Origin of the sequence: Streptomyces sp. NBC_00289, from assembly GCF_041435115.1 — a bacterium.
In the GTDB taxonomy this organism is placed as follows: domain Bacteria; phylum Actinomycetota; class Actinomycetes; order Streptomycetales; family Streptomycetaceae; genus Streptomyces.
In genome coordinates this window covers 6,149,707-6,207,377 of the sequence record NZ_CP108046.1, presented here as the reverse complement: position 1 = coordinate 6,207,377, position 57,671 = coordinate 6,149,707, and the positions used below count along the sequence as shown (strand labels likewise).

Annotated in this window: 40 protein-coding genes and 1 other RNA gene (2 of these 41 only partly in view); 17 read left to right on the top strand and 24 right to left on the bottom strand. The window is 71.6% G+C overall.

The window, feature by feature from the left end:
* From OG985_RS28035 to OG985_RS28015, 5 genes are all read right to left on the bottom strand, one after another.
* Window positions 1–733, bottom strand: partial view of an NAD-dependent malic enzyme gene (locus tag OG985_RS28035; RefSeq protein WP_371671110.1) — the 5' portion only. It extends 683 nt beyond the left edge of the window; 733 of the gene's 1,416 nt are visible here — the first part of the coding sequence; its start codon is at window positions 731–733; its stop codon lies beyond the left edge, outside the window.
* A 351-nt stretch (window positions 734–1,084) separates the two neighbouring features.
* A complete protein-coding gene (locus OG985_RS28030) occupies window positions 1,085–3,442 on the bottom strand; it encodes a UvrD-helicase domain-containing protein (RefSeq protein ID WP_371671109.1) in 2,358 nt (785 codons plus the stop codon).
* 72 nt (window positions 3,443–3,514) lie between these two features.
* Window positions 3,515–4,327, bottom strand: coding sequence for a zf-HC2 domain-containing protein (locus tag OG985_RS28025; protein ID WP_371671108.1), 813 nt, complete (start codon window positions 4,325–4,327; stop codon window positions 3,515–3,517).
* Complete coding sequence (locus OG985_RS28020; RefSeq protein ID WP_010039908.1) at window positions 4,327–4,848, bottom strand: sigma-70 family RNA polymerase sigma factor; 522 nt, start codon at window positions 4,846–4,848, stop codon at window positions 4,327–4,329. Before OG985_RS28020 ends, OG985_RS28025 begins: the two co-directional genes overlap by 1 nt.
* Before the next feature lie 340 nt (window positions 4,849–5,188).
* On the bottom strand, window positions 5,189–5,782 hold the full coding sequence (locus tag OG985_RS28015; RefSeq protein ID WP_371671107.1) for an ABATE domain-containing protein: 594 nt from the start codon (window positions 5,780–5,782) through the stop codon (window positions 5,189–5,191).
* 210 nt (window positions 5,783–5,992) lie between these two features.
* On the opposite strand from OG985_RS28015, the gene OG985_RS28010 reads away from it, so the two are divergent.
* The gene (locus OG985_RS28010; RefSeq protein WP_371671106.1) at window positions 5,993–6,502 is read left to right on the top strand and encodes a DUF1772 domain-containing protein; all 510 of its coding nucleotides are present in this window, start codon (window positions 5,993–5,995) and stop codon (window positions 6,500–6,502) included.
* A 148-nt stretch (window positions 6,503–6,650) separates the two neighbouring features.
* On the opposite strand, the gene OG985_RS28005 is transcribed toward OG985_RS28010, so the two are convergent.
* The 6 genes from OG985_RS28005 to OG985_RS27980 form a co-directional block, all read right to left on the bottom strand.
* Entirely contained in the window at window positions 6,651–7,802 is a 1,152-nt protein-coding gene (locus tag OG985_RS28005; RefSeq protein WP_371671105.1) for a uroporphyrinogen-III synthase, read from the bottom strand.
* A 121-nt stretch (window positions 7,803–7,923) separates the two neighbouring features.
* Window positions 7,924–9,306 carry a nitrate/nitrite transporter gene (locus tag OG985_RS28000; protein WP_371671104.1) on the bottom strand — a complete coding sequence of 461 codons (1,383 nt, stop codon included), beginning with the start codon at window positions 9,304–9,306 and terminating at the stop codon, window positions 7,924–7,926.
* Window positions 9,307–9,499: 193 nt separating this feature from the next.
* On the bottom strand, window positions 9,500–10,849 hold the full coding sequence (locus tag OG985_RS27995) for an acyltransferase (RefSeq protein ID WP_371671103.1): 1,350 nt from the start codon (window positions 10,847–10,849) through the stop codon (window positions 9,500–9,502).
* Complete coding sequence (locus OG985_RS27990) at window positions 10,846–13,041, bottom strand: glycosyltransferase (RefSeq protein WP_371671102.1); 2,196 nt, start codon at window positions 13,039–13,041, stop codon at window positions 10,846–10,848. Before OG985_RS27990 ends, OG985_RS27995 begins: the two co-directional genes overlap by 4 nt.
* Window positions 13,041–13,955: a hypothetical protein gene (locus tag OG985_RS27985; protein ID WP_371671101.1), complete on the bottom strand. Its 915-nt coding sequence runs from the start codon at window positions 13,953–13,955 to the stop codon at window positions 13,041–13,043. The genes OG985_RS27990 and OG985_RS27985 overlap by 1 nt, the downstream gene beginning before the upstream one ends.
* A 285-nt stretch (window positions 13,956–14,240) precedes the next feature.
* Window positions 14,241–15,206, bottom strand: a complete 966-nt coding sequence (locus OG985_RS27980; protein WP_371671100.1) for a LysR family transcriptional regulator — start codon at window positions 15,204–15,206, stop codon at window positions 14,241–14,243.
* Window positions 15,207–15,409: 203 nt separating this feature from the next.
* Between OG985_RS27980 and OG985_RS27975 the strand changes: the two genes are divergently transcribed.
* From OG985_RS27975 to OG985_RS27950, 6 genes are all read left to right on the top strand, one after another.
* A complete protein-coding gene (locus OG985_RS27975; RefSeq protein WP_371671099.1) occupies window positions 15,410–16,738 on the top strand; it encodes an MFS transporter in 1,329 nt (442 codons plus the stop codon).
* 144 nt (window positions 16,739–16,882) lie between these two features.
* A complete protein-coding gene (locus tag OG985_RS27970) occupies window positions 16,883–18,178 on the top strand; it encodes an ABC transporter substrate-binding protein (RefSeq protein ID WP_371671098.1) in 1,296 nt (431 codons plus the stop codon).
* Complete coding sequence (locus OG985_RS27965) at window positions 18,175–19,140, top strand: carbohydrate ABC transporter permease (RefSeq protein WP_371671097.1); 966 nt, start codon at window positions 18,175–18,177, stop codon at window positions 19,138–19,140. Before OG985_RS27970 ends, OG985_RS27965 begins: the two co-directional genes overlap by 4 nt.
* Window positions 19,137–19,961, top strand: coding sequence for a carbohydrate ABC transporter permease (locus tag OG985_RS27960; protein WP_371671096.1), 825 nt, complete (start codon window positions 19,137–19,139; stop codon window positions 19,959–19,961). Before OG985_RS27965 ends, OG985_RS27960 begins: the two co-directional genes overlap by 4 nt.
* Before the next feature lie 11 nt (window positions 19,962–19,972).
* Entirely contained in the window at window positions 19,973–22,222 is a 2,250-nt protein-coding gene (gene yicI, locus OG985_RS27955; protein WP_371671095.1) for an alpha-xylosidase, read from the top strand.
* Window positions 22,222–23,226: a LacI family DNA-binding transcriptional regulator gene (locus OG985_RS27950; RefSeq protein WP_371671094.1), complete on the top strand. Its 1,005-nt coding sequence runs from the start codon at window positions 22,222–22,224 to the stop codon at window positions 23,224–23,226. The genes yicI and OG985_RS27950 overlap by 1 nt, the downstream gene beginning before the upstream one ends.
* A gap of 49 nt (window positions 23,227–23,275) precedes the next feature.
* On the opposite strand, the gene OG985_RS27945 is transcribed toward OG985_RS27950, so the two are convergent.
* The 7 genes from OG985_RS27945 to ftsE form a co-directional block, all read right to left on the bottom strand.
* Window positions 23,276–23,878 carry a contact-dependent growth inhibition system immunity protein gene (locus OG985_RS27945; RefSeq protein WP_371671093.1) on the bottom strand — a complete coding sequence of 201 codons (603 nt, stop codon included), beginning with the start codon at window positions 23,876–23,878 and terminating at the stop codon, window positions 23,276–23,278.
* 14 nt (window positions 23,879–23,892) lie between these two features.
* Window positions 23,893–28,812, bottom strand: a complete 4,920-nt coding sequence (locus OG985_RS27940) for a ricin-type beta-trefoil lectin domain protein (RefSeq protein WP_371671092.1) — start codon at window positions 28,810–28,812, stop codon at window positions 23,893–23,895.
* A 319-nt stretch (window positions 28,813–29,131) separates the two neighbouring features.
* Window positions 29,132–29,520, bottom strand: a transfer-messenger RNA (tmRNA) gene (ssrA, locus tag OG985_RS27935).
* A 169-nt stretch (window positions 29,521–29,689) separates the two neighbouring features.
* Window positions 29,690–30,223: an SsrA-binding protein SmpB gene (gene smpB / locus OG985_RS27930; protein WP_371671091.1), complete on the bottom strand. Its 534-nt coding sequence runs from the start codon at window positions 30,221–30,223 to the stop codon at window positions 29,690–29,692.
* 92 nt (window positions 30,224–30,315) lie between these two features.
* A complete protein-coding gene (locus OG985_RS27925) occupies window positions 30,316–31,482 on the bottom strand; it encodes a S41 family peptidase (RefSeq protein ID WP_371671090.1) in 1,167 nt (388 codons plus the stop codon).
* Between the two features lie 67 nt (window positions 31,483–31,549).
* The gene (gene ftsX, locus OG985_RS27920; protein WP_371671089.1) at window positions 31,550–32,470 is read right to left on the bottom strand and encodes a permease-like cell division protein FtsX; all 921 of its coding nucleotides are present in this window, start codon (window positions 32,468–32,470) and stop codon (window positions 31,550–31,552) included.
* A 29-nt stretch (window positions 32,471–32,499) separates the two neighbouring features.
* Entirely contained in the window at window positions 32,500–33,189 is a 690-nt protein-coding gene (ftsE, locus tag OG985_RS27915) for a cell division ATP-binding protein FtsE (protein WP_356042850.1), read from the bottom strand.
* Between the two features lie 315 nt (window positions 33,190–33,504).
* Between ftsE and OG985_RS27910 the strand changes: the two genes are divergently transcribed.
* A complete protein-coding gene (locus OG985_RS27910; RefSeq protein ID WP_371671088.1) occupies window positions 33,505–33,696 on the top strand; it encodes a hypothetical protein in 192 nt (63 codons plus the stop codon).
* Window positions 33,697–33,834: 138 nt separating this feature from the next.
* Here OG985_RS27910 and OG985_RS27905 read toward each other — a convergent pair whose 3' ends face one another.
* From OG985_RS27905 to OG985_RS27890, 4 genes are all read right to left on the bottom strand, one after another.
* The gene (locus OG985_RS27905) at window positions 33,835–34,446 is read right to left on the bottom strand and encodes a hypothetical protein (protein WP_371671087.1); all 612 of its coding nucleotides are present in this window, start codon (window positions 34,444–34,446) and stop codon (window positions 33,835–33,837) included.
* Between the two features lie 300 nt (window positions 34,447–34,746).
* A complete protein-coding gene (gene prfB, locus OG985_RS27900) occupies window positions 34,747–35,853 on the bottom strand; it encodes a peptide chain release factor 2 (RefSeq protein WP_371671086.1) in 1,107 nt (368 codons plus the stop codon).
* A gap of 293 nt (window positions 35,854–36,146) precedes the next feature.
* Window positions 36,147–37,391 carry a serine/threonine-protein kinase gene (locus OG985_RS27895; protein WP_371671085.1) on the bottom strand — a complete coding sequence of 415 codons (1,245 nt, stop codon included), beginning with the start codon at window positions 37,389–37,391 and terminating at the stop codon, window positions 36,147–36,149.
* Between the two features lie 131 nt (window positions 37,392–37,522).
* Window positions 37,523–39,223 (bottom strand): serine/threonine-protein kinase, encoded by a 1,701-nt coding sequence (locus OG985_RS27890; protein ID WP_371671084.1) that lies wholly within the window; start codon window positions 39,221–39,223, stop codon window positions 37,523–37,525.
* A gap of 452 nt (window positions 39,224–39,675) precedes the next feature.
* Between OG985_RS27890 and OG985_RS27885 the strand changes: the two genes are divergently transcribed.
* From OG985_RS27885 to OG985_RS27850, 8 genes are all read left to right on the top strand, one after another.
* Window positions 39,676–43,299: an FtsK/SpoIIIE domain-containing protein gene (locus OG985_RS27885; protein ID WP_371671083.1), complete on the top strand. Its 3,624-nt coding sequence runs from the start codon at window positions 39,676–39,678 to the stop codon at window positions 43,297–43,299.
* A gap of 586 nt (window positions 43,300–43,885) precedes the next feature.
* Window positions 43,886–45,268, top strand: coding sequence for an ABC transporter substrate-binding protein (locus OG985_RS27880; protein ID WP_371671082.1), 1,383 nt, complete (start codon window positions 43,886–43,888; stop codon window positions 45,266–45,268).
* Between the two features lie 8 nt (window positions 45,269–45,276).
* Entirely contained in the window at window positions 45,277–46,629 is a 1,353-nt protein-coding gene (locus OG985_RS27875) for a carbohydrate ABC transporter permease (RefSeq protein ID WP_371671081.1), read from the top strand.
* Window positions 46,626–47,510, top strand: coding sequence for a carbohydrate ABC transporter permease (locus OG985_RS27870; protein ID WP_371671080.1), 885 nt, complete (start codon window positions 46,626–46,628; stop codon window positions 47,508–47,510). Before OG985_RS27875 ends, OG985_RS27870 begins: the two co-directional genes overlap by 4 nt.
* Before the next feature lie 170 nt (window positions 47,511–47,680).
* On the top strand, window positions 47,681–49,951 hold the full coding sequence (locus OG985_RS27865; RefSeq protein WP_371671079.1) for a CDP-glycerol glycerophosphotransferase family protein: 2,271 nt from the start codon (window positions 47,681–47,683) through the stop codon (window positions 49,949–49,951).
* A gap of 160 nt (window positions 49,952–50,111) precedes the next feature.
* On the top strand, window positions 50,112–52,325 hold the full coding sequence (locus OG985_RS27860; RefSeq protein ID WP_371671078.1) for a CDP-glycerol glycerophosphotransferase family protein: 2,214 nt from the start codon (window positions 50,112–50,114) through the stop codon (window positions 52,323–52,325).
* A 4-nt stretch (window positions 52,326–52,329) separates the two neighbouring features.
* A complete protein-coding gene (locus OG985_RS27855; protein WP_371671077.1) occupies window positions 52,330–54,582 on the top strand; it encodes a CDP-glycerol glycerophosphotransferase family protein in 2,253 nt (750 codons plus the stop codon).
* Between the two features lie 147 nt (window positions 54,583–54,729).
* On the top strand, window positions 54,730–56,325 hold the full coding sequence (locus OG985_RS27850) for a hypothetical protein (protein ID WP_371671076.1): 1,596 nt from the start codon (window positions 54,730–54,732) through the stop codon (window positions 56,323–56,325).
* On the opposite strand, the gene OG985_RS27845 is transcribed toward OG985_RS27850, so the two are convergent.
* Window positions 56,326–56,739 (bottom strand): organic hydroperoxide resistance protein, encoded by a 414-nt coding sequence (locus OG985_RS27845; RefSeq protein WP_371671075.1) that lies wholly within the window; start codon window positions 56,737–56,739, stop codon window positions 56,326–56,328. It abuts the gene before it with no gap.
* Between the two features lie 121 nt (window positions 56,740–56,860).
* Here OG985_RS27845 and OG985_RS27840 point away from each other — a divergent pair, with 121 nt between their 5' ends.
* Window positions 56,861–57,346 (top strand): MarR family winged helix-turn-helix transcriptional regulator, encoded by a 486-nt coding sequence (locus OG985_RS27840; RefSeq protein WP_371671074.1) that lies wholly within the window; start codon window positions 56,861–56,863, stop codon window positions 57,344–57,346.
* On the opposite strand, the gene OG985_RS27835 is transcribed toward OG985_RS27840, so the two are convergent.
* On the bottom strand, window positions 57,294–57,671 hold the 3' portion of the coding sequence (locus OG985_RS27835) for a hypothetical protein (RefSeq protein ID WP_371671073.1). The gene runs 1,272 nt beyond the window's last position; 378 of the gene's 1,650 nt are visible here — the last part of the coding sequence; the start codon falls outside the window, past its right edge; the stop codon is at window positions 57,294–57,296. The two genes, OG985_RS27840 and OG985_RS27835, sit on opposite strands and share 53 nt — an antisense overlap.

The window sequence follows — 57,671 nt, the reverse complement described above, 5'->3', positions numbered from 1 at the left end:
CGACGATCGCCGTGCCGTGCTGGTCGTCGTGGAAGACGGGGATGTCGAGGGCCTCGCGCAGCCGCGCCTCGATCTCGAAGCAGCGGGGCGCGGAGATGTCCTCCAGGTTGATGCCCGCGAAACCGGGGGCGATCGCCTTCACGATCTCGACGATCGCGTCGGTGTCCTGGGTGTCCAGGCACAGCGGCCAGGCGTCGATGCCGGCGAAGCGCTTGAAGAGGGCCGCCTTGCCCTCCATGACCGGCAGGGCGGCCATGGGGCCGATGTTGCCGAGACCCAGCACGGCCGAGCCGTCCGTCACGACCGCAACGGAGTTGCGCTTGATGGTGAGGCGGCGGGCGTCCTCGGGGTTCTCGGCGATCGCCATGCACACCCGGGCCACGCCCGGCGTGTAGATCATGGAGAGGTCGTCACGGTTGCGGATGGGGTGCTTGGACTGCATCTCGATCTTGCCGCCGAGGTGCATGAGGAACGTACGGTCCGAGACCTTGCCGAGGGTGACGCCCTCGATCCCGCGGAGCTCCTCGACGATCTCGTCGGCGTGCCCGGTGGAGCTGGCCGCGATGGTGACGTCGATCCGGAGCTTCTCGTGGCCGGAGGCGGTGACGTCGAGGCCGGTGACCGAGCCTCCGGAGGACTCCACGGCGGTGGTGAGCTGCGAGACGGCGGTTCCGCTCGCGGGCACCTCCAGCCGGACCGTCATCGAGTAGGAGACGCTGGGCGCCGTTGCCATGCCGACTTCCTCTGCTTTCACCGTGTACTTGCGCGTGCTGCACGTACTGCTGGGTCGCGGGTTCGCGGTCCGATCGTCGCACCTACCGCCGAGTACGCGGTAGCCGCCCCGAATTGCGATCGTTGTGTTCTCAGCAAAGGAGGCCCACGTCACATCGTGACGTGGGCCTCCGCTTGCTCAGTGACACCGACCCGCCATGCTCGCCTCGCGGCAAGTGGTCGCTCGTAGCGACGAAGGTTGGGCCCGGGGGCTTGGATCGGGCCGGTGTCACACCCAGGCTAACAAACAGATCCCGGAAGGCCATTCCCATCCCGGGAGTTCATCCGGATCGGCCCGGACGGACGCCGGCGATCAGTCCCTGAGGAGATCCGGAATCCCGTCCGCGTCGGGCTGGTCCCGCTCGGCGGACACCACCGTGAGCTGCTGGGTCGCCCGGGTGAGCGCCACGTACAACACGCGCAGCCCCGCCGGGGACTCGTCCGCGATCTCGGCCGGGGAGACGACGACCGTCGCGTCGTACTCCAGGCCCTTCGCCTCCAGGCTGCCCAGGGCCACCACCCGGTCGCCGAGTCCGGTGAGCCAGCGTCCGGCCTCCTCACGGCGGTTCATGGCGACGACGACGCCGACGGTGCCGTCGACGAGGTCGAGGAGCCGGGCTGCCTCGGCCCGAACGGTCCGCGCCAGGTCCGGCGACTCCCGTACGGCGGGTTCCCGTACGGCGGACCCGTGTCCCTTCGTGGTCGCCACGAAACGGGGCCGCACCCCCGTGGAGCGGACGGCCGACGGGGAGCGGGAGCCCGGCATGGCGAGCGCCAGGACCTTCGCCGCCAGCTCGGCGATCTCGGAGGGGTTGCGGTAGTTCACCGTCAGCTCGAAGCGGCGGCGCGGACGGCTGCCCAGGGCCTCGTCACGGGCCTGGGCCGCCTCGTCGGGGTCGGACCACGAGGACTGCGCCGGGTCCCCGACGATCGTCCAGGTGGCGTGCCGGCCGCGCCGGCCGACCATGCGCCACTGCATCGGCGTCAGGTCCTGCGCCTCGTCGACGATGACGTGGGCGTACTCGACGCGCTCCAGCGCCAGCCGCTCGGCCCGCTCGCGCTGGGTCTCCTCGCGCACGGGCATCAGCTCGTCCAGGCCGGTGAGCTGGTCGAGCGGGTCCAGCTCGCGCCGCTTGCGCGGACGGGCGGGCATGCCGAGGATCGCCTGGAGCTCGTCGAGCATCGCGATGTCGTGCACGGAGTGCCCGTCCCGCTTGAGCGAGCGGGCCGTTCGGCGGATCTCGCCGGGGTTGAGGATGCGCCGGGCCCAGCGCCCGAGGCGCCGCTCGTCGGCCATCGCCGCCAGGACGGCGGCCGGGGTCAGCTCCGGCCACCAGGCGTCCAGGAACTGGATGAAGCTGTCCTCGGAGCTGACGTCCTCGTCGAAGGAGGAGCGCAGTTCGGCGGCCAGTTCGGGGTCCGTGTGCCGGCCGGCCGAGCCCGACCGCGCCCACAGGGCGTCCAGGAGCAGCTTGCGGGCGCGGGGGCGGAGCAGGTTGACGGGCGCGGTGCCGCTGAGGGCGCTCTCGCGGACGCGATCGAGCTCCGCGGCCTCCAGCTCGAGGCGGCGGCCGAAGGCGACGACCCGCAGCAGGGTCGGCGAACCGTGCGGTTCGAGGGCTCCGCGCGCGGCCTTCCGCAGCACCTTGAGCATGCGGTACGAGCCCTTGGCGCGGGCCACCGCCGGGGCGTCGTAGAGCGTGGCCTCGGCGCCGTCGACGAGGGAGCCGATGGCGCGGATGGCGACCTGGCCCTCCTCGCCGAGGGAGGGCAGCACGCCTTCGGTGTACGCCACGAGCAGCGGGGTCGGCGAGACGATCAGGATGCCGCCCGCGTACCGGCGCCGGTCCTGGTAGAGCAGGTAGGCCGCCCGGTGCAGGGCGACCGCCGTCTTCCCCGTTCCCGGGCCGCCCTCGACGTACGTCACGGAGGCGGCGGGGGCGCGGATCACCATGTCCTGCTCGGCCTGGATGGAGGCGACGATGTCCCGCATGGTGTGGCTGCGGGCCTGGCCGAGAGCGGCCATCAGGGCGCCGTCGCCGATGACGGGCAGCCGGTCGCCGTCGAGGAACGCCGTCAGCTCCGGTCGCATGAGGTCGTCCTCGACTCCGAGGACGCGCCGGCCCTTGGAGCGGATGACGCGGCGGCGCACGACCCGGCCCGGATCGACCGGGGTGGAGCGGTAGAACGGGGCGGCGGCCGGTGCCCGCCAGTCGATGACCAGCGGCGCGTAGTCGGAGTCCAGTACTCCGATGCGGCCGATGTGCAGGGTCTCGGCGATGTCGGCGGTGCTGTCGTCCCGTACGGCACCCTCGGCGGGCTCTACGGCCGTGTAGGCGCCGTCGGGCCCCTTCCTGCCGTCCCTGCCGGGCAGCAGGTCGATACGGCCGAAGAGGAAGTCCTCGAACTCGTTGTTCAGGCGGTTGAGGTGAACTCCCGCCCTGAAGACCTGCGCGTCACGCTCGGCCAGTGCGCCGGGCGTGCCGACCTGACCGCGCTTGGCGGCGTCGTTCATGAGGAACTCGGCTTCGTGGATCTTCTCCTCGAGCCGGCGGTACACCCGGTTGAGGTGTTCCTGTTCGACGCTGATCTCTCGGTCCCGCACCGAATCCAGTGCGGCCTTGTCCTGATCCGAGCCGACCGCGGTTTCCTGCTGAGCCTGAGCGGCCACCGGGCCCCCTTCTGACGTGCTGGGCAGCCGTCAACCGTACGCGAAGGGGGCCCTCGGAAGCTACGTGTGTGCTTACACGTTGATTTCGACCAGTTGTTTGCCCGGGAAGGTCATGACCTCGAAGTGGTCGATCTCGCCGGGCTTGAAGGCCGCTCCGCCGCCGATGTACAGCGGGTTCTTGGCCTCTTCCTTCGTGGCGTCCGGCAGGCCGTAGCCCCAGTTCGGGACGGACCAGGACGACACCGTCTCTCGCTCGCCGTTCTTGCCGACGGCGATCAGGGAGCACTTCAGCGGGCCCTTGACGTTCTTGAGCTGGAGGACCGCCTGGGTGCCCCAGTCCTTCTCCGCCATCGCGACCGTGCCGGTGACCTTGGTCGACGAGTCCGTCGCCGTGGCCTTGTCGGGCAGGCTGTTGAAGAGCTGCTGCGCGGCGGGCGGGGCCGCCTCGTTGGTGCCGCTGTCCGAGTCGCCGCCGCTCGCCGCCATGACGGTCAGCGGACCGCCGATGATCAGCGCGGCCGCGGCCGCCACCAGGTAGAAGCCACGCCTGCGCTTGTGGGCGCGGCGCTCGGAGACCTCGTCGACCAGCTTCTCCGCCAGCCGTGGGCTGGGCCTGGCGGACAGCGACTCCCCGATGGCGGGTGTCCCGGAGCCCGGCAGGTCGGCGAGCGCGGCCAGCATCGGTTCCATGCCGGCGAGCTCGTCGAGCTGCTGGGCGCACCACTCACAGGTGGCGAGATGGGCCTCGAAAGCGGTTGCTTCGCCGTCGTCGAGAATGCCGAGGGCGTAGGCGCCGACGGTTTCATGCTCGTTCGGACCCGGAGATCCCATCATGGGGCCAGACATACCCGAACCACCCGTTCCGAATCCCCCGTAAACACTCATCACGCCGTCACCCCCCGCTCCTCCAGTGCCAGTTTCATCGACCGAAGGGCGTAGAAAACCCTTGAGCGCACGGTGCCACTGGGGATGCCCAGCGTCTCCGCCGCCTCGTTGACGGTACGCCCCTTGAAGTACGTCTCGACGAGTACCTCCCGGTGGGCCGGGGTCAGGTCGTCGAGCGCGTCGGACAACGTCATCAGCCACAGCGCCTTGTCGATCTCGTCCTCCGCGGGGATGACCTCCAGCGGCGACGGATCAACCTCCTGCGGCCGGGCCTGCCGGCTGCGGTGGCCGTCGATGACGATGCGCCGGGCGACCGTCACCAGCCAGGGGCGTACCGATCCGGTCGCTCGATTGAGCTGGCCGGCGTTCTTCCAGGCACGGATGAGCGTTTCCTGGACCACGTCCTCGGCCCGCTGCCGGTCTCCCGCGACCAGCCGGAGTACATACGCAAGGAGGGGTCCGGCGTGCTCCCGGTACAGGGCACGCATCAGCTCCTCATCAGGTTCCGAGGGCTGGGACATGCGATGTCGGGCCCTCGATCCACGTTCATTGGCCACGACAGAATCCTTGCGCACGCCCACCTCCGATGTCCGGGGGTTCCCCCAGTCGGTCGCTCGTCCACAGGTACGGCGGGGGGTGCTGGTGTGTTCAACGTGACACGACAGTTTTCTGCGGGGTGACGTGACGAGGCCGGACATGAGCGCACATTCCCACCGCGCGATCTTTACATTTCCACCACACTGGAAAGATCGCGGCGGCTGCCCGGCCCGCGCCGAAGGTAAACGAGGTGTAATCGAAATCACTTCGACAATGGTTTCACAGAAGCCGCATATAGGGCACCCAGGTGGGCTCGCAGGTCACTCAGGCGCGCGCGAGCGCCGCTCGACGGCGGTGCCGGGCCACCCTTTCCCGGTTCCCGCAGACCTCACTGGAACACCAGCGCCTCCTGCGGCCCCGCGACGAGTCCAGGTAGACGATCGGGCAGTTGTCGCCCGCGCACTGGCGCAGCCCCGCCCGGGCGACCGGGTCGGTGAGCAGCTCGACGGCGTCCCGGGCGATCGCGCCGAGCAGCGCCCCGCAGTCGGGGGGTCCGGCCAACCCTCGTACGAGGGTGCCGTCCTCGCCGCGCACCGCACACGGGGCCGGCGGCGCGGCGCGGGCGAGCTGGTTGACGCGGGCGAGCGCGAGGTCGTACGGATGACTCTCGGGCGGCAGCCCACCGGGCACCAACTGGGCGACACGACCGCGCAGTTCGCGGAAGCCGACCAGCCAGGAGGCGTCCGTGTGCGCCAGCGCGGTGCCGGCCGGGACGAGTCCGGAGGCCGTGATCCAGGCGCGCAGGACCTCGACGGAGTCGAGCCGTTCCTCGGGATGGGTGGTCGCGAGAAGATCGAGACAGATCCGCCCGGCGTCGAACCGCAGCTCGCAGAAGACCGTGGCCGTACCCAGTGCCATGTGCCTGTCACCGCCTAGGGGTTGCCCCCGGTCATGTGTCATGAGGGCTGGTGAAGTGCCGGAGAGGGGGCTGAGGAACCGTTCCTCTCCACAGTGCCCGCCCGCCCGCGCCGCCGGAACCCCCCGCACCGGGTGCGCGTGGACGACGGCGTATGCGACCGCGCGCCTGAGCCATGTCCCGCCCCGCTCCCCGCCGGTTGGCTGATCCGCATGACACACGACAGCAGCGGGCGGCGGACGGCCGCCGGAGGAGTACTGGGCGCGGCCACGGTCGCCACGGGTCTGATCGCCGGGGTCTTCTACGTCTTCGCCTGCGCCGTGATGCCGGCCGTGGCCCGCAGCGACGACTCCGTCTACGTCGACGTCGTCCGCGACATCAACGACGTGATCCAGAACCCGGTGTTCCTGCTGAGCTTCCTGGGCGCTCTGCTGCTGCCGGCGATCTCGGCCTGGCAACTGCGTGCCGCCCGCGGCCTGCGCGGCTGGATCTGGGCCGCGCTGGCCGCCTACGCACTGGCCTTCGTGATCACCGTCGCCGTCAACATCCCCCTGAACAACGCCCTCGCCGACGCGACCGACCCGGCCACGGCACGCGAGAAGTTCGAGGACACGTGGCTGACGTGGAACGTCGTACGGGCGGTGCTGTCGACAGCGGCGCTGGGCTGTCTGACCAGAGGACTGATGATCTACGGCCGAACGACCGGAGCCTCCCACGGCTGACCAGCCCGTCCCAACGCAACGCGAACGGACACCATCCAGCCCGCCCGACGCGGACCCTCACCCTCCAGCCCGTCCGGCACCATCCAGCCCGTCCGGCGTTTGAGGACAAGGCCCGTTCAGGGCCGGAGGGAAGAGACAGCGTGCCGACTCACCTGTCGGCGTACTTCGCGTCGGCAGCCGGGTCCAGCGCCAGCCGATAGCCCCGCTTGACCACCGTCTGGATCAGTTTCGGCGCCCCCAGAGCCGTACGCAGCCGGGCCATGGCCGTCTCGACGGCGTGTTCGTCCCGTCCCGTCCCGGGCAGCGCCCGCAGGAGTTCGGCGCGCGCCACGACCCAGCCCGGCCGCCGCGACAGCGCCCGCAGCAGCGACATGCCCGCCGGCGGTACGGGGCGCAGCGCGCCGTCCACCAGCACCGCGTGTCCGCGGATCTCCACCCGGTGCCCGGCGATCGGCAACGCCCGCGCCCGTCCGGGCAGTTCCTGGCACAGCAGCTGTACGAGGGGGCCGAGCCGGAAACGCTCGGGCGAGACCGTGTCGACGCCCAGCGACTGCAACGGCAGCGCGGTCACCGGGCCGACGCAGGCCGGCAGCACGTCGTGGTTGAGGGCGGCGAGCAGTTCGGGCTGCAGGCCGCGCACCTCGGCCCGGGACAGCAGGGAGGCGGCCGCGGGAGCGCTGGTGAAGGTGAGCGCGTCCAGGCCACGGGAGACGGCGGCGTCCAGCAGCCGGTCCACGGGACCGATGTCCTCCGGCGGCATCCACCGGTACACGGGCACGCCGAGCACCTCCGCTCCCCCGACCCGCAGCGCCTCCACGAACCCGGGCAGCGGCTCGCCGTGCAGCTGTACGGCGACACGGCGTCCCTCGACGCCCTCCTCCAGGAGCCGGTCGAGCACCTCGGCCATGGACTCGGAGGCGGGTGACCACTCCTCCGTCAGTCCGGCGGCCCGGATCGCCCCCTTGACCTTGGGACCGCGGGCGAGCACCTCGACGCCGCGCAGTCTGGCCAGGAGTTCCTCGCCGAGACCCCAGCCGTCGGCGGCCTCGATCCAGCCCCGGAAGCCGATCGCGGTGGTGGCGACGACGACGTCCGGCGCGTGGTCGATGACCTCCTTGGTGGCGGCGAGCAGTTCGCTGTCGTCGGCGACCGGCACGATGCGCAGGGCCGGGGCGTGCAGGACGGCGGCACCGCGGCGCTGGAGCAGCGCCCCGAGCTCGTCGGCCCGGCGCGCGGCGGTCACGCCCACGGTGAAGCCCGCGAGGGGGCCGTGGTCCGGTCGCTGCTGTTCGTCGTCCATGGTTCTCGTCCCGCACTCGGAGTCGTTGCACCTACAGGAGGTGTTGTCGGACCTTCATGCCGATCGAGCCTGTCAATGGTGCGTGACAGGCTCGGTTCGGCTTGATGTCGCTGGTGTTACGTCACACCTCGACGTAGCTGAGCTGCGGCTTCGCCTCCGTTGCGGAGGTGCTGTGCGCCTCGACGGCCGGGCGGCGAAGGTATACGGCCCAGGTGACCGCGAAGCAGGCGCCGTAGAAGGCGAGGAAGGTGACGAAGGCGCCGGTGCCCGAGCCGTTGCTCAGGAAGGACTGCCGGAAGGCGAGGTTGATGGCGACGCCGCCGAGCGCGCCCACCGCGCCGATCAGGCCCATGGAGGCACCCGACAGCCGCCGCCCGTAGGCCGCCGCCTCTTCGCCCTCAAGCCCCTTGGCGAGGGCCTTCGTCTGGAAGATCGCGGGGATCATCTTGTACGTCGAGCCGTTGCCGAGCCCGCTGAGGACGAACAGCACCACGAAGACGCTGACGAACAGGGGCAGCGACTTCTGCATGCTCGCGACGATCAGGACGGCGGTCGCGGCGCCCATGCCGACGTAGTTGTACAGGGTGATCTTCGCGCCGCCGTACCGGTCGGCGAGCCAGCCGCCGACGGGCCGGATCAGGGAGCCGAGCAGCGGGCCGACGAAGGTGAGGTACGCGGCCTGCAGCGGCGTACGGCCGAACTGGACCTGGAGCACCTGACCGAAGGCGAAGGCGTAGCCGATGAAGGAGCCGAAGGTGCCGACGTAGAGGAAGGCCATGATCCAGGTGTGGGCGTCCTTCGCGGCGTCCTTGGCGGCTCCGGTGTCGTTCTTCACGGACGCGAGGTTGTCCATGTAGAGCGCGGCGAGGACGGCGGCGACGAGGATGAGCGGGATGTAGATGCCGAGCAGGACGCGGGGTCCGCCGCTCGCGCCGATGACCGCGAGCGCGATCAGCTGGATGACCGGGACGCCGATGTTGCCGCCGCCGGCGTTGAGCCCGAGCGCCCAGCCCTTCTTCCTGAGCGGGAAGAAGGCGTTGATGTTGGTCATGGAGGAGGCGAAGTTGCCGCCGCCGATGCCGGCGAGCAGTCCGACCACCAGGAAGGTGTTGAAGGACGTCCCGGGCTTCATCACGGTGAACGCGGCGATGGTCGGGACGAGCAGGAGACTGGCCGAGATGATGGTCCAGTTCCGGCCGCCGAAGATCGCGACGGCGAAGGTGTAGGGCACCCGCACGACCGCGCCCACCAGCGTCACCATCGAGGTGAGCAGGAACTTGTCGGCCGGGGTGAGGCCGTACTCCGGGCCCATGAAGAGCACCAGCACGGACCACAGGGTCCAGATCGAGAAGCCGATGTGCTCGGACAGGACGGAGAAGAACAGGTTGCGGCGGGCGACCTTCTCTCCGGTCTCGTTCCAGAAGGTCTCGTCCTCCGGATCCCACTGCTGGATCCAGCGGCCGCCCCTGCTCGGGGGTGCGGGGGCTGTGCTAGGGGCTGTCATGACGCCTCCACGGTGCTCCGGGGCTCGGCTCAGGGGAGATGAGCGGTGATGAGTCCCGAAGGTAGGGAGGGCGCGTTTCCGTGCTGTGGCTGTGAGTGACCGGAAAGGAACGTTGCTCTCACCCCGCGGGAAGGCGGGATGAGAGGTCGGGACGAGGACCGCCCGCGCTGACCGACGGTCCCCGCCGTCCCGCTCATGCCCTGTGGGCTCCCGCCCGCCCCCGCCCGGCTCCGCCGGCCGGCCACAGTCGCGGCTTCCGTTTCGCCGCCACGTCCTCCATCCACCCGAAGCAGAGGATGCAGCCGGCGACGAGGATCCAGGTGAGGAGCAGGACCGGCCAGGAGCTCTCCAGGAGCCAGGGCGCGTGCAGTTCGAGGACCTCGAAGCCCCACAGCTGGTCCCACATGGTCGCGGCGGCCACGATGCACACGTTGTGCCAGAGATAGACGGTCACGGCACGGGAGTTGAGCAGGGTGACCAGCTTGTCCCAGCGGCGCAGCCTGCGGGGCCACTCGGACCACGAGGGGCTGAAGTGCAGCAGGAGCAGCACCGTCGAGACGGACCAGAGGGCCTGCCCGAAGGGGATGTCGTCGAGGTCGTGGCCCGCCTTGAAGCCGTGCGTCAGCGCGTACCACAGGCCGAGGAGGGCGACGGCCGGGGCCACCGAGGGGACCGCGTAGCGCGGGATGCGCTTCAGGATGCCCTCCTGGTGGGCCATGCCGAGGATCCAGCAGGCGCCGAAGGTGGCGAAGTCGACGGCGGCCGAGTCGATCCGCGAGTACGGGATGGTGAGGTAGCCGAACTCGAGGGTCGCGCACAGGGCGATCGGGGCGAGGATCGTCGCCCACGGGAGCGCCCGCAGGGCTTTGAGGAGCACGGGCGAGAGCAGGACGAACCAGAGATAGGCGCGGATGTACCAGAGGGGTACGGCGAGCTCGGAGGCCCAGTCCCCGCCGATGAGACCGTGGATTCCGGCCAGGCTGTCGGCGGCCGGCGGTTCGCTCAGCGGCAGGATCCAGAAGGTGAGGTGCAGCCACCACCATCCCGGGTGGCCCTCGGCGTCCGGCCCCCAGCCCTGCAGCAGCATGCCGGTCACACCGATCGCGCCCAGCAGCCACAGCGGGGGCAGCAGCCTGCGCATGCGGCCGCGGATCACCTCGATCGGCGGGCGACGTTTGAGCGAGCGGGCCATGAGGTTTCCGGCCAGCGCGAACATGACGCCCATGGAGGGGAACACCACGGGCAGCCAGGCCCAGCCCATGAGGTGGTAGAAGACCACCCGGAAGAGGGCGATGGCCCGCAGCAGGTCGAAGTAGAGGTCGCGGACCGGTGCCCGCCGGGTCTGCTCGGCGGGCTGCGCCGTCCGCGCGGTCTGCTCCGGTTCCGCGGTCGCGTCCGTGCCGGCGGGCCCGGCGGCAGTACCGGCCGGTCCGGCGGGAGTGGTGGGCGGCCCGGAAGGTGTGGTGGGTGCCGTCACGTCCGTGGCTTTCTGGAGTGGGATACGGGCCGTCGGGAACGGGTCGACCGGCGGTATGGCGCTCATCGGACCGGCCTTCCGTCCAGGACCTCCCCGCGCGGGGCGGGTGCGGTGGCCGGCGGGGCGGAGACCCCGCCCTTGCGCCGCAGCTTCTGCCAGCGCAGGCGGCCGCCGGTGAGGGCGGTGATCCAGGACTGGAGCAGGACGACGTACATGAGCTGCCGGTAGAGGATCTGTTGCAGGGGCAGGGAGACCAGCGGGGCCGGTGACTCGCGGTCGAGGGCGAAGGAGTAGCCGGCGCAGACCGCCTGGATCGCCAGGACGCCGAACCAGGCCGCGACCGTCTTGCCCGTCGGGCCGAAGATCAGGCCGTAGAGCAGGAAGATGTCGATCAGCGGGGCCAGGAGCGGGGCGAGCACCATGAACAGGGACACCAGCGGCAGGCCGACGCGGCCGAAGCGGCCGGAGGGGCCCCGTTCGACGAGGGCGCGGCGGTGCTTCCAGATCGCCTGCATGGTGCCGTAGGACCAGCGGTAGCGCTGCGACCACAGTTGCTGGACCGACTCCGGGGCCTCGGTCCAGGCGCGGGCCTTCTCGGCGTAGACGACGCGCCAGCCGTCGCGGTGCATCGCCATGGTGATGTCGGTGTCCTCGGCGAGCGTGTCGTCGCTCATCCCGCCGACCCGTTCGAGGGCGGTGCGCCGGAAGGCGCCGACCGCGCCGGGGATCGTCGGCATGCAGCGCAGGACGTCGTACATGCGGCGGTCGAGGTTGAAGCCCATCACGTACTCGATGTGCTGCCAGGCGCCGATGAGGGTGTCCCGGTTGCCGACCTTGGCGTTGCCGGCGACGGCGCCCACGCGCCTGTCGCCGAAGGGCTGCACCAGTTCCCGGACGGTGGACGGTTCGAAGACCGTGTCGCCGTCCATCATCACGATGATGTCGTGCCGGGCGTTGGCCAGACCACGGTTCAACGCGGCCGGCTTGCCCGCGTTGAGCTGACGGATCACCCGCACCTCGGGCAGGCCCATGGACTCCACGAGCCGTGCGGTCCCGTCGGCGGAGCCGTCGTCGATGACGAGGATCTCGATCGGGTGCTCGCTCTCCATCAGGGAACGGACCGTGTTCTCGATGCACTTGGCCTCGTTGTACGCCGGCACCAGCACCGAGACCGGTTCGGTGACCGGCGGCCCCCAGCGGAAGCCGCGCCGCCGGACCCGCCGCGCGTGGACTCCGGACAGCACGAACATCAGGCCGAAGCGGGCGATGACGAGGGAGCCGATGACCGCGAGGCCGACCACCAGCACACCGGTGATCTCGTCCGAGGCCTGGACCAGGAAGATCCATGCCTTGCCCTTCCACAGGCCGACCCCCGTGACCGGGGTGTGGGCGCTGGGCGCGTCGAGGGCCTCGGTGAGGTTGTCGAACGCGTAGCCGTCGGCCTTGAGCTGCGGCAGGAGCCTGTCCAGGGCCTGCACGGTCTGGTGGCGGTCGCCGCCTGAGTCGTGCATCAGGACGATCGCCCCCTTGCCGCCCTTCGGGGTGGCGTTGCGGGTGATCTGCCCGACGCCGGGCCTGCGCCAGTCCTCGCTGTCGACGCTGGTGACGACGGTGATGTAGCCGCGGGTGCCGATGTACCGGGTCACCGGCCAGGACCGGTTGTCCATGGCGTCGGCGAAGGAGGAGTACGGCGGCCGGAAGAGCGAGGTGCGGATGCCGGCCGCGCCGGTGATCGCCAGCTGGTTCTGCGACAGCTCCCAGTCGATGCGCTTGCGCGACTGGAAGGACAGGTCGGGGTGGTTGAAGGTGTGCAGGCCGACCTCGTGGCCCTCGGCGACCATGCGCCGGACCAGGTCCGGATAGCGCGAGGTCATGGTGCCGGTGACGAAGAAGACCGCGTGCGCGTGGTGCTTCTTGAGCACGTCCAGGACCTTGGGCGTCCAGACGGGGTCCGGTCCGTCGTCGAAGGTCAGCACGAGCCGGTGGTCGCGCACCTTCAGGGTGGTGGTGCGGCCGCCGCGGGTGTCGATGACCGGGCCGCCGTCGAGGATCTTCTGCGGCACCTTGTCGGCGGCGGCCTCGGAGCGGACGCGGTGGTCGGCGAGGATCTCGCTGTGTACGTAGCCGCGCAACATCAGCATCGCCATCAGCGCGGCGAGGACGAGTACGGGCAGCAGCAGGCGCATGGACAGACGGCGGCGCCGGGGACCGTCGCCGGTCCGGGCCGCACGCCCGCCACGGCGGGTGCGGTGTGCCATCAGGAAGCGGGCTCCTGGTTCGAGGAGGGCGTCGTGGACGGCGCTGCGGAGGGGCTGGACTGCGGGACGGGGCCCTCGGCGACGGGCGTCGGATCGCTCGGGCCGTTGGGCACCGGGGCGTTGCCGGGGTCGGGGCTGTTGCCGACGGAGGCCGTGGGTTCGGGCGAGGCGCTCGCGCCGCCGGTCGGGGCCGTCGGTTCGGGCGTCGCGGAGCCCTGGGTCGGGGCCGGGGTCGAACTCGGGATGATCACGCCGGTTCCCGGAGCCGGGGTGGTCTTGCCGGCGGCGGGCGAGGTGGCGGCCGACGCGCCGGGCCGGGGACTGCCGGAGGCACGGGAGGCGCCGGGTGAAGCGCTCGGCCGGCTGCCCGGTTTGGGTGTCGTGCCGTCCGCGGCCGTCGGGAGCGTGCCGGGTGGGGCCACTCCGACGAAGCCGGTGGGCGCCGTCGACTCCTTGGGCTTCGGCGAGGTGTCGACCGTGCCGGCCGGCTGCTCGTCCTGCTGGCCCGGAACCGGCAGCCAGGGCGCGTTGGAGTTGCCGGACAGCAGGGTGACGACGATGACGACGGCGTAGACGGCGCAGGACAGCCCGACGGCCATGCCGATCCGGCGGTACCTGCGGCTGCGGCGGCCGGACTCGTCGACGAAGACCGGTGCGTCGGAGCTGTCGGGGCCACCCTTGCCCGGCTGGACGAGGAGATCGTCCGCATCGCCACCGACATCGTCGAGTTGGACCGTGACCTCGTCCGGGTCGTGCTCGTTGAGTTCGCCGGGCACGTCCCAAGGGTCGCGCAGGGCGCCGGAGTTCTCGGCCGGACCCTCCGCGGCCAAGCTCCTGACCCCGCTCGCCGTCGAAGGGCTTCCGGCACCACCGCCGGAGGACACGATGTCGGCCTCGCGCGACGAGGCGAACACTCCGGTTCCACTGCTGTCCGGAAATGACTGGGTCGCGCCACCATTTGCAACAAGTTCACTGATCGCGTTTGCGACCTCTGGCCATGGCGACTGGGCTTCTTCCCGCCCATTGCTCGCGTTCTTCACATGCACGCACATCCCCCCACGGAACGTTCTCGGGCGCGGGTACGAGACTGAGCTTTCGTAGTCGAACCAGGCCCCCACCCGGCCCGAGCGCCCCTTTTGTCGCAAGTGTGCTCAGGCCTCCGAATCTAGCGCACGCGGAGGTTGCGTGTTTGCCTTGTGTCAATTGTGCCCACGGATGAGGGAACTGTCGATGGCTGGAAACCATCCGTCGACGGGCTTGCGCAGCCAGCCTTCCTCGGCGCTGAGTTGGGCCGCCGCGCGTCGAAGAGCGTCGAATCCCCGATGCACCAGCCCCTTTCGCCACACCAGTGACACCGGTGACAGCGGGACGGGTTCGATCAAGGGACGAAGCACCGTCCCCGGCATGGCCGGAAAGTCGACCACGGCGAGGATCGGCTTCCGCGTCTTGGCCATGATCCGGCGGAACTCCTCGTCCCCGACGGCCAGCGGGACCGGCGGCGCGATCTCTATCCCGCGCCCCTCGAACAACAGCCGGGCGAGGTCGGTCCACTCCGGGGTCCGCGGGTTCCCGGCGCCCGCGTAGACGGACTCGCCCGCCAGCGCGGCCAGCGGGACCCGCGGCAGGGCGGCCAGCCGGTGGTCCTCGGGGAGCACGACAGCCATCGGCTCGTAGCGCACGGGCTGGTGGTCGAGCCCGGCCCGCAAGGCCGGGTCCAGGCCCGCGAACCGCCCGAACGACGCGTCGAGCCGGCCCGCGAGCAGCTCGCCCGCGGCGCCGGTCAGGCCGCTCTCGTACCGGGCCATCAGCTCGTACTGGGGCGCGAGTTCGCGGGCCAGGTACAGGACCCGGCGCGCGGTGACCTGGTCCGGGAAGTTCAGGTCCACGAGCAGCGGCCGGGCCTGCCCGAAGGCCGAGAGCAGTGCGTCCTGCGCCTGGAGCACCTCTCGCGCGTACGGCACCAGCCGCTCGCCGTCGGCCGTGGGCGTGACCTGGCGGGTGGTGCGCACGAAGAGGTCGGTGCCGAGCTCGCGCTCCAGGCGCCGGACGTCCCGGCTGAGCACCTGCTGGGCGACATGGAGGCGGGCCGCGGCGCGCGTGAAGTGCAGTTCCTCGGCGACGGCGAGGAAGGCGCGCAGGAGACGGGGATCGAGGTCGGCGGGCATCCGGCGAAGTTACAACGGGGGCGCGTGACCGGGCCCGCGCGTTGCTGACCGATCAAGCCCGTTCGCGACCGAGCCGCTCTTCCGTCACGGGACCGCGCACCCCGCCCCCCGCCCGGCCCACCGGCGGATTCACAACCACCGTGCGTGAATCGGCGCGGAGAAGGTGTTGGACCCTGCGATCGGTCACGGGCGACGGTTTCCCCATGCCGCCCCGACCGTCTCCGCGCACCGAGCCCCTGTTCACCGTCACCAACGACGCCCTCGTCCTGGTCGACCTCTCGCCCCGCACCGGAATCCGCCCGCCCGGCCCCTACCGCCGTCTCTTCCGGCTGCCCGGCGCCCGCGCCTTCACCGCGGGGAACCTGGCGGCCCGGCTGCCGATGGGCATGTTCAGCGTGAGCGCGGTGCTGATGATCGCCGGTTCGCGGGGCTCGTACGCGCTGGCCGGCGCCGTCACCGCGACCGGGCTGGCGGCGACCGCGCTGGTCGCCCCGTGGACCGCTCGGCTCGTCGACCGCCACGGCCAGGCGCGGATCGCCGTTCCCGCCACACTGGTCGCGGCGACGGGCTCGCTGGCGCTGCTGCTGTGCGTGCGTGAGGGGGCCCCCGACTGGACCTTGTTCGCCGCGTACGCCGCCACCGCGACGACCCCGAACACCGGCGGCATGTCCCGGGCCCGCTGGACGCATCTGCTTCGGGGCGACGACGAGGCCCTGCACACCGCGAACTCCTTCGAACAGGCCGCGGACGAGCTGTGTTTCATGCTGGGACCGGTGCTCGCGGTCTTCCTGTGCGGGACGTTCTTCCCGGAGGCCGGCACGCTGGCCGGCGTGGTGCTGCTGGTGACGGGCGTGCTGTTCTTCGCCGCCCAGCGATCGACGGAGCCACCGATCACACCGCCGGTCACACCGGGCACTCCACAGCGGGCCGCCCCCACCCGGTCCGCCTCGAAGAGCCTGACCCGCGCCCCCGGGATGCTCCCGCTGCTCGCCGTATGTCTCGCCATGGGTGTGGTGTTCGGCGCCATGGAGGTCGTGACGATCGCCTTCGCCGACGCGCGGGGCCACCGCTCGGCGGCAGGTGCGGTGCTCGGTCTCCAGGCGGCCGGTTCCTGTGCGGCGGGACTGCTGTACGGGGCGGTGAGACCGGTCGGCCGCGCGGCCGACCGGTACGTGTGGTGCATCGCCGCCATGACCGCGCTGCTGACGCTGCCGCTGCTCGCCGCGGCCTGGACCGGCTCGCTCCTGGTGCTGGCGGCCGCGTTGCTGGTCGCCGGGATGGCGACGGCCCCGACCATGGTCACCGGCATGACCCTGGTCCAGCGGCGCACGCCCGCCGGCCGCCTGAACGAGGGCATGACCCTCGCCGTGACCGGCCTCCTCGGCGGCATCGCCGGGGGCAGCGCGATCGGCGGCTGGCTGGTGGAGCACCGGTCGGCCGCGGCGGGTTACGGAGTCCCGGTGACGGCGGCCGCGGTGGCGCTGCTGATCGCGCTCACGCACCGGCGGCCGGCGGAGGAGCCCCGGGGGTAATTCACGCACGCCCCATTGACGCGTTCCCGGCCCGGACATACGTTCCCCCGTCGAAGCGCTTCGACGTCACGCATCGAATCGATTCGACGACCGCTGCGTGGCGCCTCGATACCCATCCGACTGCGACTCCTTTGGAGCTACGGGATGTTGACGGTACGAAGGCGTGTGACGGCGGCGGTGGCGGTGATCCTCGGCGGATCACTGCTCCTGACCTCCTGCGGCGGCTCGGACAGCGGGTCCGCCGACGGCAAGACGCTCAGGCTCTGGCACTACGAGGGCCCCGACAGCGCGATGGGCGCGGCCTGGAACGAGGCGATCAAGGAGTTCGAGGCCACCCACCCGGGTGTCAAGGTGAAGTTCGAGGAGAAGGGCTTCGAGCAGATCCAGAAGACGGCACCCATGGTCCTGAACTCCTCCGACGCGCCCGACCTCATGGAGTACAACAAGGGCAACGCGACGGCCGGCCGGCTCTCCGAGCAGGGCCTGCTCACCGATCTCACCGCCGAGGCGGCCGCGCGCGGCTGGGACAAGAAGCTCAGCGCGGGCGTGCGGACCACCAGCCGGTACGACACCGACGGCGTGATGGGCTCCGGCAAGTGGTACGGCGTGCCCAACTACGCCGAGTACACGATGGTCTTCTACAACAAGGACCTGTTCGGGAAGTACGGCATCGCCGAGCCGAAGACACTCGGCGAACTGACCGCCGCGATGGACACGTTCGTCGCCAAGGGCATCACCCCGCTCGCCAACGCCGGCGCCGAGTACGTGGCCCAGCAGTACCTCTACCAGCTCGCCCTCACCAGGGCCGACCGCTCCTGGGTCGACTCGTACGAGCTGTACAAGGGAAAGAACGACTTCCACGACGCCGCCTGGACGTACGCCGCCAACACCTTCGCGGACTGGGTGAAGAAGGGCTACATCAGCAAGAAGTCCACCGGCACCAAGGCCGAGGACGCGGGCGTCTCCTTCATCCAGGGCAAGGCGCCGATCCTGTTCTCCGGCAGCTGGTGGTTCGGCCGGTTCCGGACGGAGGCGACGTTCGACTGGAGCACCTTCCTGTGGCCGGGCACGAACCTCACCCTCGGCTCCGGCGGCAACCTGTGGGTGGTCCCCGAGGGCTCCACGAACAAGGACCTCGCCTACGACTTCATCGACATCACCATGTCGAAGAAGATCCAGAACCTGCTGGGCAACAAGGGCGGGGTCCCGGTCGCGGCCGACCCGGACGCGATCACCGACCCGCGGTCCAAGTCCCTCATCGCCGACTTCAACACGCTGTCGTCGAAGGACGGCCTGGCCTTCTACCCCGACTGGCCGGTCACCGGCTTCTACGACGTCCTCGTCTCCGAGACACAGAAGCTGATCACCGGCAGCGAGAAACCGGACGACTTCCTCACCGCGCTGCAGAAGGCGTACGACAAGGGCGTACCGGGGCAATGACGGTCACCGTCGAACGGGGCGCGGGGGTGGCCGGCAAGCACCACGACGCGGGTCGCCCGCACCGCCACCGCGATTCCTACGCGCTCTTCCTGCTGCCCGGCGTCCTGGCGTTCCTCGTGGTCGTCATCGTCCCGTTCCTGATGAACACGGGCGTGAGCTTCACCGACTGGCAGGGCGTCGGCAGCCCGTCGTGGTCCGGGCTCGCCAACTACCGTGAGCTGCTGGACGACAGCGAGTTCTGGGCCTCCTTCCGGCACAGCCTGTTCATGGTCGTCGCCATGGCGGCCGTACCGACCGTCATCGGGCTCGTCCTGGCCGCCGCGCTGTTCGACCACGTCGCCAAGCACTTCGGCAGCAGGGTCGCGGCCGTGCTGCGCGCCTGCTTCTACCTGCCGCAGGTGCTGCCGATCGCGGTCGCCGGGATCGTGTGGAGCTGGATCCTCGCCCCGGAGAACGGCTCGCTCAACGAGCTGTTGCGGGCGGTGGGTCTCGGCTCCTGGCAGCAGGACTGGCTGGGCGACCCGGACATCGCGCTGTACAGCGTGATGGGCGTGATGGTGTGGGTGCAGATCGGCTTTCCGCTGGTCGTCTTCATGGCGGGCCTCGAACGCGTCGACCCGCAGCTGTACGAGGCGGCCGAGCTGGACGGTGCCGGCTGGTGGCGGCGCTTCTGGCACGTGACGCTGCCGCAGATCCGGCCGGAGATCTCCGTCGTGCTGACCTGGTGCACCATCGCCGCGCTCAAGGTGTTCGGCGCGGTGTACGTGCTCACCAAGGGCGGCCCCGGCGGTGCGACCGACGTGCCCTCCTACTTCTCCTTCACCACGTTCTTCGAGAAGACGCAGGTCGGCTACGGCGCGGCGATCTCCACCGTGCTGACCGTGATCATCCTGGCGGTCTCGCTGATCGGCCTGAGACTCCAGACCCGTGCCGAGGACGCCGAGGAGGGGGCCCGCGGATGACCACCGCCCTACGCCGTTACCCCGTTCTCGTCGCCCTGTGTCTCGCCGCCCTGTTCATGGTGATCCCGTTCGCGATCGTGGCCGTCAACGCGGTCAAGTCGCCCACCGAGTACTCCGCGCACGGCCCGCTCAGCCTGCCCCACGGCCTCTACCTGGACGGGCTGAAGGACTTCTGGCAGCGCGTCGACTACGGAACCAAGCTGGCCAACTCGGTGCTGATCAGCGGCTGTGTGGCCGTCGGAGCGGCGGTCCTGTCCGTCCTCAACGCGTACGCGATCGGCATCGGCCGCGTCAGGGGCCGCACCTGGGTGCTCGCCTTCTTCGTGCTGGCCGACATGCTGCCGCAGGAGGCGCTGGTCTACCCCGTCTACTACCTGTGCAAGCAGGCGGGGATCTACGACACCCGGCTCAGCGTGATCATCGTCTTCACGGTGATCCAGGCCGCCTTCGGCACGTATCTGCTGTCCTCGGTCCTCAGCCGGTTCCCCCGCGAGATCATCGAGGCCGCCCGGATCGACGGCGCGAACACGTGGCAGGTGCTGTGGCGGATCGTCGTTCCGGTCAGCCGGCCGACCATCGGCGTGCTCCTGGTCTTCTTCTTCATCTGGACCTGGAACGAGTTCCTGCTCCCGCTGGTCATGCTCATCTCCAACGACAACCAGACCGTGTCGGTGGCCCTCGGCGTGCTCCAGGGCCAGCGTCTGATGGACGCCACGATGACCAACGCGGCCGCACTCCTCGGCGTCCTGCCGGCCATCGTCTTCTTCCTCGTCTTCCAGCGCACCCTGACCCGCGGCATCGCCGCGGGAGCGGTGAAGTAAGGACCCCCCACATGAAGTTCACCGACGGCTACTGGCTGCTGCGCGAGGGCGTCACCGCCGACCATCCGGCCGAGGTCCTCGACGTCGACTCGCACGACGGCGCGCTGGAGATCCACGCGCCGTCCCGGCCCATCAGACACCGTGGCGACCTGATGACGGGACCGGTCATGACGATCAGTGCGCACGCTCCGATGCCCGACGTCATCGGCATCACCTTCACGCACTTCGAGGGCGAGGGTCCGAGCGGACCCGAGTTCGACCTGCACGGATCCGAGTTCACGCCCCAGCTCTCCTACGACGACGGGCACGCGACCCTGACCTCCGGCGCGCTGTCGGTCCGCTTCGCCCGCGGCGGCCCCTGGCGGTTCGACTTCCTGGCCGGCGGCCGCACCCTGACCGGCAGCGGCCCCAAGGCCATGGGCATCATGCGAGACGCGGACGGCGCCCACTATCTGCGCGAGCAGCTGAACCTCGGCGTCGGCACCAGTGTGTACGGCCTCGGCGAACGCTTCGGGCCGCTGGTCAAGAACGGCCAGGTGGTCGACATCTGGAACGCCGACGGCGGCACCACCACCGAACAGGCCTACAAGAACGTCCCCTTCTGCCTCACGGACGCCGGCTACGGCGTCTTCGTCGACCACCCGGGCAAGGTCTCCTTCGAGGTCGCCTCGGAAGCGGTCTCGCGGCTCCAGTTCAGCGCCGAGACACAGCAGCTGACGTACTACGTCATCCACGGCCCCACCCCGAAGGACGTCCTGCGCAAGTACACCGCGCTCACCGGCCGCCCGGCCCTGCCGCCCGCCTGGTCGTTCGGCCTGTGGCTGTCGACGTCGTTCACCACGTCGTACGACGAGGAGACGGTGACCTCCTTCATCGAGGGCATGCGGGAACGCGACCTCCCGCTCTCCGTCTTCCACTTCGACTGCTTCTGGATGCGCGAGCACAACTGGTGCGACTTCCGGTGGGATCCCCGGGTGTTCCCCGACCCGGAGGGCATGCTGGCGCGGCTGAAGGAGCGGGGCCTGCGCGTGAGCGTGTGGATCAACCCGTACATCGCCCAGCGCTCGCCGCTGTTCGCGGAGGGCAAGGAGCTGGGGCACCTGCTGAAGCGGCCGGACGGCAGCGTGTGGCAGTGGGACCACTGGCAGCCCGGCATGGCCTTCGTCGACTTCACCGGCCCGGCGGCCCGCGACTGGTACGCGGCCAAGCTGGAGGGGCTGCTCGCCCAGGGTGTCGACTGCTTCAAGACCGACTTCGGCGAGCGGGTGCCCCTCGACGTGGCCTGGTCCGACGGCTCCGACCCGGAGCGGATGCACAACCACTACACGTACCTCTACAACCGGACCGTCTTCGACGTGCTGCGCAAGCACCGCGGCGAGGAGGAGGCCGTGGTCTTCGCCCGCTCGGCGACGGCCGGCAGCCAGAAGTTCCCGGTGCACTGGGGCGGTGACTGCGAGGCGACGTACGAGTCGATGGCGGAGTCGCTGCGCGGCGGACTGTCCCTCGGCCTGTCCGGGTTCGGCTTCTGGAGCCACGACATCGGCGGCTTCGAGGGCACGCCGACGCCCGCGTTGTTCAAGCGCTGGCTGGCGTTCGGACTTCTCTCCTCGCACAGCCGCCTGCACGGCAGTTCCTCCTACCGCGTGCCGTGGCTGTTCGACGAGGAGTCCGTGGAAGTGCTGCGGCACTTCACCCGGCTGAAGCTGCGCCTCATGCCCTACCTGTACGGGGCCGCCCGCACCGCCCACACCGAGGGCACGCCAGTCATGCGGGCCATGGTCCTGGAGTTCCCGGACGACCCCGGGTGCGCGCACCTGGAACGGCAGTACATGCTCGGACCCGACCTGCTGGTGGCACCGGTGTTCAGCGACGAGGGAGACGTCTCGTACTACGTCCCCGAGGGCACCTGGACCCACCTCCTGACCGGGCGGACGGTCACCGGACCCCGCTGGGTGCGCGAGCGGCACGACTTCCTGAGCGTGCCGCTGCTGGTCCGGCCGGGGGCGGTGATCCCGGTCGGTGCGGTGGACGACCGGCCCGACTACGACCACGTCGACGGGGTCACCCTGCGGACGTACGGCCTGGAGCGGGGCGCCCAGGTCACGGTGCCCGTCGGCGACGCGACCTTCACCGTCGTACGAGAGGGGGACACCCTCCGGGCCTCGTGCAGCGACCCCTCGGCGCCGTGGGCGCTGGCGGCCGGAGAACGGGTCGGGCGGGCGCCGGCCGGGACCGGGTTCCTGAGCCTGGAGCTGGGCTGATGGTCAAGATCACCGATGTGGCACGGCGTGCCGGGGTCTCCCCCAGCACCGTGTCATACGCGCTCAGCGGCAAGCGGCCGATCTCGGCGGAGACCCGGCAGCGGGTCGAGACGGCCATCCACGAGCTGGGCTACCGCCCGCACGCGGGCGCCCGGGCACTGGCCAGCAGCAGATCGAACGTGCTGGCCCTCGTGGTGCCCTTACGGACCGGCATCCACGTGCCGGTGGTGATGCAGTTCGCGGTGTCGGTGGTGACCACGGCCCGACACCACGACCACGACGTGCTGTTGCTCACCCAGGAGGAGGGCGAGGAAGGACTGCGCAGGGTCGCGGACACGGCGCTGGTCGACGCCCTGATCGTGATGGACGTGCAACTGGACGACCCCCGGCTGCCACTCCTGCGCTCGCTGGACCGGCCCTCCGTGATGATCGGCTTCCCCCGCGACCCCGCCGGCCTGACCTGCATCGACCTCGACTTCAGGGCGGCGGGCGAGCGGTGTGTGGACCATCTGGCGCAGCTCGGACACCGGGTGGTGGCGCTGGTGGGGTCACCACCGGAGGTGTACGTGCGGGGGACGGCGTTCGCGCAGCGGGTGGTCCAGGGGTTCACGGCGGCCGCCGACCGGGGCGGGCTGGCCTCGGCCGTCCACCCCTGCGCGGCGACCCCGGCGGCGGCACACCGGGCCGCGGAACAACTCCTGCGGCAGCAGCCCGCGTTGACGGGGGTGGTGGTCCACAACGAGGCGGTCCTCGAGCCGCTGATCGACGCCTTCCAGCACCTCGGACTGCGCGTCCCCGGCGATCTCTCGGTCGCGGCGATCTGCCCGGACGAACTCGCCGAGACGCTCCAGGTCACCTCCGTCGCCCTCCCCTCCACCGAGGTCGGGACGCGGGCCGTGGAGCTGCTGATGGAGAAGCTGGGCGGCGCGGCCGTGCCGGAGGCGACCCTGATCCAGCCGAGGCTGACCCGGCGGGCGAGTACGGCGCCGAGGACGACCGCATGAGGAGGGCCCGCACTCGGGTGAGTGCGGGCCCCCTGTCTCGGTCTCGCGGTCAGGGTGACTCCACCAGGAACCGGACACTGTCCACCACGAACTCGCCGTAGTGGAGCGCCGATCCGATGGCCTCCATCCGCTGGTACCCGTCGGGCGACAGTGTCGCGTCGGGGGCGTTGACCACGGCCCTCAGCAGCACTCGGAACGCCAGGTCCGGGGTGCAGTCGCGGGCGCAGTCGACGAGCGCCTCGCGCACCGCGGGGGTGAAGAACTCCGCCCGTTCGATCTCGGCGACGACCGCGTCCCGCCGGGACCAGCCGTCCTCCGTGTCGGCTCCGGTGAGGGGACGGACGTCCGCCTGGGCCGACAGCCTGGCGTCACACAGGCCGACGACCGTCCGCGTCCACTCGGCTCCCGAGGTCCCGGCGAAGCCCGGCATGTACTGCGCTCCGGCGGTCCACAGCACCTCGAGCGTCTCCGAAGGAAGGTTGTCGACGAGAGTCCGGGCGTCCCGGCGGACCGCCAGGACCTCCTCGTCACTCTCCTCCGCAAGGTGTTTCGCCACGACGTCGGCGGCCGTGGGCCCGTCGTAGGTCCAGTCCTGGTGGAAGAAGCCCATCACCCAGGGCACGCCGAAACCGAATTCGGTGAAGCGCTGCACCGCGTTCCTCCTCCTTACTTCGGATAGCAGGTCTGCACGTAGTAACCGCGGGGGTGTTTCGGGATTCCCTTCCCCTTCGGCGCCCTCACCAGCTTGATGTAGTAGCCGTTGCCCGCGGCGGTCGGGGTCCTTCCGTCCGCGTAGAACACCTTGCCGAGGGACTCGTCTCTCCCTCCGACGGTGCCCGTCCACTCCAGCTCGTTCTTGGACCCCCGCATCCACTTCTCGATCATGGCCGCCTTGCCGTCCAGGGCGGCGTCGACCACCCTCTGGGCCGTGTCCTGGTCGGTGAACACGCTGTTCGGCGTGTCCCGGCCGTTGTTCTTGGCGGTCTTCTCGGCGGCCTTGGTCTCGGCCGCCTGACGGTCGGGCCGGACGTGGTCCTTGAGCGTGTGCGCCTGGTCGGGGAACTTGGACTCGTCGAACACGATGTCGTTGCAGTTGTGGACCAGGACCGGAGTGCTTCCCGCCACGGCGTAGAACGTGTGCAGGCCGGACACCGTCAGGTCGTACACGGTCCGGCGTACCGAGCCGTTCCGGTCGCGCACCGCGGCCACCGTCCGGAGGGTTCCGTCGGTGGTGCGCAGGCTGTCACCGGAGCGCAGGTCGGACGCGAGGATCCAGCCACGCCCGGTGACGTAGAACTTGTGCCCCGGTGTGCTCGTCAGACGTCCGCCGCCCGCCAGGGTGACGGCCAGCAACTCCTCGGCGGGGTGGGAGAACGTGCGGGTGACCGGCTCGCCCACGGTGAGCCCGGTGGCGGGGTCGGTGGCCAGGAGCAGGTCGCCGAACCGCACGTCGCGGATCGCCTTGCGGCTGCCGTCGGCCAGGACCACCTCGGTGCCGCCGGGGAAGCTGTTGGTCCTGCACGCCGTGCGGGCGTCCTCGTAGACCTTCACGCTCCGCTCGATCTGGGCCAGCGTCTGCGGGTCCACGCCGTCCAGGGCCTTCAGGGCCTTGAACGCGTCGGCGACCCCGATCCCGGTCTTCATCGCGGCGTCGAGGGCGCGGAGCAACTCGGCGGCCTTCTCGAAGACCTTGCCCGGGATGAAGTTGGACGCGAACCAGGCGCAGCCGGCCTTGTCGCCGTGGTAGCAGCGGACGGCGTCGCCCAGCACGACCTCGTACAGGACCGCGCCGAGCGTGTCCCCGAAGAGGGCCTGCCAGCCGAGCCGGGTGATGTCACCGGCACTGAAGTGGTGGGTCCACTTCTGCTTCTGGTTTCTGAGGACCTCCGTCTTGAGGAAGACGGTGTCCTCCTGCGGGCAGCCGGACGCGGTGGCGGGGACGTCCGGGTTCTGGCAGAAGTAGTAGCTGACCGTGACGTCGACATAGAGCTCGTACGTCACCGTGCAGCCCTGCAGCGTGTAGTCGCACGGGTTGAGCTGCTTGCCCGGTGCCGCCTCGCTCATCTTGTCGATGACGTAGAAGACACCGCCGACGCCGGTCCCGGCGCCTGCCTCCACCTGGCCGTTCGCTTCCTTCCGCTCGGCCGAGTCGGCCGCCTGCTGCGCCGAGTCCGCGTACTTCTGGGCGTCCTTCGCCGCCTCCTCGGCCAGGGTGGCCTCGGCGTCGGCGCGGTCGGCCGCCGCTCGGGCGTCCTTCGCGGCCTGCTCGGCCTCGGAGGCAGCCGTGCGGGCCGCCTCCGCGTCCAGGGCAGCCTGGTCGGCGGAGTCGCGGGCGTCCTTGGCGTAGCCCTCGGCACGGCCCGCGGCCTTGTCGGCCGCGTTCGCGTCCGCGGTGGCCTGCTGGTCGTACTCGATGGTGCGCGCCAGTGACTTCTGCGCGTCCGCCGCGTACTTCGCCGCCTCCGCGGCGTAACCCAGCGCCTCCTTCGCCGACTTGCGGGCGTCCGCCGCGTGACCGGCCGCCTCGGCGGCGATGGTGTACGCGGCCTTCGCGTCACCCGTCGCCGCGTTCGCGAGGCTCGCCGCCTGCTCGGCGTTCTTCCGCGCGTTGGCGGCGTGTGCGTCCGCCACCGCCTGCTGCTGTTCCGCGATCGTCTTCGACGACTGGCCGGTCAGGACGACGAGGCCGGCGGCGGAGTCGGTGTCGACGTACGGCGAGCCGAGCTGGATCGCGTCGTTGGCCGGAGCGGCGACCTGCTGCGCCGAGGCGCCGGCGTCCGCCGCGGCCTGCGCGGTCGTGTAGGCGTGACCGGCCGCGTCGGCCGCACCCGCGACCGCCTTGACGGCCTCGGCCTTCGCCGCGTCCGCCTGCGTCTTCGCGTTCGCGGCGTTCTTCTCGGCGTCGTCGGCCAGCTTGACCGCGGTGCGTGCCGCCGCCGAGGCGGCCTGGGAGGCCTTGATGGCGTCCGCGGCGGCGCTGGTCGCCGTGCGTACGGCGGCGTCCGCCTTCAGCTTGGCGGCCTGCGCCGCGTCCGCGTCGGAACGGGCCCGCTTGGCGGCGGACTCCGCGCGGGTGGCGGCGGCGTCCGCGTCGGCCGCGGCCTGGGTCGCCGCGTTCGCCTCGGTGCGGGCCGAGCTCGCCGCCGACTCCGCGTCGCCGGCCGCCGTGTCCGCCTCGTCGGCCGCCGCCCGGGACTCCTTGGCGTCGGCGTCCGAGTCGTGGGCCTCGGCGTAGGCGTCCTTGGCGTCGGCCTTGGCGCGGGCCGCGTTCGCCTTGCTCTCGGCGTCCCAGGCGTCGTCGCGCTTGCCCTTGGCCCGGTCCCGGGCGCCCTCGGCGTCCTGGCGCTTGGTGCGCGCGGTGGACTCGGCGGTCTCCGCCCTGCCCTTCGCCTCGGTGGCGGTCTTCGCGTACGCCTGGGCGTTGGTCTTGTGCTGGGCGGCCTCGGCCTGCTTGGCCGCGGCGGTCTCCTTCTCCGCCTTCGCCGTCGCCTCCTCAGCCTCGGCCGCGAGCCGCTTGGCGTGCGCCGTCGCGGCCGCCGCCTTCGCGTCGGCCTCGGCCTTCTGCGTCTCGGCCAGCTTGGCCTTCGCGGTGTCCCGGGCGGCCTTCGCGGTCTGTGCCTGTACGGCGGCCGCGTCGGCGGCGGCCTTCGCCTGCGCGTTGGCCTCCTGTGCGGCGGCCGTACGGAACGCCGCCTTGGACTGCGCGGCCTGCGTCAGGGCACGGGCGGCGATGGTCTCGCTGTCCCCGGCGGCTGCCTTCGTCGCGGCGTACGCCGTGTCGCCGGCCTTGGACAGCGCCTCCAGCGCTGCCGCCGACGCCTTGGTGACCTGCGCCTTCTGCTGGCCGACGAGCAGACCGCGGCCGCGCGGAGCGCCCGCCTTGTCGGCGATCGCGTAGGCGGCCTGCGTCGCGGTGTCCGTGTCGGTGGCGGACTTCTTCGCGGCGGCGGCCTGTGCCTTGATCAGGTCGAGCTGCTTCTTCGACGCGGTCTGCGCGGCCGTGACGCCCGCCTTCGCCTTGTCGAACTGCGCCTTGGTCGGGTAGTCGAGGTCGTCGGTGCCGTTGTGTCCGGCCGGTACGACGTCGAACTGCTGCGGGGCCTTGCCCGTGCAGTCCCACATGCGGCCGTCACGGCTGTTGGTGTAGTCCGCGAGGTCGAGGCAGTTGCCGGTGCCCGGGTTGTACAGCCGGCTGGTGCCGTGCGTGCCGTACTCCCACTTCTGGGACGCACCGGTGCCGCAGGTGGAAATCTGCACGGCCGTGCCGTTGGCGCTCGCGCCGCCCTTGACGGTCAGGCACTTGCCCGAGTTGGGGTTGACCAGGGTGTCGCCGGAGATCTGCCACTTCTGCCCGACACTGCCGTTGCAGGTGTAGATCTGCACCGGCGTGCCGTTGTCCTTCTTGCCGCCCGCCACGTCGAGACACTTGTCGGACGCGCCGTGGGCGTGCACCACGAACGGGCTGTCGCCGATCCAGCCGGGGCCGCCCGCGGACCACCAGTCCTGCCAGCGGGTCAGATGGTCGGCGATCCAGGACTGACCGAGCATCTCGCCGAGCGCGGAGGCGCCGGCGGCCAGGGCTTTGGTGGCGTCACCGCTCGCGCCGAGGATCTGGTTGCGCTGCGTGCTCTGGGCGGCGATCTCCTGCTGCCACTCGGCGGACGCGGCGGCGACCTCCTTGCCGAGGACCTTGTTCGGGTCGGCGGGGCTGTGCCAGTCACAGGAGGCGAACCGGGACTTCAGGTCCTCGACCGCGATGCGGTGCTCGACGCTGCCCGGCTCGGGCGCGGTGCGCGGGAAGCCGCCGGAGGAGAGGAAGATGCGGGCGTCGTCGGCCCACTGCTTGTGCATGAAGACGCGGTCTTCCCACGCACGCTGCTCCGCCAGCGCCCGGTTCCACTCCTCGTTGGGCAGGTGCGGGTCCGGATCCGTGCCGTACAGCGGGGTGCCGAGGTCGGTGACCGCCTTCGCCGTGGCGTCGTCGGCCTTCGGCGTCGGGTCCTCGTAGTAGTCGCCCTCGCTCTTCCACCACTGCGCGCCGAGCCACGGGGTGATGCCCACCTGCTGGAAGTAGTCCTGCCCGCGACCGGCCAGACCCGGGGGGTCCGCGAAGTCGGCGACGCTCTTGAAGCCGCCGGGGTAGGAGAGCGTGGACAGGGGCTTCTTCCACTCCCCGAGGCGCCCGTACAGGTCGATCTTGTCGATGTCGTCGCGGTCCTTCTGGAACGCGGTGCTCAGCGGCGTGGTGTTCCAGTACTCGCGGTTCGCCGCGACGCGCAGCTTGTCAGGGGTCTGGTTCAGTCCGTCCCTGGCGATGCCGTACATCGCCGGGCCACCCATCCGCAGCACCTCGGTCATCAGGCACTGGTCCTGACGGAGCTGCTCGGCGGCCTTGGCGTCGAAGCCGTCGTAACTGTCGCCGCTGTCGGCCACGGGGGCCATGTCGTCGGCCGCGTACCGGCCGATCAGGTCGGGCTGGATGGCCAGGCCGCCGATCAGCGCCGCCGCGACGGCGGACGTCAGCAGGGTGGTGAGTGGTCCGGATCGTGCTGATCCGGGTCTGATGAACCCTCGTTTCGGGCGCAAGGAGGCATCCCTTCATCGCGTGATGGGCAACCGGGGTCGCCCGCGCGGCAGGGCATGCGTGAAGAGCCGGCTCGCGGCATGACAAACGGTCTGTCTCTCCCCGTGGCGACGGTGTCCCCCGGTCGCCTGTGGTCGCGCACGGTGACGAAGTGGTCAGCTCCGTCGGGCGCGGCGATCACCATAGACAGACATGACGGGGTCAGGACAAGGGCGGGCAGGCGGATATGGGCAAACTGTGATGATCCAGTGTCCGAACGGTGCCCGGACAGCCCAAAGGCCCCGCCGCTCGAAAGCGACGGGGCCTTTGGCCACATGGGATGAGTGGAGATGGCGGGAATCGAACCCGCGTCCAACGGTGCAGAATCAGGGCTTCTCCGAGCGCAGTTCGCTGAGATTTTCTCAGCCCCGGAGATCACGCGAACAAGTCTCCGACGGGCTCAGTCACTGTTTGATTTCCCGCCGAACCCCGTGACCGGGCTCGACGGTTTAGTTCCCTAGATTATGCCAGGGTCCGGGTCGGGAACATCCCCGGGCTGACACCCATTAAGGGTCCTTCACTCACTGCTTATTAGGCAGCGAGGGCGAAGGACTGGGAATCGCTCTTGGAAGTGGCGATTATTGGTTGCGACATATGGTTAACGAGATCATTGCCGCTTCCTCGGCTCGCTTCCCCTGCTTCGACATCCGCTGTCGAAACCGATCATCCCCATGTTGATTTTTCAAAGCCCGATCCGCGTCTCACGACCCGGATCTCCGGCACGCACCCGCTGTGAGGTGCAGATGCCATCGTACGTGACCAACGCATGCCCGTGCCACCGTATTCCCGGCCGCCACGCGCCCGGCCGGCTCCGGCACCCGGGCCCACCGCACGCGCCCGCTACTCGCCCCGCTGCTTGCGCTTGGCCGCGGCGATCGCGCGGTCCGACTCCCGCCGGTCCTGCTTCTCGCGCAGGGTCTGCCGCTTGTCGTACTCCTTCTTGCCTCGCGCCAGCGCGATCTCGGCCTTCGCCCGGCCGTCCTTGAAGTACAGGGCGAGGGGCACGATTGTGTGCCCCGTCTCCTCGGACTTCGCCGCCAGCTTGTCGATCTCCTCGCGGTGCAGGAGCAGCTTGCGCTTGCGGCGCACGGTGTGGTTGGTCCAGGTGCCCTGGCTGTACTCGGGGATGTGGGCGTTGTGCAGCCACGCCTCGTTCTGGTCGATCTGCACGAAGCCGTCCGTCAGCGAGGCGCGTCCCTGGCGCAGCGACTTGACCTCGGTGCCGGTGAGCACGAGCCCGGCCTCGTAGGTGTCGATGATCGCGTAGTCGTGCCGGGCCTTCTTGTTCTGCGCGACGATCTTGCGCTTGCCGTCCTTGACCTTGCCGGTGGCCGCCGCCCCCTGCTTCGGCTGGGACTCTTTCGGTACGTACATTCCCTTGCTCATAGTGCCGCCATTTTCGCACCTCGGGGGGGTCCGAGGGAAAGCCGATTACGCGGCCCGTCCGATCGCCGCGCACCGAGCGGTCACGGGGCGTCCCCGAGCCCGCCCAGTACGGTCTCGGCGCGTTCCAGCGCCCCGGCGTCGGCGTCGAGGTCGGGTGTGATCCCGGCCCCGTCGACTCCGCGGCCCGAGGGGGTGCGGTAGTGGCCGACGGTCAGCTCGGCGACGGAGCCGCCGGGCAGCCGGCTCGGCATCTGCACCGAGCCCTTGCCGAAGGTCCTGGAGCCCACGACCACCGCGCGGCCGCGGTCCTGCAGGGCCCCGGTGAGCAGTTCGGCCGCGCTCATCGTGCCGCCGTCGACGAGCGTCACCAGGGGCCTGTCGGTGTCGCCGCCCGGTTCGGCGTGCAGGGCGCGCTGCCTGCCGTCGACGTCGTACGTGGCGACGAGGCCGCCGTCGAGGAAGGCGGAGGCGGCCGTGACGGCCTCGGTGACCAGGCCGCCGGAGTTGCCGCGCAGATCGAGGATGATGCCGCGGGATGCCGGGGCCTGTCGTACGGCGGTGCGTACGACGTCGCCGCAGCCCTTGGTGAACGAGTCGATCCTGATCACGGTGACACCGCCGGCGAGCCTGCGCACGGTGACCGAGTCCGTGGACAGCCGGGCCCGCCGGACGGTGAGGTCCCACGCGCGCGTGCCGCGCTCCAGGCCGAGGCGCACGCGCGTACCGGCGGGCGCGTCCGTGGTGTCACCGCGCAGTAAGGCGACGACTTCGGTGACGGGCCGCCCGTCGACCTGCTCGCCGTCGACGCTGCGCAGCCGGTCGCCCTGGTGGATTCCGGCGCCGGCCGCGGGTGATCCGGCGGCCACCTTGGTCACTTCGATACGGCCGTCGCGCTCGCGCCGCGTCCAGAGGCCGACGCCGGTGTACTCGCCGTCGAGGGCTTCCTCGAACTCCTCGTAGTCACCCTGGGAGTAGACCGCGGCCCACCGGTCCCCGCTGCGGCTGACCGCGCGCTGGGCGGCCTTCATGGGGGACTTGCCGTCGGCGATGGCCGCCGCGGCCGCGGCGGTGACGTCCTCGTGGTGACTCGCGGCGGACGAACGCGGGGCGCCCGACGCCGACTTCCGGTCGGCGTCAGGAAGCGCACCGGTCGCGGCACCGGCCACGAGCACGCTCGCGAAAACCAATGTCAGGGCCGCCCCGCGGCGGACGCGGCGGGGCTGGGAGAACAGGTCGGGGCCTGACATGCCGGTGAGTCTAGGACAAGGGAAAGGGCCGCACGGGCGGTTGCCCGTGCGGCCCTTTTGGCATGCGTCACACCTTCAGGTACTTGCGCAGCGCGAAGAACGCGGCAAGCGCGGGCATCAGCAGACTCGTGGCCAGGATGAGCGGCAGCTTCGTCAGGACGGCGTCCCAGCCGATGAAGTTGATCAGGTTCAGCTTCTCGGACAGGGCCAGGCCGTGGTCGATGAGGAAGTAGCGGGCGACCACCAGGAATCCGCAGGCGACCGTGCCGCCGATGAGGCCGGCGACCGCGGCCTCCATGATGAACGGCGCCTGGATGTAGAAGCCCGAGGCGCCCACCAGGCGCATGATGCCGGTCTCACGCCGCCGGCTGAACGCGGAGACGCGCACGGTGTTGACGATCAGCATCAGCGCGACCACCAGCATGAGGGCCATCACCGCGCGGGCGGCCCAGTTCATGCCGTTCAGCAGCCCGAAGAGGTTGTCCAGGATGCCCTTCTGGTCCTGCACCGACTGCACACCGTCACGCCCGTCGAAGGCGGTCGCGATGACCTGGTACTTCTCCGGGTCCTTCAGCTTGATGCGGTACGACTCCTGCATCTGGTCCGGAGTGAGGGAGCTGGCCAGGGGGGAGTCGCCGAACTGCTCCTTGTAGTGCTTGTACGCCTGGTCCTGCGACTCGTAGGTCACCTCCTGGACGACCGACGTCATCTTGTCCAGGTCGGCGCGGATCGTCTTCTTCTGATCCTCGGTGACCGCGCCCTTGGCACAGTTGGGGTCGGACTCGGCGTCGCTCTTGTTGCAGAGGAAGACCGAGACGTTGACCTTGTCGTACCAGTAGCCCTTCATGGTGGTGACCTGGTCGCTCATCAGCAGCGACCCGCCGAACAGGGCCAGGGACAGGGCTACGGAGACGATGACGGCGAAGGTCATCGTCAGGTTGCGGCGGAGACCGACGCCGATCTCCGACAGTACGAACTGGGCGCGCATGGCGTCTGGTTAAGCCTTTCCGTGGAGCGTCAGTGCTGGTAGCCGTAGACGCCGCGCGCCTGGTCGCGGACGAGGCGGCCCTGCTCCAGCTCGATGACGCGCTTGCGCATCTGGTCCACGATGTTCTGGTCGTGCGTCGCCATCACCACGGTCGTGCCCGTCCGGTTGATGCGGTCGAGCAGCTTCATGATGCCGACGGAGGTCTGCGGGTCCAGGTTGCCGGTGGGCTCGTCGGCGATGAGGAGCTTGGGGCGGTTGACGAAGGCCCGCGCGATGGCGACGCGCTGCTGCTCACCACCGGACAGTTCGCCCGGCCTGCGCTCCTCCTTGCCGCCGAGTCCGACGAGGTCCAGCACCTGCGGCACGGACTTGCGGATCTCGCCGCGCGACTTGCCGATGACCTCCTGCGCGAAGGCCACGTTCTCCGCGACCGTCTTGTTCGGCAGCAGCCGGAAGTCCTGGAAGACCGTCCCCAGCTGGCGGCGCATCTGCGGCACCTTCCAGTTGGAGAGGCGCGCGAGGTCCTTGCCCAGCACGTGCACCTGGCCGTGGCTGCACCGCTCCTCGCGGAGGATCAGCCGCAGGAAGGTGGACTTCCCGGAGCCGGAGGAGCCCACGAGGAACACGAACTCGCCCTTCTCCACCTCCAGGGAGACATCCCTGAGTGCGGGGCGGGTCTGCTTGGGGTAGACCTTGGATACGTTGTCGAATCGGATCACTGATGCACCACGGGTCGCCGGGGGTAGATGAGCGTGACCATACGCGAACCGGGTGCACCAGCGCAGGCGCCGGTCGGGGTTGCGTGGGGGTTGTGGCGTTTTGTGCGGCGCGTTGCCTGTGCGCGGGGAGCGGCGCCGCCGGGATGAGTGCGAAAACCCGCCCGCCGGGCCCGGGGCGGGCTGCCGCGAGGCGATGCGCGTCACCCTTTTCGGAGCGCCCGGGCGGCGCCCCGAGGAACCTGGCACAGTGGAGGGGGAACGTTCGCGTTCCCGAAGGCGTTGTGTACATGGAACCGGTGCAAGGAGGGCGAGCGCATGACGTACGACCGGCTGGTGTGCGCGAACTGCGCGGCGCCCGTGAGCGAGGGACGGTGCCCCGTGTGCCGTGCGAACCGCGCGCGGCTGCAGCAGGAGAACCCCTTCTCGGGACTGAACCCGATGGCACTGATCGCACTCCTCGCGGTCCTGGTGGCGGCCCTGGCGCTGCTGGCCCACCAGACCGCCTAGGACGGCATCGGGCGTCCAGGACGTCCACGGCGTACGGCTCGGGAGCCGTGGCCGGACATACGAGGGGCCCGGAGCGGTGCACGCTCCGGGCCCTTCGTCGTACGGCCGCACAAACCGTGCGTGCGCGTGCGGCTACCGTCAGGCGGTGGCGCCGCCGCGGCCGCCCATCAGGCGCGGCAGGATGCGGAAGCCGACACCGCCCGCGATCATCGTGGCGGCGCCGACCACCAGGAAGGTGGTCTGCGCGGCGCCGGTCTCGGCCAGCTGCTCGCCGCTGCCCTGGGCAGAGGTGTCCGAGCCGGTGTCGGTGAGGGCCGAGGTGCCGGCCTCCTGGGCGGAGGTGCCGCCGTCGGGGTCGGCGTTGTTGCCGCCGCCCGTGTTGCTGCCACCGCCGGTGTTGCTGCCGCCACCGGTGTTGCTGGTGCTGCCGTCGGACGGCGCCTCGGTCGGCGCGGTGGTCGGGTCGTCCGTGGGCTCCTCGGTGGGCTCGGTCGGCTCCTCCGTGGGCTCGGTCGGCTCCTCGGTGGGGTCGGTGGGCTCATCCGTGGGAGTTCCCGTGGGGAGTTCGGTCGAGGTCGGGGTCGGAGTCCCGGTCTCGTCGCCGTCCACCTTCACGGAGACACCGGTCTCGTCCGCGGTCACGCCGATTTCCAGGGCGGAAGCGGCGCCGGCCACGGTGAGCGAGGCGCCGCCCGCGATCACGGCGGCGGCGGCTATCCGCGCTACACGGATCCGCGTCTTCTTGGTCATATGGTTGCTACCCCCAGTAGCTGCTCGTCAGTGAGGCGGCGCTCGGGGCCGTGATCCACGGGAGTGGCTGCGCTGAGAGTCCCCCGGTTCACATGCGCCCCAGAGATACGCATGCCGCGCTTTACCATTCCGATTTTTCAAAGCAACGTCAAGGCCGTTGCGTACGCGATGTCCATGTACGCGCTCTTTGCCGCTGATCGGAGTGTGTGACTGTGATGTAAAACCCAGACATCTGGGCCGCTTACCGGCACAGAAAAGGCAACTGCCGCCCCGGGGGCGGCAGTTGCCAAGTCGACAAAGTTACTTCTCTTGCTGCTTGCGCCAGCGAATTCCGGCCTCGAGGAAACCGTCGATCTCACCGTTGAACACGGCCTCGGGGTTGCCGACTTCGAACTCCGTACGCAGGTCCTTGACCATCTGGTACGGGTGCAGCACGTACGAACGCATCTGGTTGCCCCAGGAGTTGCCGCCGTCGCCCTTGAGGGCGTCCATCTTGGCCTGCTCCTCCTGCCGGCGCCGGTCGAGGAGCTTCGCCTGCAGGACGTTCATCGCGGACGCCTTGTTCTGGATCTGCGACCGCTCGTTCTGGCAGGAGACGACGATCCCGGTGGGGAGGTGGGTGAGCCGCACCGCGGAGTCGGTGGTGTTCACGCCCTGGCCTCCGGGCCCGGACGACCGGTACACGTCGATCCGCAGCTCGGACTCGTCGATCTCGATGTGGTCGGTCTTCTCGACCACGGGAAGGATCTCGACACCCGCGAAGGAGGTCTGCCGGCGCCCCTGGTTGTCGAACGGCGAGATCCGCACGAGCCGGTGCGTGCCCTGCTCCACGGAGAGGGTGCCGTAGGCGTACGGGATCTGCACGGCGAAGGTGGTCGACTTGATGCCGGCCTCTTCGGCGTACGACGTCTCGTAGACCTCGGTCTTGTAGCCGTGCTGTTCCGCCCAGCGCAGGTACATCCGCTGGAGCTTCTCGGCGAAGTCGGCGGCGTCGACGCCACCGGCCTCGGCGCGGATGTTGACGAGCGCCTCGCGGGAGTCGTACTCGCCGGAGAGGAGCGTACGGACCTCCATCTCGTCCAGCGCCTTCCGGACCGAGTTGAGCTCCGACTCCGCCTCCGCGCGGGTGTCGGGGTCGTCCTCCTCCTCGGCCATCTCGAAGAGCACGGAGAGATCGTCGATCCGCCCCCGCAGCGTCTCCGCCTTCCTGACCTCGGCCTGGAGGTGGGAGAGCTTGCTGGTGATCTTCTGCGCCTCGTCCGGGTTGTCCCACAGGGACGGCGCGGCCGCCTGCTCCTCGAGCACGGCGATGTCTGCCCTCAGCCTGTCGAGGTCCAGAACGGCCTCGATCGACTCCATGGTCGAGGAGAGGGACTTGAGCTCTTCGGATACATCGACGACTGCCACACCTCCAGCCTAACGGCTCCGCCAAGCGGGGAGCGCCGGGTGGACGACAGGCACCGTGGGCCCACGGAAACGGCCTGACGGGACGGCGTCTCGGGCACCCGGCGGGTGCCGGCAGACCACGGCGAGTGCCGGCAGACCACGGCGAGTGCCGGTAGGCCACGACGGGGTGCCGGTAGGTACGGCGGACCAGGGCCGGTCCCGGCAGGTGACGGCGGACCACGGCGGGTCCCAGTGGGTCCTGTCGGACCGCGGCCGCCCCCGGTAGGTGACCGCCGGTTCCGGTGCGTCCCCGCTCAGGGTGAGCCGGGCGCCGAGTTCTTGGTGTCCTGCGGATTCGCTCCCGCGTCGTCGCCCGACGTGGCCGCCCAGGTGCCGACGCCGACGGCCGCCACGAGCACCACCGCGGCCGTCCCCAGCACCACCCGGCGGCGCCTGGTGGTCGCCCGGTGCCGGGCGGACCCCGGGCGCGGCGCCCCCGCCGCACGCGGTACCCGGGCCGTGCCGCGGGCCCCGCCGGCCAGTTCGTCGGGTCCCGGCACCCTCATCGACGTGTGCGTGTCCCGGTTGGAGTCGGCCGGCTTGGCCCCCGGCACCAGCGGTACCGCTCCGCGCCGTACCTGCTCCCCGGAGGGCGCCGCAGAGCCGGCGGACACCTCCTCCGGCGTCTCCTCCGCGGACTCCGCGTCCGGCTCGTCCACGTCGAGCGGCGGCATCCCGGCCAGCAGCGGCTGCAGCTCCCGCAGACGTGCGCCCAGCTCCGAGGCGCGCAGCCGTGAGGCCGGCGCCTTGGCCAGGCACTGCACGAGCAGCTGCCACAGTTCGTCCGGGATGCCGGGCAGCGGCACCACCGTCTCGGTGACATGGCGGCGCAGCACCGCGCCCGGGTGTCCGCCGCCGAACGGGGTGAAGCCCGCCAGCAGCTCGTACAGCACCGTCGCGAGGGCGTAGATGTCGACGGAGGCCCTCGGCGGCAGGCCCTCCACGATCTCCGGGGCCAGGTAGTCAGGCGTGCCGATGATCTTCGTGGCGCGGGTCCGGCGCGGGGAGTCGATCAGCTTGGCGACCCCGAAGTCCGTCAGCAGTGCCGGGTGCGAGCCGCCGGGGCCGAGCGGCCCCTGCATGTTCAGCAGGACGTTCTCCGGCTTCACGTCGCGGTGCACGACACCGGCCGCGTGTGCCGCCGCCAGCCCGTCCGCCACGTCCGCGACGATCGCCACCGCGGCCTCGGGCGCGAGCCGCTTCTCCCGGTCGAGCCGGGTGCGCAGGTCGGTGCCCCGGACCAGGTCCATGACCAGGGCGAGGTCGTTGCCGTCGACGACGAGGTCGCGCACGGACACGATGTGCGGATGCTCGAGCCCGAGCAGGGCCGTGCGCTCCTGCACGAAGCGCCCGACGAGTTCCTGGTCGGACGCGAGGTCCTCGCGCAGCAGCTTGACGGCGACGGGCCCGTCGGGCCCCTCACCCAGCCACACCGTGCCGGCGCTGCCCCGTCCCAGGATCTGGTGGGCGGTGTACCGGCTGCCGATCTTCCGTGCCAAGGCTGCTCCTACGGACGCGTGTTGTCGCTAAAACTACGCGTCCGACGAGCCAACCTTCACCGCGGAGACGGAAATCACCCGCCGGGTGTCGACAAATCTCCAGAGTCGGGGTTCTCCGGGCCCTTCCCGGCTCAGCCGCCGTTCAGTTCCCCGATCCGCTTGCTCACCTTGTGGGACCAGTCCCCGATCTGGTCGAAGAAGCCCTTGCCGGTGCCGATCCAGTCCTGCAGCGGGCTGAGCTCCCAGATGAGCCAGGCGGCGACGAACAGGATGACGATCGTGAACAGGCACCCCTTCAGACAGCCCAGACCGGGGATCTTCATCGGGTTGGCGCCGCGCTGGCGCGGCTCACGGGGCTCGCGCGCGGGCCGCTGCGGCTGCTGTGGCCGCTGGGGCTGCTGCGGGGCGGGCGGTGCGTACCGCTGCTGGGGCTGCTGGTGCTGGGGGGCGTACTGCTGTGGCTGTTGCTGCTGCGGATAGCCGTACCCGGGCTGCGCGCCCTGCGGCGGACGCTGCTGCCGGGGCCGCTGCTGCGGCTGCTGCTGCTGGGGGCGCGGTTGCTGCTGCGGGCGGGCGACCTGCCGCTGGGGGCGTCGGCGCAGCGGGTCCTCGTTGGGGTCGAGGTACTGGACCTGCGTCTGTTCGTTGCGGTCCCGGGCGGCGCGCAGCTGGTTCTGCCAGGGGTGCGGCTCCTCGGGCTGGCCGGGCTGCCCCGGGGGCACCGGCGGCATGACGGCCGTCGGGTCGGCCGCGCCCGTGTTCGGCAGTACGGCGGTGGGGTCGGCGGCGCCGACCGTGTTGCCGGGACCGCCGGTGTGCGGCAGGTAGCTGGTCGCGGCGTTCGGGTCGTAGGCGCCCGCGCCGTGCGGCAGCACCTGCGTCGGGTCCGCCGAACCGGCCGCGCCGGGCACGGCGGCCGGCGTCGGGTCCGGCGCGAGCAGGACGGCGACGTTGTCCGCGGCGGAGATCTGCGCGGGGTTCGCGTGCACGCCGATGCCCTCGGCGACGACGCGCAGGCCGCGCGCGAGGTTCTCGGCGCTGGGCCGGTAGTCGGGGTTCTTGCTCAGGCAGCGCTCTATGACCGTCCAGAGCGGGTCGGGGACCGTGGACGGGCGGCGCGGCTCCGCGCTCAGGTGCTGGTGCAGGACCTCGAGGGCCGACCCGCCGCCGAACGGGGGACGGCCGGTGACCAGTTCGTACAGCAGGATGCCGGCGCCGTAGACGTCGACGGCGGAGGTCTGCGGGCGGCCCTCGGCGGACTCCGGGGCGACGTAGGCGGGGGTGCCGACGAACTCGTGGGTGCGGGTGAGGCCCGGGGAGTCGGCCAGACGCGCGATACCGAAGTCGGTCAGCATCGGGTGCATCTGACCGCCGTCCTGCCGCAGCAGGACGTTCGCGGGCTTCAGGTCGCGGTGCACGACCCCGTCGGCGTGGCTGGCGGCGAGCGCGTCGGCGATCTGCGCGGTCAGCAGCGCGGCGGCGACGGGGGTGAAGGGGCCGTTCTCGCGCAGGTAGCGGTGCAGGTCGGGGCCCTCGACGAGGTCCATGACCAGCGCCAGCAGATCGCCCTCGACCACCAGGTCGCGGACCCGCACGATGTTCGGGTGGGTCAGGCGGAGCAGGACGGAGCGCTCCCGCAGGAACCGCATCACGATGTCGGCGTCGCTCGCGAGCTCTTCCTTGAGGACCTTGATCGCGACGGTCTCGCCGGGCTGGCCCGGCACGGCCGCCTCCGCGCCCGCGGTCTCCCGCTGGCGGGCTCGCCAGACGGTGCCCGTGGCGCCGCGTCCGAGCGGCTCCTCGAGCAGGTACTTGCTGCCTACCGGCCGCACGTCATGCGCTCCCTGCTGCTTGCTTGCCTGGCCCCTGCCGTGGACCGAGCTGCTGATCCACTGTGCTAGGGGGTGTTCCGACCCACTGTAGTGCCGCCGTGCGGAGCACCGTCTGTCGTCTTTCTGTGCGTCTTACGTACCGCCTCCCGTGCATGTTCGAAGGAAAGACGCTCGACTTGGTCCCCCGGTTGCCGGAGCGCGAACGTGACCGATCTCAAGTCGCCGACAAATGATCACTCGCATGACACTGGTCAGGCACTTTTGGGGGCAGAGCCGACCAATCAAGATCATTTGATGTTGGGCGGCGGGCGGGCTGTCAGTGACAGGTGCGAGGATGCCTGCAGTACTGGCCGACGTGCTCGTGTGGTGGTGGGGGAAGTCCGCGGTGGGGGACCGCGGAGCGGCTTCGTCCCCGTTCGCGAGCGCCCGCGCAGAAGGGACCGCTGACGGCGATGCAGATCCGGCTGACCGTCGTAGACCCGCAGGGCCCGACCTCCCCCACGCCCGGCTCCTCGCGCGCGGAGGGGCTCCCACCGTCGCGGGGCCGCGCCGCGAGCTGCGACGTGCTGGTGACGGCGCCCGCCGGCACCGCCCTGGCAACGGTGGCGTCGGCGCTGGCCTCGGCGGTCGCCGGTGACCTGGGCGCCGCCCAGCCCGAGCGGAGCAGGGAGTCCGGCGGCGGTCAGGTGGTGCTGTACGCGGGCGCGGAGCGCCTCGACGGAGCCCGCTGCACCCTCGGCGAGCCCCCGCTGATCGACGGTGCCGTGCTGTCCCTGGGCGCCCCGGCCGAACCCGAACCGCACCCCGAGGTCGACGACGCCCCGACCCAGCTCCACGTGGTCGCGGGCCCCGACGCGGGCGGCGTCCACCTGCTGCACGGCGGTCAGATCCATCTGGGCCGTTCCGCCGACGCCGACGTCCCGCTCGACGACCCGGACGTCTCGCGCCTGCACTGCGCGGTCACGGTCGCCGCCGACGGCCGCGTCTCTGTCGCCGACCTCGGCTCCACCAACGGCACCACCCTGGACGGCGCCCGCGTGGGCACCCGCCCGGTGCGGTTCGCCCCGGGCGCGCTGCTGCGCATCGGCGAATCGGCCCTGCGGCTGACTCCGGCCGGGGGACCCGGCGCGCGGATGCCCACGACACCGGACGGTGAGGGACAGGTGCGGGTCCCCGCCGGGAGCGGTGCCGCGGACGGGGACGAAGCGGCACGCGCGCGTGCGGCCGTCGGCGCCGGAGGCGGCGGCGCGGCCGGCCCCGCCGGGCCGACCCGGCACACGTACGGCACGGCGGGATGGGGCGCCTCCGGAGGAGTTCCGGACGACCGGGGACACGGCTTCGCCGCACCGCGTGCGGTGCCGGAGCAGGGCGGGGCGCCACGCATCGAGAGCGCCGGCCCGCCCCGCTCCGACGGCGGCGAGCCCAGGCTGCACGGCGGGCGGGCGGTCCTCCCGCGCCAGACCTCCGGCGGCGACACCCACGCCGGCTCCGCGGGCGCGCTCGCGGGCGCCGACGGACAGACCCACCCGGGACAGCACGGCTCGCACCCGCGCGGCGGCCCCTTGGCCGACGGTACGGCCCACACCGGCCAGACCGGCGGGGGCGGCCAGGACGGCTCCGCCGGCGAGGACGGCGGCCTTGAGCCGGAGGGCGGCGACCGGGAGGCGCCCGGAAGCGGCCGCCGCAAGGGCACCCCCCTCCGGGGCACCGAGGTCCCGCAGGGTCTGCGCCGACGCGGCGGGCTCGGCGCGTGGGCACGACGGCTCACCGGCGGGCGCGGCGAACAGGAACCGGCCCCGCGGGAGCCGTACGACGAGGAGCCGGCGCCTGTCTCCGTCGAGCCGCCGGACCCGGCACCCCAGGCGCCGGACACCTGGCCGGACCCGGCGGCACTGCTGCTGACGGCACTCGGCCCCGGGCCACGCCTGTGGGAGCGCGGGCCGGGACACCCCGAAGCCCTCACCGTGCGGCTCGGCACCGCCGACCGTCCGGCGCCCGACGGCTCGGGACTGCTGCCCGCCGTCCCCGTGACCGCCGACCTGCGCGAGGCCGGAGCCCTCGGCCTGGCCGGCCCGCGCACGCGGCTCACCGGGCTGGCCCGCGCGGTGGTGGCCCAGCTCTCCGCGCTGCACTCGCCGGACGCCCTGGAAGTCGTCCTGATCAGCGCGGACCGCTCCCGGCCCCTGGCGGAGCGCACCGCCGAGTGGTCCTGGCTCGGCTGGCTCCCGCATGTGCGTCCGGGACACGGCCAGGACTGCCGCCTGCTGCTCGCCTACGACCGTGAGCAGGCCACCGCCCGTACCGACGAACTCCTGCGCCGCCTCGAGGACCACCTGGCGGAGACGCGGAACGGGACAAGGTCCGAGGCGGGAAGCGGCCGAGCCGCCCCGTCCGCGGAAGCCGGCGATCCGGCCCCCACCGACGCCGCCTCCCACCGCCCGTCCTGGGCCCAAGAGGACGACACGTCCGACGGCTCGGGAGCAGACGGCGGATTCGCGGGCCCGTACACCGTGCTCGTCGTGGACGGCGACGCCGGCGGCGCCGCCGTGCGCGAGGCGGTGGCGCGGCTGGCGCTGGAGGGCCCGCGGGCCGGCATACATGTGGTGTGCCTCGCCGAGACGGCACCCGCCTCGCCCGCCTCGCCGGTCACGGACACCTACGAGGCGGCCTGCGCGGCCTCGCCCACGTTCCGCGAGTGCGGTGCCGTCGCCCTGCTCAGCGGGGACGTGGCGACCGCGCTGCGACTGCTGAGGGTCGCGCGGGCCGGACCGCGCACCGCCGAGCCCGGCCCCGTCGGACACGGCACCGTCGCCGCCGTGGACGCCGTCTCGCCCGCCTGGGCCGAGCGGTTCGCGCGGGCGCTGGCGCCACTGCGGACGGAGAGCGCCGCCGGTGAGCGGCTTACGCGCGTGTCCGCGCCGTTGCCCCAGGCGGCCCGGCTGCTCGACGAGTTGGGGCTCGCCCGGGCCACCCCGGCGTCCCTGATGGCCCGCTGGGCGGACGCCGCCGACGACGCCGAGTCGCTGGGCGGACGGGCCTGGGCCGTGCTCGGCGCCGGACCGCGCGGCCCGGTCTGCGCCGACCTGGTGGCCGAGGGTCCGCACCTGCTGATCGAAGGGCCGGCGGGCAGCGGCCGGACGGAGCTGCTGCGTGCCGTCGTCGCCTCCCTGGCCGCCGCCGAACGCCCCGACCGTCTGAGCATCGTCCTGGTGGACGGCCGGGACAGCGTGGGCGCGGGCGGCGGACACGGCGAGGGCCTGCGCGTCTGTACGGACGTCCCGCATGTCACCACCCACCTGACCGCCAACGACCCGGTCCGGATGCGGGAGTTCGCCCAGTCCCTGAGCGCCGAACTGAAGCGGCGGGCCGAACTGCTCGGCCGCAGCGACTTCGCCGAGTGGCACACCGGCCGCGAGCTGTCGGGCCGCATGGTCGCCCAGCGCACGGCGGCGGCGCGCGGTGTGTCCGGGGCCGGCGACCTCGGCGGGGATCTCGACGCCCCGTCCAGTTCGACACTGCGGCTGCGGCCGGCGGCCGCACGCCGACAGGCGGAGACCGCGCCCCCGCTGCCCCGCCTCGTCGTGGTCGTGGACGATTTCGACGCCCTGGTCTCCCCCGCCCTCGGCTCACCGGGCAGGCCGGCCGCCGGGTCGGTGATACGCGCGCTGGAGGCCGTGGCCCGGGAGGGCGAGCGGCTCGGCGTGCACCTGGTGGCCGCCGCCGGCCCCGGCGGCCGTACGGCGGAGACGGAGCCCGCGCGCCGCGCCACCCTGCGCGTCGCCCTCGACGCCCCGGCCTCCGGCCCGGACGAACCGGCACCCGGCCGCGGTCGACTGACCTGGTCCGACGGGAGGATGACGCCGTTTCAGGGCGGGCGGGTCACCGGCCGTATCCCCCGTACGGCGACCCTGCGGCCCACGGTCGTCCCACTGGAGTGGCACCGCATGGGCGACCCGCCGACCCGCCGCCCCGTCCGGGAACTGGGCAACGGCCCGACCGACCTGGCCCTCCTCGCCAGCGCGCTGGAGCGGGCAGCCCGAGAGGTCTCGGCAACGGAGGTCCCCTCACTGCTGTGACCCCACCGCCCCGGGCCGACACCACCACGGCCGGGGCCGACGGCACGGTGCCGTCCGCGCCAGGCAGGCGGGGCAACGCAGGCAACGCACGCGGGCGGACGGGGCAACGCAAGGGCGCAGTCCGCCCGCACCGGCAGCGCACCCGGCGCAGCACCGGCCGCAAGACGCAGACGCGCAGCCGCAGGCGCCCCGGCATCGGCCGCACGACGCGGACGCCGTCCGCCCGGCAGGTCTCCCGGCCCGCCCGGCACCGAGCACGAGCCCTCCCCTGCTCCGGCACCAGCTCTAACACCCTCGGCCCACACCCGCACCTTCGACGCATCCCCAACAGGCCCCGCCCGCGCGGACCCCGACGCCCCCTCACCACCCCCGGCAGCGGCGCATACCCACCTCGGCCCGACCGCCGGAGGCACAGGCCCGACCGCCGGAGGGACGGGCGGACCCTCCGGAGGCACTGGTCACGAGGGCATTACGATCGCCCACTTGACACGAGACGCGGTCTTGCCGCCTCCATTCCCCCAGGCGTAGACCAGATCACACGGGACAGCGTTCGAGCGTTCGACGAGGAACGAAGAACGGGGCAGTGATGCGCAGCACGAGCAGCACCATCCGGACCCGCAGGGTCACGCAAACCGCCGCAGCCGTACTGGCCGGCACCCTCGCGCTGGCACTCACCGGGTGCGGCGGAGACGACGACAAGGGCAAGGAGGGCCAGGGAGGCGGCCCTTCGGAGAGCGGCAGCTCCCTTCAGCTTCCCAAGCTGGACGGACAGACACTGGAGGTCGCCGCCGTCTGGACCGGACCCGAGCAGGAGAACTTCACGAAGGTCCTGACCGAGTTCGAGAAGCGCACCGGCGCGAAGGTCGACTTCGTGCCGACCGGCAACAACACCTCCACCTTCCTCGGTACCAAGATCCAGGGCGGCAAGCCGCCGGACGTGGCGTTCCTGCCGCAGGTCGGCGTGCTCCACCAGTTCGCGGACAAGGGCTGGCTCAAGCCGCTCGGCACCGAGGCCCAGGCGCAGTCCTCCAAGAACTTCTCCACGGGCTGGCAGGAGCTCGGGGCGTACAAGGGCAAGCAGTACGGCGTGTACGTGAAGGCGGCCAACAAGTCGCTCGTCTGGTACAACACGGCGGCCTTCGAGGCGGCGGGCATCACGGACGCCCCCAAGACCTGGAAGGACTTCCTGAGCACCGCCCAGACGCTGTCCGACGCCGGTTCCCCCGCCGTCTCCATCGGCGGCGCCGACGGCTGGACGCTCACCGACTGGTTCGAGAACGTCTACCTCTCGCAGGCCGGCCCGGAGAAGTACGACCAGTTGGCCCAGCACAAGATCAAGTGGACGGACCCGTCGGTGAAGGCCGCCCTCACCACGCTGGCCCAGCTCTGGGGCAAGGACGACCTGATAGCGGGCGGCCGTTCCGGTGCGCTGCAGACGGAGTTCCCGAAGTCGGTCACCCAGACCTTCTCGGGTGACAGCCCGGCCGCGATGGTCTACGAGGGCGACTTCGTGACCGCGAACATCAACGCCGACACGAAGGCGAAGGTCGGCACGGACGCCAAGGTCTTCCCGTTCCCGGCGGTCGGCGCGCAGGCCCCCGTGGTCAGCGGCGGCGACGTGGCCGTGGCGCTCAAGGACGGCAAGGGCCCGCAGGCGCTGATGACGTTCCTGGCCTCGACGGACGCGGCGGAGATCTGGGCGGCTCAGGGCGGCTTCATCTCCCCGAACAAGGAGATGGACCAGGGCACGTACAAGGACGCGGTGACCCGCGACATCGCGAAGGCGCTGCTCGCGGCGGGCGACGACTTCCGCTTCGACATGTCCGACCAGGCCCCGGCGGCGTTCGGCGGTACGGCGGGCATCGGCGAGTGGAAGGACCTGCAGGACTTCCTGAAGAACCCGAGCGACGTGGCGGGCGCCCAGAGCAAACTCGAGTCCGACGCCGCCAAGGCGTACAAGGCCGGCTGACGCCCCGTATGGCTTCCGTCGCGAACTCGGCGGAGGGCGCCGGCGCACTGCCGACGCCCTCCGTCCCACCGCGCAAGAGCGTGACGGGGACCCGGCTGTGGGTGGCGGTGCTGTTTCTGCTGCCCGCGCTGGTGCTCCTCGGCTCGCTCGTGGTCTACCCGATCGGGTACTCGGTCTGGCGCAGCCTCTACGACGCCGACGGTTCGGGTTTCGTCGGTCTGGAGAACTACGGCGACATCTTCACCAACGACTCGACGCTCACCGCCGTCCGCAACACGGCGATCTGGGTCGCGGTCGCCCCGGCCCTCGTCACCGCGCTGGGCCTGATCTTCGCGGTGCTGACCGAGCGGGTGCGCTGGGGTACGGCGTTCAAGCTGCTGGTCTTCATGCCGATGGCGATCTCCATGCTCGCCGCCGGCATCATCTTCCGCCTGGTGTACGAGCAGGACCCGGACCAGGGCGTCGCCAACGCGGTCGTCACCTCCGTGCACGACGCCTTCGTCGACTCGTCGGTCTATCCCAAGGCCAGGCCCAACGCCACGGCGAGCGACCTGAAGGCGTCCGGCGGCGGCTCGTTCACCACGACGGGGACGGTGCGGGCGGGCACCCCGGTCCTGCTGCCCCTGGTGGGCATCGCCCCGAACAAGCTCCCCGGCACCCCCGAGGACGCGCGGGCCGCGAGCGGTGACGGCGTCACCGGCACCGTCTGGCTGGACTTCAAGCTGGGCGGCGGCGGGACGAAGGGCCAGGTCGACCCGGGTGAGAAGGCGCTGAAGGGGGTGAAGGTCGAGGCCGTGCGGGACGGCAAGGTGGTCGCCTCGGCGAAGAGCGGGGCGGACGGCACCTTCACCCTGCCGGCCGAGGCCGACGGAGCGCAGGTCCGGCTGCCGGGCTCGAACTTCTCGGCCCCCTACAACGGCATCGACTGGCTGGGCCCGACGCTGGTCACCCCGGCCATCATCGGCAGCTACGTCTGGATGTGGGCGGGCTTCGCGATGGTGCTGATCGCGGCCGGTCTGGCGGGAGTCGACCGCAATCTGCTGGAGGCGGCCCGGGTCGACGGCGCCAACGAGTGGCAGGTGTTCCGGAAGGTCACGGTCCCCCTCCTGATGCCGGTCCTGGTCGTCGTCCTCGTCACCCTGATGATCAACGTGATGAAGATCTTCGACCTGGTCTACATCATCGCCCCGCAGCCCAGTCAGGACGACGCCAACGTGCTCGCGCTGCAACTGTTCCTGTCGTCCTTCGGCGGCGGCGGCAACTACGGCGTCGGCAGCGCGATCGGCGTCATCCTCCTGCTGCTCGTCCTGCCGGTGATGTTCGTCAACATCCGCCGGCTGCGAAGGGAGCGTCAACGGTGACCGCCCTCGACTCGACAGGCGTACGCGCCAAACGGTCCGTCGCCGCCCGGGTGGCGAGCGGCACTGCGGGCGGGGTGATGCGGGTCTTCCTGATCCTCGTCGCGCTGCTGTGGATGGTGCCCACGTTCGGCCTGCTGGTCTCGTCGTTCCGCGACCCGACCGACATCGCCTCCACGGGCTGGTGGAAGGCCTTCACCGCGCCGAGCGAGCTGACCGTCAAGAGCTACCGGACGCTCCTGGAGAACGACGCGATCACGCAGTCGCTGCTCAACACGGTCTGGATCACCGTCCCGGCGACCCTGCTGGTGGTACTCATCGGCGCGATGGCCGGATACGCCTTCGCCTGGCTGGACTTCAAGGGCCGCGACTGGTGGTTCGTGGTCGTGGTGGCGCTGCTCGTCGTACCGGTCCAGGTCGCCCTGATCCCGCTGTCGGACCTCTTCGGCAAGATCGGGATCTTCGGCGACATCATCGGCGTGGTGCTCTTCCACGTCGGTTTCGGACTGCCGTTCGCGATCTTCCTGTTGCGCAACTTCTTCGCGGAGATCCCGCGGGAGCTGCTGGAGGCGGCGCGGCTCGACGGCGCGGGCGAGGTCCGGCTGTTCACGACCGTGGTGCTGCCGCTGGGCGCGCCGGCGATCGCGTCCCTGGGGATCTTCCAGTTCCTGTGGGTGTGGAACGACATGCTGGTCGCGCTGGTGTTCTCGGACGCGCGGTCACAGCCGCTGACCGTCGCCCTGCAGCAGCAGGTACGGCAGTTCGGCAGCAACATCGAGATCCTGGCACCCGGCGCCTTCATCTCCATGGTGATCCCACTGGCCGTGTTCTTCGCGTTCCAGCGGCAGTTCGTGTCCGGAGTGATGGCGGGCGCGGTCAAGTAGGCGACGCGGAGCGCGCCTTGAGGGGGCGTCAGGGGGGCGGGCCGGCGACACCGGTCCGCCCCCTCGCGTTCACCCACAATCCCCCGTATGCCGTACGCGGCGTAACCAAGTCACTCCATTGGCCGTTCCCGGGCAGAACGCCCGCGCCGACCGATGGATGTGGATGTCCCTTGCCCAGGTTCAGTGTCATCGTCCCCGCGTACAAGGTTCAGGCGTACCTGCACGAGTGTCTGGACTCGGTGCTCTCCCAGTCGTACCCCGATCTCGAACTGATCGCGGTCGACGACCGTTCGCCGGACGCCTGCGGGGCGATCATCGACGAGTTCGCGGCCCGCGACGCGCGCGTGCGCCCCATACACCTGGCGGAGAACCAGGGCCTGGGCAGCGCCCGCAACGCGGGCCTGGCGGAGGCGACGGGCGACTACCTGCTCTTCCTGGACGGGGACGACACGCTGACCCCGGACGCGCTGCGCTCGATCGCCGACCGGCTGAAGGAGACCGGCGAGCCGGACGTCCTCGTGTACGACTACGCGCGCACGTTCTGGTCGGGCGAGACCGTCCCCAACGCGGCGGCGGCGCAGCTCACCGAGCGGGGTCCGGCCCCCTTCCGGCTGGCGGACCGGCCCGGGCTGCTGCGTCTGCTCATGGTGGCCTGGAACAAGGCGTACCGCCGGGAGTTCGTGGAGCGTGAGGGGTTCACCTTCCCTCCCGGCTACTACGAGGACACGCCGTGGACGTACCCGGCGCTGCTGGCCGCGGAGTCGATCGCGACCCTCGACCGGACGTGCGTCCACTACCGGCAGCGCCGGCAGGGCAACATCCTGGGCACCACGAGCCGCCGGCACTTCGATGTCTTCGAGCAGTACGACCGGGTCTTCGCGTTCGTCGACTCGCGCCCCGAACTGGCGCGCTGGCGGCCGGTGTTGTTCCGCCGCATGGTCGACCACCTGGCGAAGGTGTTCACCCGGCGCGACCGGCTGCCGCGCGGCAGCCGCGCCGAGTTCCTGCGCATGGCCCGCGCCCACTACCGCCGTTACCGCGTTCCCGGTGCGCCCGTCCCGCTGAGCTCGCGGCCGCGGCACGCGCTGGTCCGCCTGGGTCTGCACCGCACGTTCCGCGCCCTCCAGCTGGCGTCGGCCCTGCACCGGCGGACGGCACGGCTGAGCGCGCGCCTGCTGAGGTCGGTCCGCCGCGGCGCGCTCCGGCTGCACTACCGCGTCCAGCTGCGCCTGCCCCTGCGGGCCGACCGTGCCGTCTTCACCGCGTACCGGGGCCGCGGCCACGGCTGCGCCCCGGGCGCCCTCGAGCAGGCGTTCCGGGGCCTGGCCCCCCACATGCGCACGGCGTGGATCGCCCGCCCCGAACACCACCACACGATCCCGCCGGGCCCGCGCCGGCTGCGCCCCGGTACGGCCGCGTACTGGACGGCGCTGGCCCGCTCCAAGTACCTCGTCAACAACGTCAACTTCGACCGCCGTGTGGTCAAGCGCCCCGGGCAGGTCTTCGTCCAAACCCAGCACGGCACCCCGCTCAAGCACATGGGCCTCGACCTCCAGGAGCACCCGGCGGCTGCCCGCGGCACCGACTTCGACGAGCTTCTGCGCGGCGTCGACCAGTGGGACTACGTCGTGACCGCGAACCGGCACACCACGCTGACCTGGGAGCGCGTCTATCCCGGCGGCTACACCACGCTGGAGTACGGCTCGCCGCGCAACGACGTCTTCCAGCGGGCCACCTCGGCGGACGTGACCCGGCTGCGCGAGTCGCTCGGCATCCCCGAGGGCACGGTCGCGATCCTGTACGCGCCCACCCACCGCGACTACCGCCGGAGCATGCGCACCGCCCTCGACCTGGACCGTCTGCTGCGCCGTCTCGGCCCCCGCTTCGTCGTCCTGGCCCGCGCCCACCACGCGTACGGCGCCCCGCTCGTGACCGCGCCGGGCCGCCGGCTGATCGACGTGACCGACCACCCGAGTGTCGAGTCCCTCTGCCTCGCCTCGGACGCCCTGGTCACCGACTACTCGTCGATCATGTTCGACTACGCCAACCTCGACCGCCCCATCGTGATCCACGCCGACGACTGGGAGGCGTACGAAGCCGCCCGCGGCACCTACTTCGACCTGCGGTCCTTCCCGCCGGGCGCGGTCGCGCGCAGTGAGGACGAGCTGATCGACATCTTCGCCAGCGGCCACTGGCGCGGCTCCCGCTCCACCCAGCTGCGCTCCGCGTTCCGCGAGCGCTTCTGCCCGTACGACGACGGACGCGCCGCCGAACGCGTCGTACGCCGGGTCCTGCTCGGTACGGAGGAGGCACGGCTGCCGCACGTCATCCCGCTCGCCGAACGCCGCCCGGTGCCGTCCGCGGCCGCGGGTCTGGCGCGCTCGCCCCTCGCCACCGTGCCGCAGCCCGCGAGTCCGCCGGCCCTCACCGACCGCCTCTGAACACCGTTCCCAGCCCGGGGAGTTCGCCCGTATGCCCTCCCGCCCGTCGCGGCCCACGCCGACCCGGCCGTCCACCTGGCGGCCGGCCGGAGGGCCCGGCCGCCGCGGCGCCGCCCGAGGCGTTCCGGGCCTCCGCGAGAACACCGAGAGAAAGAGCAGAATGCCCCGCTTCAGCATCATCGTCCCGTCCCACGGGGTCGCCGGCCGGTTGTCCCTGGCGCTGGACTCGGTCCTCGCCCAGTCCTTCGGCGACTTCGAGCTGATCCCGGTCTGCGACGCGCCCGACTGCCCCGCCGCTGACGTCGTCGCCCGGTACGCCGAGCGGGACACCCGCGTGACCCCGGTGCACTCGCCGGCGTCGGCCGGTCTGGCCGGGGCCCGTAACACCGGGCTGCGGGCGGCGACCGGCGCGTATCTGCTGTTCCTGGACGGCGACGACGTTCTCGTGCCGGGGGCGCTGGCGGCGCTGGACGCCCGGCTGTCGCAGACCGGCGCCGACGGCGAGGCCGACGTCCTGTACGCCGAGTACGAGCGCGCCCCCTGGTGGGAGGGCGAGCCGGCCAACCCGGCGGCGCCGCTGCTGGCGAAGGCACCGCACGGCGCCTTCGCCCCCGGCCGCGCCCCGCGGCTCACCGGCGTGCAGCTGCCGGCCTGGAGCGCCGTCTACCGCCGGGCCTTCCTCACCGGGCACGACATCGCCTTCCCCGAGAGCCACTTCACCGACGTCGGTTTCGGCGGGCTGGTCACGGTCGAGGCCGAGCGGGTGGCGGTGCTGCGCCAGGTCGCCGTACGGCATCTGACGCGCCGCCAGGGCAGCCGCCTCAACCTGCCGGGCCCGCACCACGCCGAACTCCTCGACCAGGCGGACCTGGTGCTGACCAGGGCCGCGGAACGGGAGCTGTCCGGCGAGCGTTCACACGCACTGTTCGAGCAGCTGTTCGCCGCGATCCTGAAGACCGCCGCCCACCCCCGGCGGCTGCCGTCGGGACGCCGCGCCTTCTTCCGCCGGGCGGCCGCGCTGTACCGGCGCCACCGCCCGGCCGGCTTTCCGGTGCCGGGCGGCAGCCTGGGCGTGCAGCACCGGCTGCTGGCGTCCGGCTCGTACACCGCGTTCAGCGCCCTGCGCGGCGCCAACCGGTCGGCCGCGCGGGCGGCCCAGCGCGTCCCGCGCCCGCGCGGCCTGCGCACCCGCCTCCAGTACGCCCGCGCTCTGCGCCGCCCGCTGGATCCCGGCCTCGCCGTGTACTGCGCCTACTGGGGCCGCGGCTACGCGTGCAGCCCGGCCGCGATCCACGCCAAGGCCCGCGAACTCGCCCCGCACCTGCGCTCGGTGTTCCTGGTCGAGCCCGACGCGGTGGCCGGGATGCCCGAGGACGTGGAGTACGCGGTCATCGGCAGCCGTGAGTACTGGGAGGTGCTCGCGCGCGCCACCTATCTCGTCAACAACGCCAACTTCGCGGACGCCGTCGTCAAACGCCCCGGCAGCCTGCACCTGCAGACCCAGCACGGCACCCCGCTGAAGAAGATGGGCATCGACCAGGCGACGTACCCCGTGGTGGCCGCGGCGACCGGCAGTTTCGCCAAGCTGCTGGCCCGGGTGGACCGCTGGGACTTCAACCTGACCTCCAACCGGCACTCGACCGAGATGTGGGAGCGGGCCTTCCCCGCCTCCCACGAGACCCTCGAGTACGGCTATCCGCGCAACGACGTCTACTACACGGCGACCGCCGAGGACGTCGCCCGTGTCCGCCGTGAACTGGGCGTCCCCGAGGGCAGGACGGCTCTCCTGTACGCGCCCACGCACCGCGACTACAGCACCGGCTTCGAGTCCCGCCTCGACCTGGAGGCGCTCTGCGAGGCGATCGGCGACCAGTACGTGATCCTGCTGCGCGCCCACTACTTCTACGACGAGGGCGCGGCGCGCGACAGCGGGCGGATCATCGACGTCACCCGGCACCGCTCCTCCGAGGACGTGTGCCTGGCCGCCGACGCGCTGATCACCGACTACTCGTCGATCATGTTCGACTACGCCAACCTCGACCGGCCGATCGTCGTGTACGCGGACGACTGGGACGTCTACCGGGAGACCCGGGGCGTCTACTTCGACCTGATGGAGGCCCCGCCGGGCCGCGTCGCGCGCACGCCCGGCGAACTGGCGGCCGTCTTCGAGGACGGCTCGTACGCGGACGGCCCGGCCGCCGACCTGCGTGCCGCCTTCCGTGAGCGCTTCTGCCAGTTCGACGACGGACTCGCGGCCGAGCGGACCGTGCGCCGGGTGCTGCTCGGCGAACCGCCCGCGTCGATCCCGCCCGTGATCCCACTCGCCGAGCGCACCCCGGCACCGGCCCCGGCCGCCGCCCTCGTGAGGAGCTGACCCAGTGCCCCGCTTCAGCATCATCGTCCCCGTCTTCAAGGTGCAGGGCTTCCTGCGCGAGTGCCTCGACTCGGTGCTCGGGCAGTCGTACGCCGACTTCGAGGTGATCGCCGTCGACGACCGCTCGCCCGACGGCTGCGGCGCGATCCTCGACCGGTACGCCGAGCGCGACGCGCGCGTACGGGTGCTGCACCTGCCCGAGAACGTCGGCCTCGGCCGGGCCCGCAACGCCGGCCTGGAGCACGCCGGCGGCGACTACGTGCTCTTCCTGGACAGCGACGACCACTACACGCCGGGCCTGCTGGCCTCCGTGGCCGAACGTCTCGGGGCCACCGGCGACCCGGACATCCTGGTCTTCGACCACGTGCGTACCCACTGGTGGGGCCGGGGCGGGCGGAGCAAGGCGGCCGGCCTGCTGGCCGCCGGCGCGGACATCGACACCTTCGACATCCGGGAGAACCCGCAGTACCTGCATCTGTTCCTGGTGGCCTGGAACAAGGCGTACCGGCGTTCCTTCTTCCTGGAGCACGGTCTGCGCTACGCCCCCGGCCTGTACGAGGACGCGCCCGTCACCTACCGCTCGATGGTGCTGGCCGGCCGTATCGCCTGCCTGGACCGGATCGGGGTCGAGTACCGCCAGCGCCGGCAGGGGGCGATCACCAAGACCCCGGGACGGCGCCACTTCGACATCTTCCCGCAGTACGAGGGCCTGTTCGCGTTCCTCGAGGAGCGCCCCGACCTGGACTGGGCGCTTCCGCACCTGTTCGAGCGGGCCATGGACCACATGCTGTTCGTGCTCGCCGCCGAGGACCGGGTGACCGCCGCCGACCGCCCGGACTTCCACCGCGAGATCCGCGCCTTCCACCGCCGTCACCTCCCGGCGGGCTTCACCCCGCCGGACGACGCGCGCGGCACCGAGATGCGGCTGCTGGCGACGGCGCCCTACGCGTCGTACGCGGCCCTGCGTGGGCTGCGCGCGCTGCGCGGCACCGCAGGGAAGGGCGGACGGCGGGCGGCGCGGACGGTGTCGAAGGCGACCCGCCGGACCTCGTACGCGGTCCGCTCCAGGCTCCCCCTCGATCCGCAGCTCGCCGTCTACTCGGCGACCCACCACCGGGGTGTCTCCGGCGACCCGGCCGCCATCCACGCCAAGGCCCGCGAACTCGCCCCGCACATCCACGGGGTGTGGGTGGTCCGGGAGGACGCGGTGGACTCGCTGCCGGCCGGCATCGACCACGTGACGCCCGGCTCGCGGCGCTACCACGCGATCACCGCGCAGGCCACGTACTGGGTGAACAACGTCAACTGGCCGGGCACCCTGGCCAAACGGCCCGGCAGCGTCCACCTCCACACCCACCAGGGCACCCCGCTGAAGTTCATGGCGGCCGACCTGCTCACCAAGCCCGGCGCCCGGCACGGCTTCGACGTGCCGCGGATGCTGCGCCGCGCCGACCGCTGGGACTACAGCCTGGTGGCCAACCGCCACTCCGAACTGGTCTGGGACCGCGCCTACCCCTGCCACTTCACGTCGCTGCGCACCGGCAGCCCCCGCAACGACGTCCTCGTGAACGCCGGCCCCGACGACGGCCGGGCCGTGCGTGCCCGGCTCGGTGTCCCGGACGACCGGACCGTGGTGCTGTACGCGCCGACCCGCCGGGAGTACCGGCGGGGTGGCCACGTCGAGCGGATCGACCTGGTCCGGTTCGCCGCGGACCTCGGCCCGGACCACACCCTCGTGGTCCGCCTGCACCCCTCGCTGGCCACCGGGCACGCGCGCGGTCTGGGGCTGGCCGAACTGCACCGGCGCGGTGTCCTGATCGACGCGACGGACGAACCGCACGTCGAGGACCTGATGCTCGCCTCCGACGTGCTGGTCACCGACTACTCGGCCCTGATGTTCGACTACGCCAACCTGGACCGGCCGATCGTGGTCCACGCCGACGACTGGGACGCGTACGCGGCGAGCCGGGGCGCCTACTTCGACATCACCGCCGAGGCGCCGGGCCACGTGTCGCGCTCCTACCCGGAGCTGGCCCGGCTGTTCGCCTCCGGGGCGTGGCGGGACGAGGAGGCGGCGCGGCTGCGCTCCGCCTTCCGGGACCGGTTCTGCGAGTTCGACGACGGACGGGCCGCCGAGCGGGTGGTGCGGACGGTCATGCTGGGCGAGCGGATGCCCGCGCCCGTGGCCCCGTCCGTCGCCGCGTCGGGCCGGCTGCCGGCCCCCGCTTCCGGACGGGATCTGCTGACCTCGTCGTAGCGCGCGGGGGCGGGTCCGGCGCCGCCCCGGTGCCGGACCCGCCCCCCAGGGCGGCCGCCTCACTCGATGAGGTGACGTGAGTCATGCCGTCGGTCTCGGCGGGAACATACGGCCCATGCCCCAGACGCCCCCTTCTCCGTCCGTCCCGTGAGCGCCGGCACCCTCGTCCGGCGGACCGTGCGCGGCGCGACGGCGCTGCGCGGCGGCCGGCTGCGGCGCCCCACCCCGTACCAGTTGTTCGGCGCCCTGTTCTGGCTGGTGACGACACTGGCGTTCTGGCGGATCCCGCTGTGCTGCGACGCGGGTCAGCACGCGGCGGTCGTCGAGCGCCTCAAGGCGGACCTGCTTCACCCGGCGCACACGATGGCGGACCTGCCGGGCGCGGGCAGCCCGTACTACGGGCCGTACGCCGTCGCCCAGGGCGTCCTCGCGCGGCTGACCGGGCTGTCGGGCTGGGAGGTCGTGAAGCTCGCCGGGCCGGTGCACCTGCTCGTGCTGCTGACGGGGATCGGCCGGTTCGTCCGGGTCCTCACCGCCCGGCCGTGGGCGCCGGTCCTCGCCCTGCTGTCCATGACGCTGCTGTGGGGCACCGCGCGCGTGCTGTGGAGCGGCTACCTCGGGCTGATGCCGATGACGACGAACCTCGGCTATCCGTCCGCGTTCGCCATCGGGCTGACGCTGTGGGCGTGGGCGCTGACGGACACGCGCGCGTACGGGGGCGGGGCGCTGGTGCGCTACGTCGGTCCGAGCGGGCTGGGCAGCTGGTGGGGACATGCCGGGGTCGGCGCGCTGTACGGCCTGATCCTGCTCGTCCACCCGGTGACGGCCGTGTCGGCGGTGACCGGGGCGGTGGCGATCGTGGCGGCCCGGCAGCGGGCGTGGCGGGGGCCGGTGGCGGGGCGGTGGGCTCTCGCGGGCGCGGTCGCCCTCGTGGTCGCCGTCGCGTGGCCGTACTACGACGTGCTGTCGCTGACCGGCGAGGCCGGCCTGGACGAGATGCACCGGCGGCTCTACGAGCAGATGGCGGCGAACTCCTGGCTGGCGCTGCTGGGGGCGCCCGCGCTGTGGGTGCGCGCCCGGCGTTCGGCGCGTGACCCGCTGGTGCTGATGTGCGCCCTGGAGTGCCTGGTGGTGGGGTACGGCTGGGTGAGCGGGCACTACACGTACGGCAGGGCCCTGTGGTCCGTGCTGCTGCCCCTGCAGATCGCGGTGGCCGTGGAGCTGGCGGCGCCCCGGCCGTGGGGGCGGGCCAGGAAGGCGCTCGGCGGGGCCGCGGTCGCGGGGGCGTGCGTCGGGTTCCTCACCGTGCAGGCCGGGGCGGTGGTGCCGCGTTCACTGGATCCGGTGGGGTTCGCGCAGCCGCCGCGCTGGCCGTCGTACGACTGGGCGGCCCGGCACATCGGGTACGGCGAGGTGGTGATCACCGACGGGTACATCGCCGGTCACCTCATCGCCGGATACGGGCCGAACCTCGCCGCGCCGATCTTTCCCGACCCGGCCCTGGACGAGCGGGAACGAACCCGTCGGCTCGACGACGTCCGCGCCTACCTCGCCCCGGGGTCGACCCGCGCCGAGCGCGCCGCCCTCGTCCGCCGCTACCACGTGCGCTGGCTGCTGCTGACGCCCCGACACCCGGTGCCCGCGGAGGCGGTGGTGGTGGCGTGGAGCAGGCGGACGGGCGAGGTACTGGCGCGGGTCCCCTCGGAGGCCGTTGCGGGGTTTCCCCCGGCGGCCGGTCGGTGACTACTCGATGACGAGGTCGACCGGGACGTTGCCGCGGGTGGCGTTGGAGTAGGGGCAGACCTGGTGGGCCTGCTCGACGAGCTTGCGGCCGGTGGCCTCGTCCACGCTGTCGGGCAGTTCGACGCGCAGGGTCACCTTGAGGGCGAAGCCCTCGCCCTGCTTGCCGATGCCGACCTCGGCGGTCACGGCGGCGTCGCTGACGTCGACCTTGGCGGCGCGGCCGACGAGGCCGAGGGCGCTGCCGAAGCAGGCGGCGTAACCGGCGGCGAACAGCTGCTCCGGGTTGGTGCCCTGACCGTTGCCGCCCATCTCCACCGGTATGCCCAGCGCGAGGTCCAGCGTGCCGTCGGAGGAGACGGCACGGCCGTCACGGCCGTGGGTGGCGGTGGCGACAGCGGTGTAGAGCGCGTCCATGGAAAACCATCCCTCTGAGTCGTGTTCCGGCGGCTCCGCTTGCGGCCGCCTTACGGCCTCAAGTAGAGCACACAACTGAATTGTGCACAACTAAATGGCTCGAAAGAGCTATCCTGGAGTCATGACCCCGACGCCGACCCCAGCCACCCAGGAGAACTGGCTCCGCCTGGACCGCCAGATCTGCTTCTCCCTGCACGCCGCCTCACGCGCCTTCAACGGCGTCTACCGCGTCATCCTCAAGGACCTCGGCCTGACCTACCCCCAGTACCTGGTGATGCTGGTGCTGTGGGAGCGCGGCGACCTGCCGGTGAAGAAGCTCGGCGAACACCTGCGGCTCGACTCCGGCACGCTCTCGCCGCTGATCAAGCGGCTGGAGGGGGCGGGTCTCGTACGACGGGAACGCAACACCCGTGACGAGCGCTCGGTACAGGTGCGGCTGACCGAGGAGGGTGCCGCGCTGCGCGAGCGGGCCCTGGAGGTACCGCGCCGGATCTTCGCCTCCACCGGGTTCGACGTGGAGGAGCTCGGCGCCCTGCGCGCCCGCCTCGACGAACTCACCACCGCCCTGGACGCGGCCGCACTGTCGGAGACACCGGGGCAGTCATAGGCGGACGTGGCGTCGGAGACGCCGGGGCGACCATGGACGGTGTCGACGGTTCACTCACGGGCGTGCCGCGCAGGTAGAGGCGGAGGGTCACACCCCGGCGGACGTACTCCTCGTGAGGGCTGAACTGCTCCTTGACGACCGTGAGTTTCGCGCGCTCGGTCGGGTCGCCCGGCGACCAGCGGGAGGTCAGGGCGTACGGCTCGGCGACGACCCAGACGCGGTCCACCGAGGCGAGCCGGCGCCGCAGTTCCCCGGGCCCGGTCTCGCGGCCCCACAGCGTCCCGGACCTGGACCCGGACTCCTCCAGCGCGATGTCCCACGTCCG

What these genes read in the sequence shown, in the direction of transcription:
- OG985_RS28025 (WP_371671108.1), bottom strand. Translation starts at nt 4,327, where the DNA reads ATGAGTGTTTACGGGGGATTCGGAACGGGTGGTTCGGGTATGTCTGGC.
- OG985_RS28020 (WP_010039908.1), bottom strand. Translation starts at nt 4,848, where the DNA reads ATGTCCCAGCCCTCGGAACCTGATGAGGAGCTGATGCGTGCCCTGTAC.
- OG985_RS28015 (WP_371671107.1), bottom strand. Translation starts at nt 5,782, where the DNA reads ATGGCACTGGGTACGGCCACGGTCTTCTGCGAGCTGCGGTTCGACGCC.
- OG985_RS28010 (WP_371671106.1), top strand. Translation starts at nt 5,993, where the DNA reads ATGACACACGACAGCAGCGGGCGGCGGACGGCCGCCGGAGGAGTACTG.
- OG985_RS28005 (WP_371671105.1), bottom strand. Translation starts at nt 7,802, where the DNA reads ATGGACGACGAACAGCAGCGACCGGACCACGGCCCCCTCGCGGGCTTC.
- OG985_RS28000 (WP_371671104.1), bottom strand. Translation starts at nt 9,306, where the DNA reads ATGACAGCCCCTAGCACAGCCCCCGCACCCCCGAGCAGGGGCGGCCGC.
- OG985_RS27995 (WP_371671103.1), bottom strand. Translation starts at nt 10,849, where the DNA reads ATGAGCGCCATACCGCCGGTCGACCCGTTCCCGACGGCCCGTATCCCA.
- OG985_RS27990 (WP_371671102.1), bottom strand. Translation starts at nt 13,041, where the DNA reads ATGGCACACCGCACCCGCCGTGGCGGGCGTGCGGCCCGGACCGGCGAC.
- OG985_RS27980 (WP_371671100.1), bottom strand. Translation starts at nt 15,206, where the DNA reads ATGCCCGCCGACCTCGATCCCCGTCTCCTGCGCGCCTTCCTCGCCGTC.
- OG985_RS27975 (WP_371671099.1), top strand. Translation starts at nt 15,410, where the DNA reads ATGCCGCCCCGACCGTCTCCGCGCACCGAGCCCCTGTTCACCGTCACC.
- OG985_RS27970 (WP_371671098.1), top strand. Translation starts at nt 16,883, where the DNA reads ATGTTGACGGTACGAAGGCGTGTGACGGCGGCGGTGGCGGTGATCCTC.
- OG985_RS27965 (WP_371671097.1), top strand. Translation starts at nt 18,175, where the DNA reads ATGACGGTCACCGTCGAACGGGGCGCGGGGGTGGCCGGCAAGCACCAC.
- OG985_RS27960 (WP_371671096.1), top strand. Translation starts at nt 19,137, where the DNA reads ATGACCACCGCCCTACGCCGTTACCCCGTTCTCGTCGCCCTGTGTCTC.
- yicI (WP_371671095.1), top strand. Translation starts at nt 19,973, where the DNA reads ATGAAGTTCACCGACGGCTACTGGCTGCTGCGCGAGGGCGTCACCGCC.
- OG985_RS27950 (WP_371671094.1), top strand. Translation starts at nt 22,222, where the DNA reads ATGGTCAAGATCACCGATGTGGCACGGCGTGCCGGGGTCTCCCCCAGC.
- smpB (WP_371671091.1), bottom strand. Translation starts at nt 30,223, where the DNA reads ATGTACGTACCGAAAGAGTCCCAGCCGAAGCAGGGGGCGGCGGCCACC.
- OG985_RS27925 (WP_371671090.1), bottom strand. Translation starts at nt 31,482, where the DNA reads ATGTCAGGCCCCGACCTGTTCTCCCAGCCCCGCCGCGTCCGCCGCGGG.
- ftsX (WP_371671089.1), bottom strand. Translation starts at nt 32,470, where the DNA reads ATGCGCGCCCAGTTCGTACTGTCGGAGATCGGCGTCGGTCTCCGCCGC.
- OG985_RS27910 (WP_371671088.1), top strand. Translation starts at nt 33,505, where the DNA reads ATGACGTACGACCGGCTGGTGTGCGCGAACTGCGCGGCGCCCGTGAGC.
- OG985_RS27905 (WP_371671087.1), bottom strand. Translation starts at nt 34,446, where the DNA reads ATGACCAAGAAGACGCGGATCCGTGTAGCGCGGATAGCCGCCGCCGCC.
- OG985_RS27885 (WP_371671083.1), top strand. Translation starts at nt 39,676, where the DNA reads ATGCAGATCCGGCTGACCGTCGTAGACCCGCAGGGCCCGACCTCCCCC.
- OG985_RS27880 (WP_371671082.1), top strand. Translation starts at nt 43,886, where the DNA reads ATGCGCAGCACGAGCAGCACCATCCGGACCCGCAGGGTCACGCAAACC.
- OG985_RS27875 (WP_371671081.1), top strand. Translation starts at nt 45,277, where the DNA reads ATGGCTTCCGTCGCGAACTCGGCGGAGGGCGCCGGCGCACTGCCGACG.
- OG985_RS27860 (WP_371671078.1), top strand. Translation starts at nt 50,112, where the DNA reads ATGCCCCGCTTCAGCATCATCGTCCCGTCCCACGGGGTCGCCGGCCGG.
- OG985_RS27845 (WP_371671075.1), bottom strand. Translation starts at nt 56,739, where the DNA reads ATGGACGCGCTCTACACCGCTGTCGCCACCGCCACCCACGGCCGTGAC.
- OG985_RS27840 (WP_371671074.1), top strand. Translation starts at nt 56,861, where the DNA reads ATGACCCCGACGCCGACCCCAGCCACCCAGGAGAACTGGCTCCGCCTG.